The 54457-nt window shown below is 52.9% G+C and carries 67 protein-coding genes, 8 tRNA genes, 2 rRNA genes and 1 riboswitch (1 of these 78 cut by a window edge); of the genes, 16 read left to right on the top strand and 61 right to left on the bottom strand.

What is annotated here, in order from left to right; translation table 11 throughout:
- On the top strand, window positions 1-381 hold the final stretch of the coding sequence (locus tag KNP68_RS02645; protein ID WP_029594491.1) for an aldehyde dehydrogenase family protein. It extends 1077 nt beyond the left edge of the window; only the last 381 of its 1458 coding nucleotides appear in the window; its start codon lies off the left edge, out of view; the stop codon is at window positions 379-381.
- A 41-nt stretch (window positions 382-422) separates the two neighbouring features.
- On the opposite strand, the gene KNP68_RS02640 is transcribed toward KNP68_RS02645, so the two are convergent.
- The 4 genes from KNP68_RS02640 to KNP68_RS02625 all read right to left on the bottom strand — a co-directional run bounded on the left by KNP68_RS02640 (window position 423) and on the right by KNP68_RS02625 (window position 2471).
- On the bottom strand, window positions 423-761 hold the full coding sequence (locus tag KNP68_RS02640; protein WP_214798559.1) for a zinc ribbon domain-containing protein YjdM: 339 nt from the start codon (window positions 759-761) through the stop codon (window positions 423-425).
- A gap of 66 nt (window positions 762-827) precedes the next feature.
- The gene (locus tag KNP68_RS02635; RefSeq protein ID WP_029594490.1) at window positions 828-1340 is read right to left on the bottom strand and encodes a GNAT family N-acetyltransferase; all 513 of its coding nucleotides are present in this window, start codon (window positions 1338-1340) and stop codon (window positions 828-830) included.
- A gap of 111 nt (window positions 1341-1451) precedes the next feature.
- Window positions 1452-1778: a four-helix bundle copper-binding protein gene (locus tag KNP68_RS02630; protein WP_021065908.1), complete on the bottom strand. Its 327-nt coding sequence runs from the start codon at window positions 1776-1778 to the stop codon at window positions 1452-1454.
- Between the two features lie 81 nt (window positions 1779-1859).
- Window positions 1860-2471, bottom strand: coding sequence for a serine/threonine protein kinase (locus KNP68_RS02625; RefSeq protein ID WP_029594488.1), 612 nt, complete (start codon window positions 2469-2471; stop codon window positions 1860-1862).
- Window positions 2472-2624: 153 nt separating this feature from the next.
- Here KNP68_RS02625 and KNP68_RS02620 point away from each other — a divergent pair, with 153 nt between their 5' ends.
- The 3 genes from KNP68_RS02620 to KNP68_RS02610 all read left to right on the top strand — a co-directional run bounded on the left by KNP68_RS02620 (window position 2625) and on the right by KNP68_RS02610 (window position 6062).
- Window positions 2625-3521, top strand: a complete 897-nt coding sequence (locus tag KNP68_RS02620; RefSeq protein WP_021065906.1) for an aldo/keto reductase — start codon at window positions 2625-2627, stop codon at window positions 3519-3521.
- A 286-nt stretch (window positions 3522-3807) separates the two neighbouring features.
- Complete coding sequence (locus KNP68_RS02615; protein ID WP_371819309.1) at window positions 3808-5082, top strand: hypothetical protein; 1275 nt, start codon at window positions 3808-3810, stop codon at window positions 5080-5082.
- 122 nt (window positions 5083-5204) lie between these two features.
- On the top strand, window positions 5205-6062 hold the full coding sequence (locus KNP68_RS02610) for a pirin family protein (protein WP_021065904.1): 858 nt from the start codon (window positions 5205-5207) through the stop codon (window positions 6060-6062).
- A gap of 24 nt (window positions 6063-6086) precedes the next feature.
- On the opposite strand, the gene KNP68_RS02605 is transcribed toward KNP68_RS02610, so the two are convergent.
- The 4 genes from KNP68_RS02605 to KNP68_RS02590 form a co-directional block, all read right to left on the bottom strand.
- Complete coding sequence (locus tag KNP68_RS02605) at window positions 6087-6389, bottom strand: hypothetical protein (protein WP_029594486.1); 303 nt, start codon at window positions 6387-6389, stop codon at window positions 6087-6089.
- 68 nt (window positions 6390-6457) lie between these two features.
- Entirely contained in the window at window positions 6458-6919 is a 462-nt protein-coding gene (locus KNP68_RS02600) for a GNAT family N-acetyltransferase (RefSeq protein ID WP_165569441.1), read from the bottom strand.
- Window positions 6919-7239: a hypothetical protein gene (locus KNP68_RS02595; protein WP_029594483.1), complete on the bottom strand. Its 321-nt coding sequence runs from the start codon at window positions 7237-7239 to the stop codon at window positions 6919-6921. Before KNP68_RS02595 ends, KNP68_RS02600 begins: the two co-directional genes overlap by 1 nt.
- A 56-nt stretch (window positions 7240-7295) precedes the next feature.
- Window positions 7296-7820 carry a GrpB family protein gene (locus KNP68_RS02590; RefSeq protein WP_021065900.1) on the bottom strand — a complete coding sequence of 175 codons (525 nt, stop codon included), beginning with the start codon at window positions 7818-7820 and terminating at the stop codon, window positions 7296-7298.
- Window positions 7821-7974: 154 nt separating this feature from the next.
- Here KNP68_RS02590 and KNP68_RS02585 point away from each other — a divergent pair, with 154 nt between their 5' ends.
- Both KNP68_RS02585 and KNP68_RS02580 read left to right on the top strand, forming a co-directional pair.
- Window positions 7975-8517, top strand: coding sequence for a TraR/DksA C4-type zinc finger protein (locus KNP68_RS02585; RefSeq protein ID WP_021065899.1), 543 nt, complete (start codon window positions 7975-7977; stop codon window positions 8515-8517).
- A gap of 140 nt (window positions 8518-8657) precedes the next feature.
- Window positions 8658-9137 (top strand): helix-turn-helix transcriptional regulator, encoded by a 480-nt coding sequence (locus KNP68_RS02580; RefSeq protein WP_029594482.1) that lies wholly within the window; start codon window positions 8658-8660, stop codon window positions 9135-9137.
- Between the two features lie 17 nt (window positions 9138-9154).
- Here the strand turns inward: KNP68_RS02580 and KNP68_RS02575 are convergent, their stop codons facing one another.
- From KNP68_RS02575 to KNP68_RS02565, 3 genes are all read right to left on the bottom strand, one after another.
- Entirely contained in the window at window positions 9155-10147 is a 993-nt protein-coding gene (locus KNP68_RS02575) for a M23 family metallopeptidase (protein WP_214755972.1), read from the bottom strand.
- Window positions 10148-10315: 168 nt separating this feature from the next.
- Window positions 10316-10495, bottom strand: a complete 180-nt coding sequence (locus tag KNP68_RS02570) for a hypothetical protein (protein WP_029594480.1) — start codon at window positions 10493-10495, stop codon at window positions 10316-10318.
- Window positions 10495-11292, bottom strand: coding sequence for a GNAT family N-acetyltransferase (locus KNP68_RS02565; RefSeq protein ID WP_131472177.1), 798 nt, complete (start codon window positions 11290-11292; stop codon window positions 10495-10497). The genes KNP68_RS02570 and KNP68_RS02565 overlap by 1 nt, the downstream gene beginning before the upstream one ends.
- Window positions 11293-11363: 71 nt before the next feature.
- On the opposite strand from KNP68_RS02565, the gene KNP68_RS02560 reads away from it, so the two are divergent.
- On the top strand, window positions 11364-11828 hold the full coding sequence (locus KNP68_RS02560; RefSeq protein ID WP_029594478.1) for a GNAT family N-acetyltransferase: 465 nt from the start codon (window positions 11364-11366) through the stop codon (window positions 11826-11828).
- On the opposite strand, the gene KNP68_RS02555 is transcribed toward KNP68_RS02560, so the two are convergent.
- From KNP68_RS02555 to KNP68_RS02540, 4 genes are all read right to left on the bottom strand, one after another.
- Window positions 11809-12396: a GNAT family N-acetyltransferase gene (locus KNP68_RS02555; protein WP_131472175.1), complete on the bottom strand. Its 588-nt coding sequence runs from the start codon at window positions 12394-12396 to the stop codon at window positions 11809-11811. The two genes, KNP68_RS02560 and KNP68_RS02555, sit on opposite strands and share 20 nt — an antisense overlap.
- Window positions 12397-12487: 91 nt before the next feature.
- Window positions 12488-13081 carry an NUDIX hydrolase gene (locus tag KNP68_RS02550; protein ID WP_214755968.1) on the bottom strand — a complete coding sequence of 198 codons (594 nt, stop codon included), beginning with the start codon at window positions 13079-13081 and terminating at the stop codon, window positions 12488-12490.
- Window positions 13078-14091 (bottom strand): S66 family peptidase, encoded by a 1014-nt coding sequence (locus KNP68_RS02545; RefSeq protein WP_353048241.1) that lies wholly within the window; start codon window positions 14089-14091, stop codon window positions 13078-13080. Before KNP68_RS02545 ends, KNP68_RS02550 begins: the two co-directional genes overlap by 4 nt.
- Window positions 14092-14157: 66 nt before the next feature.
- The gene (locus KNP68_RS02540) at window positions 14158-14463 is read right to left on the bottom strand and encodes a hypothetical protein (RefSeq protein WP_214715791.1); all 306 of its coding nucleotides are present in this window, start codon (window positions 14461-14463) and stop codon (window positions 14158-14160) included.
- Window positions 14464-14610: 147 nt separating this feature from the next.
- Here KNP68_RS02540 and KNP68_RS02535 point away from each other — a divergent pair, with 147 nt between their 5' ends.
- Complete coding sequence (locus KNP68_RS02535; RefSeq protein WP_131472167.1) at window positions 14611-14925, top strand: hypothetical protein; 315 nt, start codon at window positions 14611-14613, stop codon at window positions 14923-14925.
- 85 nt (window positions 14926-15010) lie between these two features.
- Window positions 15011-15796, top strand: a complete 786-nt coding sequence (locus KNP68_RS02530) for an SDR family oxidoreductase (RefSeq protein WP_021065888.1) — start codon at window positions 15011-15013, stop codon at window positions 15794-15796.
- Between the two features lie 31 nt (window positions 15797-15827).
- On the opposite strand, the gene KNP68_RS02525 is transcribed toward KNP68_RS02530, so the two are convergent.
- The 12 genes from KNP68_RS02525 to KNP68_RS02470 form a co-directional block, all read right to left on the bottom strand.
- The gene (locus KNP68_RS02525; RefSeq protein ID WP_131472165.1) at window positions 15828-16622 is read right to left on the bottom strand and encodes a GNAT family N-acetyltransferase; all 795 of its coding nucleotides are present in this window, start codon (window positions 16620-16622) and stop codon (window positions 15828-15830) included.
- 67 nt (window positions 16623-16689) lie between these two features.
- Window positions 16690-17190: an NUDIX hydrolase gene (locus KNP68_RS02520; RefSeq protein WP_035385626.1), complete on the bottom strand. Its 501-nt coding sequence runs from the start codon at window positions 17188-17190 to the stop codon at window positions 16690-16692.
- Window positions 17187-18254 carry a saccharopine dehydrogenase family protein gene (locus tag KNP68_RS02515; RefSeq protein ID WP_131472163.1) on the bottom strand — a complete coding sequence of 356 codons (1068 nt, stop codon included), beginning with the start codon at window positions 18252-18254 and terminating at the stop codon, window positions 17187-17189. Before KNP68_RS02515 ends, KNP68_RS02520 begins: the two co-directional genes overlap by 4 nt.
- A gap of 66 nt (window positions 18255-18320) precedes the next feature.
- Window positions 18321-18791: a hypothetical protein gene (locus KNP68_RS02510; protein WP_131472161.1), complete on the bottom strand. Its 471-nt coding sequence runs from the start codon at window positions 18789-18791 to the stop codon at window positions 18321-18323.
- A gap of 88 nt (window positions 18792-18879) precedes the next feature.
- Window positions 18880-19509: an NADPH-dependent FMN reductase gene (locus KNP68_RS02505; RefSeq protein WP_029594468.1), complete on the bottom strand. Its 630-nt coding sequence runs from the start codon at window positions 19507-19509 to the stop codon at window positions 18880-18882.
- Window positions 19506-20498 (bottom strand): ring-cleaving dioxygenase, encoded by a 993-nt coding sequence (locus KNP68_RS02500; protein ID WP_131472159.1) that lies wholly within the window; start codon window positions 20496-20498, stop codon window positions 19506-19508. The genes KNP68_RS02505 and KNP68_RS02500 overlap by 4 nt, the downstream gene beginning before the upstream one ends.
- Window positions 20499-20533: 35 nt before the next feature.
- The gene (locus KNP68_RS02495) at window positions 20534-20968 is read right to left on the bottom strand and encodes a MarR family winged helix-turn-helix transcriptional regulator (protein ID WP_131472157.1); all 435 of its coding nucleotides are present in this window, start codon (window positions 20966-20968) and stop codon (window positions 20534-20536) included.
- Window positions 20969-21099: 131 nt separating this feature from the next.
- Window positions 21100-21534 carry a GNAT family N-acetyltransferase gene (locus KNP68_RS02490; protein ID WP_131472155.1) on the bottom strand — a complete coding sequence of 145 codons (435 nt, stop codon included), beginning with the start codon at window positions 21532-21534 and terminating at the stop codon, window positions 21100-21102.
- Between the two features lie 10 nt (window positions 21535-21544).
- Window positions 21545-22672 (bottom strand): tetratricopeptide repeat protein, encoded by a 1128-nt coding sequence (locus KNP68_RS02485; protein WP_131472153.1) that lies wholly within the window; start codon window positions 22670-22672, stop codon window positions 21545-21547.
- A gap of 49 nt (window positions 22673-22721) precedes the next feature.
- Window positions 22722-23261 carry a ribonuclease FAU-1 family protein gene (locus KNP68_RS02480; protein WP_214798556.1) on the bottom strand — a complete coding sequence of 180 codons (540 nt, stop codon included), beginning with the start codon at window positions 23259-23261 and terminating at the stop codon, window positions 22722-22724.
- 64 nt (window positions 23262-23325) lie between these two features.
- On the bottom strand, window positions 23326-24378 hold the full coding sequence (locus KNP68_RS02475) for a DUF58 domain-containing protein (RefSeq protein WP_214755964.1): 1053 nt from the start codon (window positions 24376-24378) through the stop codon (window positions 23326-23328).
- Window positions 24379-24381: 3 nt separating this feature from the next.
- Window positions 24382-25302, bottom strand: coding sequence for an AAA family ATPase (locus KNP68_RS02470; RefSeq protein ID WP_021065876.1), 921 nt, complete (start codon window positions 25300-25302; stop codon window positions 24382-24384).
- A 98-nt stretch (window positions 25303-25400) separates the two neighbouring features.
- On the opposite strand from KNP68_RS02470, the gene KNP68_RS02465 reads away from it, so the two are divergent.
- A complete protein-coding gene (locus KNP68_RS02465) occupies window positions 25401-26093 on the top strand; it encodes a hypothetical protein (protein ID WP_214755963.1) in 693 nt (230 codons plus the stop codon).
- Between the two features lie 92 nt (window positions 26094-26185).
- Window positions 26186-26932 (top strand): hypothetical protein, encoded by a 747-nt coding sequence (locus tag KNP68_RS02460; RefSeq protein WP_214755962.1) that lies wholly within the window; start codon window positions 26186-26188, stop codon window positions 26930-26932.
- A 1-nt stretch (window position 26933) separates the two neighbouring features.
- Here the strand turns inward: KNP68_RS02460 and KNP68_RS02455 are convergent, their stop codons facing one another.
- Window positions 26934-27902, bottom strand: coding sequence for an aminoglycoside phosphotransferase family protein (locus tag KNP68_RS02455; RefSeq protein WP_214798552.1), 969 nt, complete (start codon window positions 27900-27902; stop codon window positions 26934-26936).
- A gap of 42 nt (window positions 27903-27944) precedes the next feature.
- Between KNP68_RS02455 and KNP68_RS02450 the strand changes: the two genes are divergently transcribed.
- The 3 genes from KNP68_RS02450 to KNP68_RS02440 all read left to right on the top strand — a co-directional run bounded on the left by KNP68_RS02450 (window position 27945) and on the right by KNP68_RS02440 (window position 29271).
- Window positions 27945-28265, top strand: coding sequence for a hypothetical protein (locus tag KNP68_RS02450; protein WP_214798549.1), 321 nt, complete (start codon window positions 27945-27947; stop codon window positions 28263-28265).
- Window positions 28266-28289: 24 nt separating this feature from the next.
- Window positions 28290-28388: riboswitch (TPP riboswitch) on the top strand.
- Window positions 28389-28452: 64 nt separating this feature from the next.
- A complete protein-coding gene (gene thiW, locus KNP68_RS02445; RefSeq protein ID WP_131472137.1) occupies window positions 28453-28941 on the top strand; it encodes an energy coupling factor transporter S component ThiW in 489 nt (162 codons plus the stop codon).
- Between the two features lie 63 nt (window positions 28942-29004).
- The gene (locus KNP68_RS02440; RefSeq protein ID WP_131472135.1) at window positions 29005-29271 is read left to right on the top strand and encodes a hypothetical protein; all 267 of its coding nucleotides are present in this window, start codon (window positions 29005-29007) and stop codon (window positions 29269-29271) included.
- Here the strand turns inward: KNP68_RS02440 and KNP68_RS02435 are convergent.
- Window positions 29266-29745 carry a GNAT family N-acetyltransferase gene (locus KNP68_RS02435; protein WP_021065869.1) on the bottom strand — a complete coding sequence of 160 codons (480 nt, stop codon included), beginning with the start codon at window positions 29743-29745 and terminating at the stop codon, window positions 29266-29268. The two genes, KNP68_RS02440 and KNP68_RS02435, sit on opposite strands and share 6 nt — an antisense overlap.
- Entirely contained in the window at window positions 29727-30227 is a 501-nt protein-coding gene (locus KNP68_RS02430) for a YcxB family protein (protein ID WP_165569440.1), read from the bottom strand. The genes KNP68_RS02435 and KNP68_RS02430 overlap by 19 nt, the downstream gene beginning before the upstream one ends.
- 93 nt (window positions 30228-30320) lie before the next feature.
- On the opposite strand from KNP68_RS02430, the gene KNP68_RS02425 reads away from it, so the two are divergent.
- Together KNP68_RS02425 and KNP68_RS02420 are read left to right on the top strand one after the other, a co-directional pair.
- A complete protein-coding gene (locus tag KNP68_RS02425; RefSeq protein WP_214755960.1) occupies window positions 30321-30719 on the top strand; it encodes a VOC family protein in 399 nt (132 codons plus the stop codon).
- Between the two features lie 113 nt (window positions 30720-30832).
- A complete protein-coding gene (locus tag KNP68_RS02420) occupies window positions 30833-32662 on the top strand; it encodes an LTA synthase family protein (protein WP_214755959.1) in 1830 nt (609 codons plus the stop codon).
- Window positions 32663-32681: 19 nt separating this feature from the next.
- On the opposite strand, the gene KNP68_RS02415 is transcribed toward KNP68_RS02420, so the two are convergent.
- The 31 genes from KNP68_RS02415 to KNP68_RS02265 all read right to left on the bottom strand — a co-directional run.
- Window positions 32682-33566: a VOC family protein gene (locus KNP68_RS02415; RefSeq protein WP_029594450.1), complete on the bottom strand. Its 885-nt coding sequence runs from the start codon at window positions 33564-33566 to the stop codon at window positions 32682-32684.
- 14 nt (window positions 33567-33580) lie between these two features.
- A complete protein-coding gene (locus KNP68_RS02410) occupies window positions 33581-33865 on the bottom strand; it encodes a putative quinol monooxygenase (protein ID WP_029594448.1) in 285 nt (94 codons plus the stop codon).
- Between the two features lie 102 nt (window positions 33866-33967).
- Window positions 33968-35425 carry a methyl-accepting chemotaxis protein gene (locus KNP68_RS02405; RefSeq protein WP_034779733.1) on the bottom strand — a complete coding sequence of 486 codons (1458 nt, stop codon included), beginning with the start codon at window positions 35423-35425 and terminating at the stop codon, window positions 33968-33970.
- A 147-nt stretch (window positions 35426-35572) separates the two neighbouring features.
- Window positions 35573-38233 carry an MMPL family transporter gene (locus KNP68_RS02400; RefSeq protein ID WP_029594446.1) on the bottom strand — a complete coding sequence of 887 codons (2661 nt, stop codon included), beginning with the start codon at window positions 38231-38233 and terminating at the stop codon, window positions 35573-35575.
- Between the two features lie 3 nt (window positions 38234-38236).
- Window positions 38237-38680 (bottom strand): MarR family winged helix-turn-helix transcriptional regulator, encoded by a 444-nt coding sequence (locus KNP68_RS02395; protein ID WP_214755958.1) that lies wholly within the window; start codon window positions 38678-38680, stop codon window positions 38237-38239.
- Window positions 38681-38765: 85 nt separating this feature from the next.
- Window positions 38766-39269: a GNAT family N-acetyltransferase gene (locus tag KNP68_RS02390; RefSeq protein WP_214755957.1), complete on the bottom strand. Its 504-nt coding sequence runs from the start codon at window positions 39267-39269 to the stop codon at window positions 38766-38768.
- Window positions 39257-39730, bottom strand: a complete 474-nt coding sequence (locus tag KNP68_RS02385; RefSeq protein WP_214755956.1) for a YfbM family protein — start codon at window positions 39728-39730, stop codon at window positions 39257-39259. The genes KNP68_RS02390 and KNP68_RS02385 overlap by 13 nt, the downstream gene beginning before the upstream one ends.
- A gap of 72 nt (window positions 39731-39802) precedes the next feature.
- Window positions 39803-40735 carry an NAD(P)/FAD-dependent oxidoreductase gene (locus KNP68_RS02380; RefSeq protein WP_251131441.1) on the bottom strand — a complete coding sequence of 311 codons (933 nt, stop codon included), beginning with the start codon at window positions 40733-40735 and terminating at the stop codon, window positions 39803-39805.
- Between the two features lie 67 nt (window positions 40736-40802).
- A complete protein-coding gene (locus KNP68_RS02375; RefSeq protein WP_214715840.1) occupies window positions 40803-41489 on the bottom strand; it encodes a DUF975 family protein in 687 nt (228 codons plus the stop codon).
- A 96-nt stretch (window positions 41490-41585) separates the two neighbouring features.
- Window positions 41586-41792, bottom strand: coding sequence for a helix-turn-helix domain-containing protein (locus KNP68_RS02370; RefSeq protein ID WP_029594441.1), 207 nt, complete (start codon window positions 41790-41792; stop codon window positions 41586-41588).
- 10 nt (window positions 41793-41802) lie between these two features.
- A complete protein-coding gene (locus KNP68_RS02365; protein ID WP_029594440.1) occupies window positions 41803-42282 on the bottom strand; it encodes a DUF2975 domain-containing protein in 480 nt (159 codons plus the stop codon).
- A 112-nt stretch (window positions 42283-42394) separates the two neighbouring features.
- Window positions 42395-42955 (bottom strand): YdhK family protein, encoded by a 561-nt coding sequence (locus KNP68_RS02360; protein WP_214755954.1) that lies wholly within the window; start codon window positions 42953-42955, stop codon window positions 42395-42397.
- Between the two features lie 131 nt (window positions 42956-43086).
- A complete protein-coding gene (locus KNP68_RS02355; RefSeq protein WP_131472116.1) occupies window positions 43087-43647 on the bottom strand; it encodes a hypothetical protein in 561 nt (186 codons plus the stop codon).
- Between the two features lie 153 nt (window positions 43648-43800).
- Window positions 43801-44982, bottom strand: coding sequence for an MFS transporter (locus KNP68_RS02350; protein WP_214755953.1), 1182 nt, complete (start codon window positions 44980-44982; stop codon window positions 43801-43803).
- Between the two features lie 217 nt (window positions 44983-45199).
- Window positions 45200-46996 (bottom strand): glutamine--fructose-6-phosphate transaminase (isomerizing), encoded by a 1797-nt coding sequence (glmS, locus tag KNP68_RS02345; protein ID WP_214755952.1) that lies wholly within the window; start codon window positions 46994-46996, stop codon window positions 45200-45202.
- Window positions 46997-47355: 359 nt separating this feature from the next.
- A complete protein-coding gene (gene glmM, locus KNP68_RS02340; RefSeq protein ID WP_021065183.1) occupies window positions 47356-48714 on the bottom strand; it encodes a phosphoglucosamine mutase in 1359 nt (452 codons plus the stop codon).
- A 35-nt stretch (window positions 48715-48749) separates the two neighbouring features.
- Window positions 48750-50030 carry a CdaR family protein gene (locus KNP68_RS02335; protein ID WP_131472108.1) on the bottom strand — a complete coding sequence of 427 codons (1281 nt, stop codon included), beginning with the start codon at window positions 50028-50030 and terminating at the stop codon, window positions 48750-48752.
- Entirely contained in the window at window positions 50031-50891 is an 861-nt protein-coding gene (gene cdaA / locus KNP68_RS02330; RefSeq protein ID WP_021065185.1) for a diadenylate cyclase CdaA, read from the bottom strand.
- A 135-nt stretch (window positions 50892-51026) separates the two neighbouring features.
- A complete protein-coding gene (locus tag KNP68_RS02325) occupies window positions 51027-51662 on the bottom strand; it encodes a hypothetical protein (RefSeq protein WP_058765075.1) in 636 nt (211 codons plus the stop codon).
- Window positions 51659-52234: an RNA polymerase sigma factor SigW gene (gene sigW, locus KNP68_RS02320; RefSeq protein WP_021065187.1), complete on the bottom strand. Its 576-nt coding sequence runs from the start codon at window positions 52232-52234 to the stop codon at window positions 51659-51661. Before sigW ends, KNP68_RS02325 begins: the two co-directional genes overlap by 4 nt.
- 141 nt (window positions 52235-52375) lie before the next feature.
- A complete protein-coding gene (rocF, locus tag KNP68_RS02315; RefSeq protein WP_021065188.1) occupies window positions 52376-53278 on the bottom strand; it encodes an arginase in 903 nt (300 codons plus the stop codon).
- A gap of 199 nt (window positions 53279-53477) precedes the next feature.
- Window positions 53478-53553: transfer RNA gene (locus KNP68_RS02310), tRNA-Ala, on the bottom strand.
- Between the two features lie 15 nt (window positions 53554-53568).
- Window positions 53569-53643: transfer RNA gene (locus KNP68_RS02305), tRNA-Gly, on the bottom strand.
- 7 nt (window positions 53644-53650) lie between these two features.
- Window positions 53651-53723, bottom strand: a tRNA-Lys gene (locus KNP68_RS02300).
- Between the two features lie 5 nt (window positions 53724-53728).
- Window positions 53729-53812, bottom strand: a tRNA-Tyr gene (locus tag KNP68_RS02295).
- A 6-nt stretch (window positions 53813-53818) separates the two neighbouring features.
- Window positions 53819-53891 (bottom strand) — tRNA-Thr (locus KNP68_RS02290).
- Between the two features lie 29 nt (window positions 53892-53920).
- Window positions 53921-53996: transfer RNA gene (locus KNP68_RS02285), tRNA-Val, on the bottom strand.
- Between the two features lie 3 nt (window positions 53997-53999).
- Window positions 54000-54074, bottom strand: a tRNA-Glu gene (locus KNP68_RS02280).
- A gap of 5 nt (window positions 54075-54079) precedes the next feature.
- Window positions 54080-54154 (bottom strand) — tRNA-Asn (locus KNP68_RS02275).
- A gap of 8 nt (window positions 54155-54162) precedes the next feature.
- A 5S ribosomal RNA gene (rrf, locus tag KNP68_RS02270) occupies window positions 54163-54278 on the bottom strand.
- Window positions 54279-54374: 96 nt separating this feature from the next.
- Window positions 54375-54457: ribosomal RNA gene (locus KNP68_RS02265) — 23S ribosomal RNA — on the bottom strand; the annotation flags it as partial.

Raw genomic sequence — 54457 nt, 5'->3', positions numbered from 1 at the left:
GTGCTCGAGCCGACCGTCGTGAGCGGTGTCACAAATGACATGCCACTCGCGAAAAATGAGATTTTCGGACCGGTCGCCGTCATTCTGTCGTTCAAAGATGACGCCGAGGCGCTGAAACTCTCGAACGAACTCCCGTACGGACTGAGCGGTGCCGTCCACGGTTCAATCTATCGCGCGACCGAGTTCGCCCGCCAAGTCGAGACGGGGATGATTCACGTCAACGACCAATCGGTGAACGATGAGCCGCACTTGCCGTTCGGTGGTGAGAAAGATTCTGGTCTTGGCCGTTTCAACGGCGAATGGGTGCTTGAGGAGTTCACGACGCTCCAATGGGTATCGGTCATGCATGAACGCCGTGAATACAAACCATTTTTCTCATAAGCACAAAAAACTGTTTCGGTCCGTGGACCGAAACAGTTTTTTTATACCTTCTTGACGAATTCTGATTTGAGCTTCATCGCACCGAAGCCGTCAATCTTGCAGTCGATGTCATGGTCCCCGTCGACGAGACGGATGCCTTTCACTTTCGTGCCTTGTTTGACGACGAGCGACGTCCCTTTCACCTTTAAATCTTTGATGACCGTGACCGTGTCCCCGTCTTGGAGCACGTTTCCGTTCGCGTCTTTGATTTGCGCGTCCGCTTCTGCTTCAGCCGACTCACTCGGTGACCACTCGTACGCACATTCTGGACAGACGAGCAAGCTCCCGTCCTCATACACGTAAGACGATTGACACTTCGGACAATTCGGTAGTTCTGTCATGCTGATTCCTCCATTCGATTCACTGTCCCCAGTATACCGTATTTTCGGAACGTCGACAGCTAGCGGTCAGCCTTCTTGCGGAGCCTCGGGGCCTTTCAAATCGAGTTGATAAAACGATAAGTCGAGCCACTTTCCGAACTTGTAGCCGGCTTTTTTAATCGTACCGGAATGGACGAACCCTAACTTTTCATGTGCTTTGACGCTCGCGATATTGGCTGCATCGATGCCACCAATCATCGTCTTCACATCCCGCTCTTCACCGATGCGGATGATTTCTCGGAGCAGCTTGTTGCCGATGCCTTTGCTGCGGTATCCAGGATGGACGTACACCGAGTGTTCGACCGTATAATGATAGGCCGGCCAAGGACGAAACGGTCCAAACGTGGCAAAGCCCATCACGACATCCCCTTCCTCCCATACGATGATTGGAAGTCCGGCCGCTTTTTTCTCCTCGTACCAAGCGATTCGATTTTGAAGCGTCACCGGTTCGTAGTGATAGACGGCGGTACTGTTGACGATGGCATCATTATAAATATGTAAGACAGCTTGAAGATCATCTCGACGACAATTGCGAATCATGAGAACACCACTTTCATACGTTTTCTTCATTATACTTATCTCGATTTCAAAATACACCTGGCGATTCGCTCCCACATAAAAAAGTCAGCCGTTTTGACTGACTTTTTCACATTATGCTGCCAAACGATCGCACATCGAGGCGCACTCGACACAGACGCGCGCACATTCTTGGCAATGGGCATGCTTATGTTTCTCGCATTCCTGGGCACACGCCTTACAGACGACCGCACAAGCCCGGGCGAGTTCGGGCACGAACGCCGAATCTCGCGTCATCGCCTCGGCGAGAAACGAACAGATGGCGGCGCACTCCCGGTCGAGCCGGATGCAGTCAACCATCATCTTAACGTCATGTTCTTCCAGGCACGACTCGAGACAGTAATTACACGTCTCCACACAATCACGTAACGTCTCCAGTTCATTTGCATAAATCCGATGCATACAATCAGCCTCCTTTTCCAAAACGAAGTGACAGTCACATCCTCTTTGTTCCCTAATCTTCAAAAGAAAAACGACCGTCGACTAGTGTCTCGGGTCGTTCACAAACGTACGGTATAAATAGGCGACTCCGTTCAACAAACGCTCTGAATAGCGCTTCGGCATGAAACGGAGCCGATAAAACCGATACATCCGCTTCAAGTCTTCCCATTGGTGATCGACGTGCTGTCCTTGGCGGAAGCGGGCCAAGTCGATTAAATAAATACGGCCTTCCGGCGTCAAAATCAAATTGCGCAAATGAACGTCCGATGGCGTCAGCCCGAGGTTTCGTGCCGCGATGAGCGCTGCATCGACTTGCTGAATGTACGACGCATCAATCCAAATTCCTTCCGTCAAACATTCGAATAGCGTCTTGCCCTCGATGTAGTCGATGACGATATAATTCACACCTGCTTCATACAAGCGTGGGAATTGAGGTAACCCTTCGAGCGTTCGATAAATCACAGCCTCTTCAGCTGCGATATGCGTATAATCCGGAAAGAACACTTTGATGACGAGTCGCGTGTCTTTTATGCGAAACACGGCGGCACTGCGCCCAATCCCGTGCAGTTCGAGATCGGCATGAGCGGCGGTCACGTATGTTTCCTGACCTTGTTGCTCAAACGTGACGTTCGCATATTGTTCGTAATGATTCATAAGTCACTCCTCTTTTTCTAATCATCTCTGTCTCATCATAACTGAAATCGCTTTAGTTTGACTCGGTTCATGTCCTTCCAATACGCCCCAAAAGTGACGCCCTCCTGTTTTATCCTTATAATGAAAGCGACAAACAATGAGGAGGAACTTACCATGCAACGCATCGAACTGACAGAAGACTTATCATTCTCACGAATCATTCACGGCATGTGGCGTTTGGCCGAATGGGACATGAGCCCGCAGGAACGCCTCACTTTCATCGAACAATGTATCGAACTCGGCATCACGACGTTCGATCACGCTGATATATACGGTGGCTATACGTGTGAAGGATTGTTCGGCGAAGCGCTTCGTCTCAAGCCATCACTCCGCGATCAAATCGAGATTGTGACGAAGACCGGCATCAAGCTGACAGGCTCTTTCAACCCTGGCCAATCCATCAACCATTATGATACGACGAAAGAACATATCATCCGTCAAGCCGAGCGCTCGCTACAGGAGCTCGCCATCGATCAGATTGACACGCTTTTGATTCACCGTCCCGACCCGCTCATGGACCCGGACGAAGTCGCCGAGGCGTTCATCACGTTGCAACGAAGCGGAAAAGTGCGTACGTTCGGGGTCTCGAACCATGTGCCGGCAACCCAACAGTTGTTACAGTCACGTTTACCGTTCCAACTCGTGACGAACCAGCTTGAGCTCTCACCGATGCAACTGAAGCATTTTGAAGATGGTACTGTCGACCTATGCCACGAGAAACGGATGCCACTCATGGCGTGGAGCCCTCTCGCCGGCGGACAACTGTTCACCGAGGCCGCTTACGCACCGCTTCGTGAAAAATTGGAGGAAATCAGCGATCGACATCAAGCGGGCGGCATCGACGCCGTCGTCTACGCGTGGCTCTTGAAGCACCCGGCCAAGATCATGCCGATCGTCGGATCTGGGAAAATTGAACGAGTTCGGACCGCCGTCGATGCGCTTCAGATTGACCTGACGCGAGAAGAATGGTTCGAAATTTTGAAGGCGGCCCGTGGTCGCGACGTGGATTGAAGGTAAAAATAAACAAATAACCCCTTTTTAATTCCATTTTGTTATTTTCGACGATTTTCGTCATTTTCAAGAACGTCTACATCACAACGTTCATTCGTCAAAAATCGACACGTGTCAAATGGAGAAATTCCATTTCATATCCATAAGTGTAAAACAAGCCCGTTCAGTTCAAGTGGAGCGGGTTTTTTGATTTTTTTAAAAAAAATCGCATTAATTTTCCTAAGACTATAGTCACAAAAAAATGGTGCTAAAATGATGAAAGTTAATCATTAAAGGAGTGCACCCTGTGAAAAAGTACCTGATTCTTTGTACGCTCGCCATGTTGTTCGTCCTGTTCGGATGCGAAGAAGAACATGCATTTCGTTTACATACGGCTCCAGAGTACTATCAAGGTCGCGCCTCTCTGCCTTCTGGTCAACAAATCGAGATGACCGAGTCCGACCGGACGAACGTCCTTGATGCCTGTTACCCAGAGGACGCCATCACCCGTGTGCCTGACGGAGAGCGTCTCTTGATTGGCACGGTCAAATTGAGCCAACCGCTTACGACGACGGCCTCGACCGAAGTCTTTCCGACCGCCACATTTTTTGAAGTGGAAAATCAAACCTACGTCCAATGCCAAGGCGACACCATCACCTATATGAAACAAATCGATGCGTTGCCGGATAGTCTCACTCCGTACCGCGACCAAGCCGTCTCATCATCCGCGACGTCGAAGCTTCGAGTTGCGCAACCGCACGAGCAAGTCCATTTCACCGAAGAGATGAAAAAACCGGTCGGCAATGAGCCTTATCCAAAACGTCACGGTTTCGAACAGACGCTCGTCCACGTGACGATGCCGTTCAACGGTTCGTTCGAATTCACGTTCGAGTCACCCGAATCGCGTGAGACCATCACGTTGCCCATCAACGAATCGTCACGTCAACCGTTCCTGTCCCTCGGCTTAGGGACCGAAGTGTCTCAAGACACGCAACAGTACGGGCTCCATCTGTCATCCGATCAGACGTTATATGAGGACGTCCTGCGACCGCAGGATGCCACCTACGATCGAATGCTCGGGGCACGGCAGGCGAGCACGCTCCCGACCAAACTCGTTCCGAACGAGCGCTATCCACTGTTCAGTTTCTCCTTCATCCGCGATGGCAAACCTTATAAACAAGTCGTTTCTATCACCTATAAAGAAGAGACGTTGTTGCACGGCGACCGCTTGAAAACAAAAATGCGGCAACAATTCGCCAATCGACGTCACGTCGTCGCCCATGAACTGGCTCTAATCGGCACAGAATCAAAAGATGCACCGTTCTTGCATCATGCCAACGCCGAGACCGTCCAGTTCGTGTTTCAAGCCATCGATCGCTCAAAAGCCGTGGCCACGGCCGGAACCCCAGCGCCGACCCCTTATTTGACGGTGTTCGAGGGCATTTGTGCTCAAACGTTCGATCTCAGTTACACGGAAGACGATGTAATTTTGACAAACACGAAGACAGGCTCACATTTCAAATTGCTCCGCGCCGATGCCGAACGGTGGCGCGACCTTTCCATCGGACAAGCAAACAACTGACGACACTTTTCAAGCCAGACTGGCTCACCGGTCTGGCTTTACACGTTATATAGGCAAAATCGGAAAGCCTCCTTGGCTCGCTATGCGACAATGACAACAAACAGTGCAAAGGAGAGAGTGTGATGACGAAACGATTCGAGCGCGACGTCGCCAGCCATTGGCCGGTCGCCTATAAACAAAACGGATATCCGCACGTGCAGCAGGGTTGGGTCTTGCCTCCGGAACGAAAAGACGAGTTCGACCCGTTCATCTTGATGGCCGAGGACTGGTTCAAGCGGGGAACGTTCTCTGACCATCCTCACCGCGGCTTCCAGACCATTACCTACGTGATTGACGGACGACTTGAACATATCGACAACCATGGCGGACATTCGATTTTAGATGCGGGTGACGTTCAATATATGAATGCGGGCTGGGCGGCACGTCATGCCGAGGAGGCCGTCGACGACGACTTGATTCATACGCTTCAACTATGGCTCAACTTGCCGAAAACACTTAAAACGACGACGACATCTTACCAAAACGTATATGTCGAAGAGGCACCGCTCGTGCCGATTGACGGAGGACACGTGCGTGTCTATTCGGGTGACATCGCCGGAGTGACCGGACCGATGGACAGTCTCGTCCCCATCACGATGAGCGAAGTGAGCTTACAGAGTGGGGCCGCCTATGAGCACATCATCCCGACGAATCATAACGCTTTCGTCTACGTTCTCGCGGGTTCCCTCGAACTCGGAACATCAGCGACACCGCTTGCGAAGACGCACGCGGCGACGCTCACGTACGATGAGACGAGTGACGGTGAGAGCGTGGTCCGCCTCAAAGCGACGTCACGTGCGAAACTGCTCATCTACTCAGGTAAGCCGATTCGGGAAGACTATATCGCCCACGGTCCGTTCGTCATGAACACCGAAGAGGAGATTCGTCAGGCGTTCCGCGACTACCATGCCGGTGGTTTCGGTCCCCCGGCCGTCAAATAAAATAAGCCGCGCCTAGGGCGTGGCTTATTTTTTATCTGGCATGAGCACGGTCTGCTGCGTCGGGACGCGACCGATCGGGACGGTCCGTTCGACGAGGACATAGCGCTTACCGTCTACTTCAAACTTCCGGTCGCCGAGATAATGGGCCGACTTCCCGTCTTCATACAGCTTCGTCAAAATCGCCGGCACATATTCATTCAAGTTCGTGTAATGCTCATCGAGCGTCATGACGATATTGCCTTTGCCATAGCCCAACCATTGGTTCGACATGAATAACATGAGCGAAATGGTGCCGATGACACCGATGACTAAAATGACTGTCTCCATCAAATCCTCCCCGATCTCGTATGTGTTTAAATGGCGTGATTATCGTACGCCAAGACTAATCTTCTACTTTAGAGATGCTTCACGACGAACTGTCGCTTCGGCTGAAAGCCAATTTCGCTATAAAACGCGGCCGCCGCTTCGTTCACCGACCAATAATCCAGTTCGATTGACGGAAATCCGTGTGCGATGGCATAGCGTTCCACTTCTTCCATGACCAAGCGTCCATACCCTCGCCGCTTCGCCTCCGGGTTAATGCTGATTTGATGCACGTAGAGTGTCCGGACAGCTTTCCGAAACGCGTTCGCCTCACTCACTCGCTCTTGAAAACAGACGTAGCCGACTGTGTCTCCGTCGACCTCTGCCGTGAAGAAATGATAATCGTCTCGCGCCATCATCTCCGAAAACGCCGCTTCCATCGAGGCGTGATTGTAAGGCGCAAAGAACGCCGGCGCCAACTGAAGATGATGTTCATGGATTGGACAGTTCAACGTCGCAATCAACGCCGCATCATCGGTTCGTATCAACTGCATCATAACGGCCACGAACCTTCATTTTTATAGTCCCGCGTCTCCGTGACCCCGTGCGGCTTTTCATCCCCACGCAACGTATGGTTTGTCGTTTCCTGCTCTTTGCCGTGCAAACGGTGTTGAATCGGACGGGCCAGGAAGTAGCCGCCGAACAAGGAGACCGGGAAAATGATAAAGGCGGTTCCTAGAAACAGGTAGGCGTATGCACGCATCTCGTCTGTTCCGACGAAGTGATTGACGCCATAGCGCAATCCAAAAAATAAGCCGACAAATAACAGTGCGACAAACGCGTACTCGATACATTTCCCGAGAAATCGTTTCATCTCATGACCCCCCTCAACTGATTAGTTTTCTGTACGAGATGAAACGGTAAAATGTTTCAAATTTGTTGGCGAGACATATACCACAACGTCGCCTCCTGCTCGGTCGCGGATACCCAGTCTTGTTTTCCTTGGATATAGCTCTCGATATCTTCCGGATGCTGGCTCGCCAATTGTTGTTTAAGCGCCGCATACTCGTCCCGTACGTCTGGGAACGTCATCAAATAATCGCGGAACGCGAGATGGCGGGTCACGCCTTCATCCCCTTCCTCGAACATATGGACGTGAATCGTCCGGACGTCTTCTCCTTTAGCGAAGAAACGCCGTCTCGGAATCCCATGCTCGCCGAAACTTCGATACCCGAGTGCCTCCATGTGCCCGACCCATTCATCAATCCGCTCGATTTCCCGTACGACCGGCATGATGTCGATAATCGGTTTCGCATCGAGTCCCGGCACCGACGTGCTTCCGATGTGATGAATGGCGACGATTTCCCCTTCAAATAAGCGTTCGAGTTTGGACGCCTCTTCCTTGAATTTCGTCTCCCATATCGGATCATACGGGACGACCTCTACTTTTCTCATGGTCCATTCCCTCCTTCACAATAATCGTTCCGTCTCTTTCATCATACCCGTTTTTCAAATCGTTTAGAAATCACCTTCGCCAATCGAAAGGTTTGTCCCGTCGCAAAATGGGAAATGCTAATATTAATGAAATCAGAACTGGAGAGTGGACCGCATGTTGACACAACAGCAGATTGATACGTTCAAAGAACGTCTATTAAAAGAGAAAGCGAAGACCGAAGGATATATGGAAAATCGGGAAGAAGTATATGACGAAGGGGAACTGTCCCACTACGATAACCATCCGGCAGACTCAGGAGAAGAATTATTCTTGCGCGAACGCGACCAAGCGCTAACTGAGCTCGATGAAGAGTTCTTGAGTGACGTCGACAAGGCGTTGCTCGCCATTGAGAACGGGACGTATGGCAAATGTGAGGTGTGCGGCGAAGACATCGAGTTGGACCGTCTTGAAATCATCCCTGAGGCGACGCTCTGCATCCAGCACGCGCGCGAGCAAGAAGAGAACGAGCACTTGACCGACCGCGAACGTCCGGTCGAAGAGGACGTGCTCAATCCATCTGAGACGGCTGCCCGGAAACAACTCGATGGGACCGACGAACCAGGCCAAAGCACGGATGCGTTCAGCCAAGTCGAAGATTTCGGGAGTTCGGACACGATTGCCGATAGCGAGGGCAATCATGACCCGACACGTGAATAACATCAGTCAGTGACCGAGCGAAAGGAGTCCCTCTCCTTTCGCTTTTTTGATGGCTCGAGGAAACGCCCTTCTTCATCCGATATCTTCCATCTTTCTATACCGCGTGATACACTGTGTAAAAATACACTTTAGGAGCAGGTATGCATACAAAAGAAACGTTTTCCGAACTGATTTCAAGCAAGCTCAAACTGATTCGTACCGAGCAAGGATTATCGCAAGAAGAACTATGTACGCTCGTCGGCATCTCGAAAAAAACGTTGATTCAAATCGAGAAGCGACGTCTGAACGCGAACTGGACGACGACGGTCGCCATCTGCGCTCTATTCAATCAAAGCCCATATCTCCATTCGTTGATTGGGGATCAACCGATCGAGTTCATTCGTCTCGTCGCCCATACCGACCCGAGCCTGGCGACGAAAACGTTGGGCGGACACGTCTGGTGGACGACGATTGAGCACCAAGGGAAGTACCGGATTCAACAGAATATGGTCAGTCAACATTACCGGATTCTCGACCACGACGACTTCCGCTGGTTCAGTACGTTCGACCGTGACGAGGCGTTCCGGAAATTAATCGAACTGCGCGCGACCCATGATGAGAAGGGAGACACAAAAAAATGACGCAACGAATCGTTGCGTCAATACGTCGCTTTGATGGGCGACGCGCCACCGAGCACTTCGGCGACATCCATCGGGTTGACCGTGTTGCCGGCCGAACTTGATGAATAAGCATATTCTCCTTGATGCACTTCGAAATGGAGGTGCGGACCTGACGAGTTGCCCGTGTTGCCGATTTGGCCAATGCCTTCGCCTTGGAGCAACGTCTGGCCTGTCTTCACTTCGATTTTATGCATATGGGCGTAGACCGTCGTCCACTTTTGACCATCGATTTCATGCTCGATGAAGACGTGTTTCCCATACGGGCCGCCTGATTTGACGTCCGTGACCGTCCCAGCCGCCGCCGCATAAATCGGTGTGCCGACGTTCGCCGCGATATCGAGCCCGTTATGGAACGTATATCCGAACTGGCCGCTTGCCGGTCCGTAACCTTGTGACAGACGTCCGGTCGCTGGCATCATAAACTTGTCAGGCGCAAGCGCCGCCGTTTGTTGCTTCAAGTCTTTCAATTGGGCCGCTTGCCCTTTCAACTGCTTATAGGCAGCCACGTGAGCCGAGCGGGCTTGTTGTCGCTCTGCTTTCACGTCCGCCCGTTTGCTCTCAAGCGCTTTTAATGATTGTTTCGTCTCAGCTTGTTTGGCTTGCAAATCACGCTTCGTCTCTTCAGACTCCGCCGCCTCTGCCTTGGCGCTCGGGAGCACGGTTGACAATACTTGTTTGAATAGAGACTTGTCAGCTGTCTCCGGATTCAATGCCGTCTCGAATGACGCGAGTTTTGATTTGGTCTGCTCAATCTTCTGATCGATTGCTTTCGCGCTCTGATCGATCGTTTCGACGTGACGTTTGGCTTTGGCGACCGATTGTTTCGACGTTTGAATCCGTTGTTCGGTCTGTTGAAGCGATTTCGTCGTCTTGACGAGGTCTTGCGGGGTAATTTGATCCGCGGATACAGCTGAAGTCCCTGATAGAATCAGGACGCCTGTACCGACGGTGACGAGTAGTTGTTTCCACATATATTGATAAAACCTCCAGATTGGATGATTCGCTAGCTTGATTAAAAAGCTACAAGTGCGAATATAGCATCCACGTCTGAAAAGTTCAATATATGAAGCATTTCATTTGTATGTCGAACATATCAAAACAGTGAACTCGCCATCCATAAACTTCATTGAAATTTCACATCATCGCCTCCGTTGTAGGACGATGACGATGATACTAACGGCAGCCAGGATGGTCAGCGCCGGTCCGCCGAACAAAAAGAGTCGATCGAGGCCAGATGGCAGGTTCGTCGTCAGACCGAGAATCGTGAACAAGTTCCCGACGATCAGACCGAGCATGAGGACAGGCAACAGGACGCGCATTACGTCTCTATCCCGGGCTTGATCATCTCGAATTGAGCAATCTCGTCCTGGACGAACCCGAGCTGTCGCGCTGCCGAGAGCAACGCCGGGCGATCCGACGTCAACGTCAGGCGAATCGGTCCTTCAGCCGCGGCCGCACGCAATAACCATTCGGCGTCCTCGTCGCGACCGAACACATCCAGCAACAGACTGCCCCGGAAGAGCAGTGCTCCGCTCGTCTCGCCTTCCCTCACTCGCACGAGCTCGGTCTGTTGTTGCGTTGTGCGGACATCGACTTGCCAAATCGGTGTGTGCCCCGCTGCCGGATAATACGTATCGAACAGTTCAAGGATCGGTGCCGGTTCCCGTGTCGCGTTCGTCTCGGTCGGTACGGATTGAAAGTACATAATCTCTCGGACGACACGGTACCCGAGTCGGTCATAGAGGGCGAGCGCGGGATCGTTCCCTTGAATGACCTCGAGCAGACGCTTCCCCGTCGCCTGTTCATCGAACTGTCGCATCAATTCGTGCGCGATGCCGAGATGTCGGTAATCAGGGGCGACGGCCAAGCCGCCGCAACGAGTGACCCATCCCGTATCGAGGTGCGCCACGCCGCTCAACATGACGGCAACAGGCCGACCGTCCGTATAGGCGACGACGGAACGCGTCGGCTGGTTTTGATCGCGGACGAGGAAAACGGCCTCGAACTGGGCCTCATTCATGTCAAAGCGAATCATGTAATCGGAAAAGCCGTCCATGAAGGCTCGATACAAATCTTGGAGCGGTGGATGTTGGACATAAGAAATCACTGGATGCATCACGTGCTCGTTCCCTTCACTTATATTTCGGTATACTGGTGGAGACAGCTAATCATGGAGGAGGATTCATCATGACGACGAGACTCGAACCACTTCGAGAGGCCCATTGGCCCATCTTGAACACATTCACGTTACCGCTCGATCAAGAAAAATATACGACACTCCCGATTGACCTCGATTCCCCCCTCTTAGACGGGATTCATCCTATCGTCATCGTGGCCGAAGAGCCCGTCGGCTTCTTTTTGCTCCATGATACGGAACGGGTCGCCTCGTATACAGAGGCAGACGACGCGTTGTTGCTCTCGATGTTCTCGATTAACCATTCGGCGCAAGGGAACGGCCATGCCAAAGCGGCACTCCACCAGTTGCCGAACTATGTACGAGCCCACTTCCCTCATAAACACGAGGTCGTGCTATCGGTCAATCTGAAAAACGAAGCCGCCTTTTCCCTTTATCAGACGGTCGGATTCATCGACACGAAGCGCCGAATCGACGGCCCCATCGGCCCGCAGCGCATCATGTCGCTAGCGGTATAAGTTCGCCTGGCAACAGGCCATACACGGCCGTGTCCGTCAGTCGCATCCCATCAGCGGACAAGTCTTCGTTCCGGAGCATGCCTTCTAGCTGAAAGCCGAGCCGTTCCGGAATCAAGCGACTGCCTTCGTTCGTCGACTCGCAGCGAATCTCGATCCGTTTGAAATCGAACTGGGCGCAACCGAAACGGACGACCGCCTCGACCGCTTCCGTCATATAGCCACGACCGGTATGCGTCGAATCGAGCCAATACCCGATTTCCGCTTTCGGGACGTCCCAATCAATCCCGAACAGGCTGACCGTCCCCACGAACGTCCCCGTCTCCCGTAAAAAGATGAGATACCGGAAACTTTCGCCTGTTCCGTACAATTCTTGCGCCCGTTGTAAATTCGCTTCCGTCTCAGACAACGTCGGTACGTCTTGCGCGAACGGGAGCCATCGCTTCAACTCTTCATGCGATCTCCGAATCGACTCGTTAACGACACGCGCATCCGTATCGGCGAGCGGTGCCCGTAAATACAGACGCGCCGTCTCCAAGCCGAGCGGGATTGTGTCTGGTCCTGTTTTCATCTTTCTTCCCCCTCTTTACTTACGAAAACACCAAATGAGCAAGCCGCCTATCCCGACCACGAGCACGACGTGAAGCAGTTGCCATAGGACTTCAATCATGGCGTTCCTCTTGAGCGGCTTTTACACCTGCCATCACTTGCTCCCAGTAGTTGGTCGGGTGTGGTACGAGATCGCGTTTCATCACGACCCGTGTCTCTCCTGAGATGACCGATGTCGTCTCCACCTCGGATTTCGTCCCGTCAATCAGTGCGTGCAGCGCCTTGATCTCGACCGAGACGACATCGGCCACTTCCGTTTCGTCCAACGTGAACGCTTCGCCATCATACGAATAGACGTACGTGTGGGCGAACTCGCGGTCTAAAAACGTATCCGTCTCGATGACGTCTTCGAAGACGCCGAGCGGAGTCAGTTGGTCGAGTGTCAATTCGAGTCCTAACTCTTCTTGAATCTCGCGCACCCCGTCACGAACGGTCTCCCCGGCGCTCAAGTGCCCGGCGGCCGTGATATCGAACAACGCGGGGAAGTCCGCCTTCGTATCGCTGCGAAGCTGTAACAGGAGGCGGTCGTGATCCATCATCCAGCAGTGGAACGTCTCATGCCAATCCCCGTCCCGATGAACGTCTGCCCGTGATTTCAAGCCGATTTTCTTCCGACGGTGGTCGACGATTGTAATGAACTCGATCATGGCATCACCCCGTTCTCTAAAAAGGTGATCGTTCCCGCCGTCGCGTCGAGTTCGACCTCGATGCCAATCGGAAACACATGGGACGGGAACGTATGCCCGATATCGACGTTCGTCAAAATCGGGAAGTCGACGTCTCCGAGCACTTCGAGCAACAAGTCCTCAAATGAAAACGGCGCGCCGGCCGCATCGAAATGTTCATGCTTTCCGATGACGAGACCGCTGATGACGTCGAATACCCCGGCGAGCTTGAGCATGCTGAGGGAACGCTCCTCGTCCGCCATCGTCTTGAACGAGTCTTCTAAAAAGAGAATCGCACCGGTCACATCAGGGAAATAATCCGACTTTAAAAAGCCGGTCATCGTGTTCATGTTCCCGCCAATCAACCGCCCCTGGGCCTGTCCGTCTCGAAGGGTAAGCCAGCCGTCATTCGGACGGAACGTCTTCTCCCGGTCCTGGGTCGACCAATCGATCATCTCCTCGGTCCACTCTCGGGGCACGTCGAGCGTATACGGTGCCGTCCGTTCTAAACCGAGCACCTCTCGCACGTAACGTTCCCCATCCGCGAACATCGTCTCGTACTCTCCGAACGACGGGACGATGGCCGGACCGTAAAATGTCGTCACTCCCGTCTGCGTATAACAAGCGAGGAGGAGCGCCGTGACATCGCTATAGCCCATGATGATTTTCGGCTGTCGTCGCAACGCTTCATAATCGATATACGGTAAGAGCGAATTTGAGTTCGTCCCGCCAATCGTACTGATGATCGCTTTGACGTCCGGGTCACGCAATAGCGCGTTGACCTCTTCGGCCCGTTCTTGAATCGAGGCCGAGCGATATCCTTCCGAACGATGCGTGCATGAGCCTTCCTGAACGATGAATCCCATCCGTTTCAGTTGTTCGATTCCGCGCGTGTATCGTTCCGGGAACCGTGCCGGTGCCGGGAACGACGGTGTGATGATTCCAATCGTGTCTCCCGGTCGTAGCGCCGGGGGGTGCTTCTTCGTTAACACAGTCATCCCTCCATCAAGTGCGATGCCTTCACTGTACGAGTTTCAAGAGTCGGATGACAACCTAGTTCAAAACAAATCAGGGTCTTCCGAAAGGGTCCGTGCTTTTCGGATTTTCTGCGGCCGTCCGGTCCAACCAAGTGTGAGAAAGAAGAAACCGCCTCCGATGACACAGGACAACCCGACCAGTCCCGCGACGATGCCGTCAAATCCGAAGCGTTCCCCGCTCACGACGAGCAACAGTGGCGAAAAAAGCAAAGCCACGCCTAGTAGCAATACGCCACCCCACATCCGTCGCCGTGGAAACCCGATTGTCCACCAGCCGAATGCCACCAATCCTAAAACGATTAATCCAATCATTCCGATTAGAACCATCCTCAGCGCCTCCACTCTTCAAATTGTCTTGTTTTATTCCGCGTCAACAATTGAAAATCCTGTCAAAAAGGCACTATAGAATTCCTGCAAACCGGGTAAATAACTATTGGAAACCACCGTACCGGAATCGCACAGAGGAGGAACACCATGAGAACCCGACTCATCTTTGCTCTGGCATTTATCGGTCTTTTTTTAGTTGCTGTTTATTGGATCAGTACACGGGACGACCATCAAATCGAAGGTCGAATCGAACAGATTGACATCCCACAGCTGATGATTGGACCACATGACTTGTCAGACGACGAGTTAACGTTGCAGACGATATTAATCAACGAACGAACGAAAGTGACAGGAGAAGCGAACGATGTGCAACAACTCCGGGTCGGACAAGTCGTCACGGTCGAACTCGATCGCGACGCCAAGTTGAAAATCGCGGTATCGATTCACGTTCAACCCGAATGAGTCGTTTCACCTTTTTTCAGAAAACGGGCTTAGGTTTCATAGAACGGTGGAATATGAGAACAGGAAGCTGAAAGGAGCGAATTGAATGATTTCAAATACATTGTTATCGGGGAAGGTCGCCTTCATCACAGGCGCGGCATCTGGAATCGGACGTGCCACTGTCATCCGGTTCGTCCAAGCCGGGGCGAAAGTCGCCATCGTCGATTTGAACTTAGAAGACGCGGAACAACTTGCGACTCTGATTGGAGAAGAGCGTGCCATCGGCATCAGTGCCGATGTGGGGAACGAAGACGAGATGAAACGAGCGTACGAGCAGACGGTTGAACGTTTCGGCCGCGTCGACATCGTCTTCGCGAACGCAGGACGAAACGGCACGATCACACCAATCGAGCACTTGTCGCTCGAAGATTGGAACGGTGTCGTCGAGACGAACTTGACGGGCACGTTCTTGACGGTGAAACATGCCATCCCTCATTTAAAAGAACGAGGCGGCAGTGTCATCATCACGTCGTCTATCAACGGAAACCGTTACTTCAAAAACTTTGGGTTCAGCGGCTATGCGACGACGAAAGCCGGCCAGACCGGATTCGCCAAAATGGCAGCAGCCGAGCTCGCCCAATTCGGCATTCGCGTCAACTCGATTTGCCCGGGGGCCATCGACACGAACATCGATGACTCGACGAATCGCGATGACGCCTTGCTCGAAGAAATCGTCATCCCGATCGAGTATCCGGAAGGAAATCAACCGTTGGCCGGGAAATCCGGCACGGCCAAACAAGTCGCGGACGTCGTCTTGTTCTTCGCGAGCAACATGTCGAGTCACGTCACCGGCTCTGAGGTGTACGTCGACGGTGCCGAATCATTACTTTAACAACAACAGGTCGCCCCGCGGGGCGACCTGTTTATTTGAGAATTGGGCTTTTCATGACGGCTTTCTGGTAAAACGGAATGAATCCTAAGCGCTCCATGTTCCGTCCCGAGGCCGTATCGACTTTCGTCGTCACGGTCACGTACTGGCAACCGGCTGCTTTTGCGGCCGCAATCCGTTCCAAGATGAGCTGTGTCTGATAGCCTCTGCCCCGATAAGCGGGAATCGTGCTCGTCAAAAACAGTTCGCCCATTCCGTCCTGGACGGCAAGAATCCCACCGGCGACGGCCATCTCACCTTCGCGGACGAGAAACGCCTGGTTTTCGGGTAACGCGTAGAAGCCTTTCGCGGTATCAATCGTCTCTTGCATGACCGTCCCAGTCTCGGCAAAGCCGGCCGCGATGGCTCGAGCCCACTCGTTCACGTTATCGGCGTGCACGCGTTCGACCGCATGCTCCATATCCGGGAATACGAACGTGTTCACGTCGAGCAACCACACGTCCAGGAAGTGGTCGAGCGTATAGTTTCGCTCTTGGAGCAACCGAATGAGTGACATGTCCGCGAGCGGACAAACCTCGATATGTAGGCGGGACACGTTCTTGCCGCGTACCCATTTCTCCATCTGGTGCAAATCGTAAAAACTGGTCGGTCGATTCAAACCGAAGCCGACCGCAAAACTCGTATTGCCCATCCGAAAGACGTGGCCTTTGTTTTCGACAATCAATTCCGAACCTTCATAGGGAGGGGACTGTTTCCGATGCCGAATATAGGCAGACGTCCCTTCCGCTTTGATGCGTTCGATCCGCCTGGCTAGTTCTAAGCGTCTCATCTCGTTCCCTCCCCACTAATCTCCCCTGAGTTTACCACACTTCGATTGCGAACAGATTGTGATTCCGTTACAAGGCGAGACGCAAGTCTGACTCAAATCGAAGTAACCGTTCCCGGACAGATGGGACGAGATCATCCAGGGCCATCAATTCTGACCAATCGACGAGACGAACCGCTACGACTTCGTCTTCCTGAAGCACCAAGTCATCAAGTTGCAGCGGAGTATCGGTTTGATAGCGATACAGGTCTAGAAAATATGTCTCGCGGCGTAACGTCGCCACCCACTCCAACTGGTCAGGTTCGATCCAGAGACCAATCTCTTCACCAAGTTCACGAATGGCACCGTCACGGCTCGTTTCACCGGCAAGAACGGAACCACCCGTCCCTTCCCAAAGAAGTGGGTGCGTCTTGCCTGGATGGCGTTGCGAGAGCAACACGTTTCCGTTCACATCAAACGTGAACACCTCGATGACGGTATGATACGTGTCCACTGCTAACTGTTCGCCGCGCACGTGCGTTTTGCCGAGCGGACGCCGCTCTCCGTCGACTAAATCCCATTGCTCACTCAAAGCCGGACCTCGTCAACGACAAACGAGGATGACCCTTCAATCTCTTCGATGAAGTGTGATCCGAACAGCATCGCCGGTGTGAAGCTGCCAGGGATGACGCGGCCTGAACTGACAAGTCGTGACACGACCTCAAGCGCCCCGTACACGGTAAAGGCATATGTGCTCGCCGTCTTGATGCGGACGATCACTTTACGTCCTGAGGCGTTCGTCGCTTCGCCCCAGACATACGTCGAGGAGCGTTCCCGTTCTGACTCGTCCGGTCCGCTCACATGTTCATCAACATAACGGAGCAGTTTCCCTTGCACCGCGTCGCTGCCGAGAATCGGACTGAACCAAGACAAAAGACGCGCCCCGTAAGCGTAAGCCGTAGGGACCGGGACCCACGTCGTGATGTTCGGAATGCCCGTCGTATAATAGGCGGTCGAGACGTCTCCCCATGGAATGGCGATGGCCGTTTTCTTGCCGCGTCCGAAATCGATGTGACGACGTTTCTCGCCCAGCGGGAACGGTGTCAATTCGCCATCTTTTCGTTCGGCACTGCTCGACCCTAGCCCACGGATTGCTGTTTTCAGCGTCCCGCGCGAGATACCGGCGGCGGCCGAGAAACCGAGTGCGAGATTCGTCGCGTCCGGCATCAGCTCTTTCAGCTTCCGGGCCACACAGTCGGTCGGAATGACGTCGAATCCGACACCCGAACAGAGCAACACGCCTGCTTCTTGTGCGAGCTTAGCCCGTTTCTTCGAGTGGATGTATTCGAACACCTCGATTTCCCCGGTAATATCCAAGTAATGTGTCTTCGTGGCGAGACACGCCTCGACCATCGGCCGACTCGTATCGGCGAACGGTCCGGCACAGTGTAACACGAGGTCGATGTCTTCCAATTGGCGTGTCGCCTTATCAAGCGACAAGTTGAAGACGCGCGTCTCGCACCCGAGCTCCTCCCCGAGCTTGGCGATCGCGTCCGCACGCCGACCCGCGAGCACCGGTGTCATCCCTTGTTTCACCGCTTGACGGGCAATCAGTTCGCCTGTATATCCGTTCGCCCCATAAATCATCCATTTCATCACGATTCCTCCTTCAACTCTGCAAACATGTCTTTTCTTTGTTCCCTATCCTGCCAACTTTCACCCTTATAAACGATGCATCACGTCTTGCATCACACCGCCCAAATAGACGATGCCAAAAGCCGCCACTACGACACCGACTGGGATGATGAGACTCGACCAAGCCTGTCTCGTTTCGAATCGACAGTCTTTATGCGACAAGTAGCGGTCAATCATCCAATATAAAACTGCCGCTCCTGCACCAAGCCAGAGCAAAACAAGTCCGAACCCGATATGTAAGCCAAACGAGACGAGCGGCTCGAACCGCATCGACATTCGGCGTGCCACCCAGTCGCTGAACACTGATGTCAACACCCCATACGTGACGATGACCGGGAAACTGACTGACAAATAGGTGGCCGTCAACATGAGAAGCCCGTTCACCGTGTCCGCTATCCCTCCGCTATCCGGATATTGCGGGATGACGACCCAACATGCCAACAAGAACGAATAAACCGGGGTCGTAAGTGACGCCGCGATGATTTTTCTAGTCCACATGTCCATCCTCCTCTTCCCCTCTCACTCTACACGACCCGACTAAAAAGCGCACAAAAAAACCAGCCTCGTGAAAAGGCTGGTCGAGTCATCAGTTATTCGCAGCTTCTGCCGCTTTCGAACGGACCGTCTGCATCGCTTCTGTCCATGGGACGAGCTGATCGAGCATGTCGTTGACCGATTGGACTTGAACGTCTTTCGGTGCGAAATGTGTCCCATTCTCGAAGTCTGTGAAGAGCGAGAGCGCTGGGTGGACACGGACGTGAGCGATCAAGAGCTCGCTCAAGACACCACGCAAGTGTTCTGTCGCACGTGCGCCGCCGACCGAACCATATGAGACGATACCGGCTGCTTTGTTATGCCATTCGTTGCGTAAGTAGTCGAGGGCGTTTTTGAGCGCACCTGTGATCGAGTGGTTGTATTCTTGGACGATGAAGACGAAGCCGTCCATCTCCGCGATTTTCTCAGACCATGCCGCGGCACCTGTTGCGTCGCCGCCTGGCTCGCCGAGAAGCGGGAGGCTGTAGTCTGCGATATCGATGATTTCATAGTTAGCGTCACCGCGTTTGTTCGCGATTTCTTTCACCCATTCTCCGACTTGCGGGCTGACGCGTCCTTCACGAGTAGATCCGAGTACGATTCCAATTTTCAACATGTTAGTTCCCCCTTGTGAGTTGGTTGGTTCTTCTTGTTTACCGAACAAACGATTTAAAAAGCTCATTTCATGCCCTCATATTCTTTCTCAAACGTTTTTGTACTTCTGACCGTATCAATCGGTCGAACCATCGCTTCAATCTGTTCCCGCTTCGGTTCTAAGAACGGCGGGAGTGACAATTTCTCACCGACCGTCTCATACGGTTCATCGCCCATGAACCCTGGTCCGTCCGTTGCCCATTCGAACAGGATTTGCGGCGCGACCCGTGCGTAAGACGATTCGAAGAAGAAGCGGTCGACATAGCCTGATGTCGGTAACCCGAACTGTTGCAATCGTGCCGTCCATTCATCGAGGACACTGCGGTCATCGACACGGAAAGCGACGTGATGCACGGTTCCGAACCCTTGGCGCGCGACTGGTGACGTCTCGTCATGAATGACGACGACTTGCGCCCCGTTTCCACCCTCACCTCCTTCAAAGAGATGCGCATCGCCTTCTTGTCCGATTTCTTCGAACAACATGACTTGCTCCATCACTTGTTTGAAATACGTAAAATCCGCGATGCGGATAAAGATTGGACCGAGACCCGTGATGGCGTACTCGAGCGGCACCGGGCCGTTTTGCCACGGCTCGCCTGACGCGACACCGACGTTGAACTCATCTGAGATGAGCTGGTACGCCTGCTCGTCGAAGTCGACGAACGCGAGCGTCTTCTTGCCGAACTGCTCGGTGATGCCTTCATGCTTCACGCCGAGGCGGTCGAAGCGACGTTCCCAATACGTGAGTGCCTCGTCGGTCGGGACGCGGAACGACGTCTTGGCGATTTCATTCGTCCCATGCACGCCTTTTGGGATGCCAGGGAAATCGAAGAACGTCATATCTGTTCCAGCGCTGCCTTTGTCATCGGCGAAAAATAAGTGGTACGTCTGAATGTCGTCTTGGTTGACCGTCTTTTTGACGAGGCGCATTCCGAGGACGTTCGTAAAGAAGTCATAATTCTTCTCGGCGCTGCTCGTAATCGCCGTCACGTGGTGAATTCCTTTTACATGGTTCATTCGAATCGCTCCTTAAAATCTTGATTTCGAGATAATCAGTTAAAATTTTTTGACGCTTCGGCGCGTTTGCCGACTGTCTTCAATTGAGTAATTGTATTTGCTAAATCGAGGCCGTCGAACAGCTCGTCCATTCGTTGTTCATGGGCCGGAAAGATGCGCGACATGAGTGTGCGCCCTTCTTCAGTAAGCGCCACATACGTGACGCGCCGATCGCTCGGACAGGCTTTGCGAATCAAGTAGCCTTTCGCTTCGAGCCGATCGACGATGTACGTCATGCTCCCGCTCGTCAATAATACCTTTTTGCCGATCGTTTGAATCGGTTGATCGCCTTTATGATACAGCAGTTCGAGCACCGAGAACTCGGTCGGGTTCAGCCCGTACTCGGCAACCTCTTGCTTGACCACGTCTTGAATCGACTGTGAGGCCCGAAGTAACACCGTAATCGCTTTTAACGTTTGTCGTTCTTCCATGTGTTCCCCTCCTCTACTGAGAGAAAACAATACTTTAAATTTAATTATCTTTAATTCGAGATAAATATAACACGAGAAAATAGACTGGTCAATCAATTTGTCTCAAAAAAAAGACGAGTTGCCTCGTCTTGTCACGCACGGCGAATGACCGCCATCTCCCGGCCGAAGCGATTGCCTTCATCGACAAAGCCCAAGCTTTCGTATAATCGATGCGCGCCCGTATTGTCAGGATGGTAACCGACGACGATCGGTTCGGTGCCGAGCTGTTCTACTTCTTCCAGCATGAGTTCGGTCGCTTTGCGTCCAATCCCTTTTCGTTGGTGCGCATGGTCGACCATAATGCGATACACCCAGCGCGCGTCCAACTCTTCGAGTACCGTATTGTACATGAGAAACCCGACCATCGTCTCGTCCTCGTAAATCGCATACGCCCGCAGCGTCGGTTCATACATCGCTTGCAGCAGCGAAATCGCATTCGGTTCCATATACGCTTGTTGCTCGTCACTCAGAGTGAGCTGACAGCACGTATACCAGTTTTGTTCTGTAATCGGTTGAAGTGTGATCATCCGGTTCTCCTTAATCGTATGTCTCGTCCAAGTTACGCGCATAAAACACGATGGCGCGACGATACCGTTTAATGCTGTCATCCGGCTCCGGGCTTGCGAGCAGTTCGAGCAACGTACCGGTCGCTTCAGTGTGGCGCCCGAGATTATAATGGGTCATCGCTTGAAATACTTTGAGCGCCCCGATGTCTGGGAACTGTTCAATCGCCTTGGCGAACAACGCCTCAGCGTCCTCGTAGCGGCCGAGCGCCCGGTACGTGCTACCGAGTCCGATATACGTCTCACGGAGCTCTTCGCCGGCAAGCCCGAGCCGAATCGCCCGTTCATAATGTGGGACGGCTTGACGCTCTTCGCCGAGCGAGTCATAACACGAAGCACAATGGGCATGGAGGCGCGGATTTTTCTCGTCTTGCCGGAGCAACATCAGGAACAGCTGCTTCGCCCGTTCGAGCTCTCCGTTCTCACGGAGACGAATCGCTTCGTCGAGCCCCTTCTCTTCTGGGGTTTGAACTTCCAAGTCACTCAAGTCATCAAGCCACGCTTGCAACAATTCGTAATAGCGCCCAACATGGACGCCATCGACGAGGGCATGGTGGGCTTGGACCGAGAGCGGCATCGTCATCCGGTCACCGGTCTCCGTGAATTTGCCCCAGGCGATGCGCGGCACCGTATCATGCTGTTGGTCGTGTGTCGGGTGGCTGATGCTCGTGAACGTGACCCAAGGCACGCTCGTGATGTAAAGCAGACTGTCCGGCTCATCGTCGCCGACAACGACTTCCCGTTTCGCCCCGCTCATCCGGGCCGTCACTTCTTCCATAAAGTCCGGGAACGCGTCTTTATAGGTCGCCGTGCAAAAGTTGAAGACGTCATCGTCCATCATGACGGTGAACGATGGATGTACGACGTCGTGCTCGATGACCTCGTCGCCGCGAATGCGGTAGCGAAGCTCCGGGATGGCGTTCGCCGTCTTGACAGCACCGTACAAGAACAGTTTAAAGAACGACTGGCCGGTCCGTTTGGCGTGCGTATGTAACTTCGTCACATCAACGCTCGCCGTCACATTGAAATGTGGAGCGTCAAACGCCTTGAAGAATTCGTAGTGCTTCTTGCGCGACCACGTCTCGGTATTGATGATTTTCATGATTCGTCCCCCTGTTTTTTCTTTCACTGTACCAAAGGGAACAGGTCGTTCAAAGTTTTTGCTTTAACTCGGTGTAATGCTCGTTCGCCAAGTCGAAATAGACGAAGTCCCGACGTTCAATCCGGTCGAGCGTCGCATGGAAGTCACGCCAGCCCTGCTCGACGAGCTCCGGCGTCAGTTCTCCGGCCACCGTCGCTTCCTCGAACTCGTCCTCGTCTTTGCGGACGACGTCCCCGTTCGGGAAGATGAGGATGTCGAGCAACAAGTCGTCCATATACGGGATTCCGTCCTCGTATCCGATCGCTTCGACGATATCGATGTACCATTGAACGATGTGTCCTTCATCATTAAACATGACGGTCACACCGAACTGCTCGTCGTCCGGGAAATATTGGAGCCAGGCGTAGCCAGCGTCGGCGACGATGAACTCTTCTCCCTTGTGCATCTTATATTGAGGTGCGCGGACCGCATCGATTTGAAACAAGGCGACGGTCCCGGAGAAACGGTCATCATGTACCTCCATTTGCGCGTAGCGATGTTGCAAAATCCGTTCCCAGTCTCGACGATTGGCAAATTTCCGTTTTGGCATATGTCTCTCTCCTTTTGACCCAATTCATACGTAAAGAGTTCGCCAAAATCCGACATTTCCCTGTTCAATCGTACAGATTGTGTTGATTGAACGAGACGAGGTGGCTTTGCTTCAATCGTTTTCGCTCGACCATCCGCGTAAAGGCGTCTGTCGAGATGAAGCGATTGCCTGGGTGAATCGTCGCTAACTGTAGCAAGATGAAGCGTATGCCGCGCTCGCCTTCCTGAAGCGGGACATGGAGCATCGTCCCATCCTCATTGAATCGATTTAAAAACAACTCGATTTTGCAGTCCTCTTTTAACAGGCGCGATGTGACGAAGGCGGTTTGGCTGATGAGCGATTCAAAGTCGTGATGGAGCGTATAACCGGACGGACCGGTCAAATCCAAGGCGAACGTGAACGTATCGAGCGTCGTCTGTTGAAACACTTTCGACTGCAGTCGTCCGAGTTTTGCGGTCGCATACCAATCGATCTCCTTCACCGGTTCCCCTTCATACGGTTTCGACCCGATCAGTTGCAACGGATTTCGAAGCGGTGACGCCAAAAGTGGCCGGTCCCCGAGCGCTAGCCGCTTCGTCCCGACCGGTGGATGTAACAGGAGCGATGGAAGCACGGTCCACTCTGTATCGACCGGTCGTTCATACAAATACGTCCCAAGGCGAAACGGGAGCGTGACGGCGATGACGCATTCCTCGAACATGGCTGGACCGCGATACTCGGCGCGCACGACCAATTCGTGCCGGGCTCGACCGACATCGACCTCATAGTCGAGCACGTTCGGAAGGCGCTCATGCGCCGGAAAGCTGATCCCTGAGCTCGACTTCAAACGAACCCGTAGTGGTAGTCCGAGCCGATTCAACTCGTCCACCCCATCAACCACCAACACGAGCCGACTCTCATCTCCGACAAACAGCAATTCTTCGTATTGTGTGAACCGGAGATCGATGTGCCGCTCAAGTTGTTGCCGCGTCCGCTCGAGCATCCAAATCGCACTCGCTATAATGAAACATAGATAGCCCAACCCATAGACGTACGGGAAGAACACGAGTATGGCTCCGCTCACGAGATATATAGGGAGGAGCCGGCGCTGCAACGAGGCGTGCGTGGACAGGATCATCCGTCAGCCCTCGACCGGCACGGGCACCGTGTCCAGAATGTGCGCGACGACGTTCGCTTTGGTCGACTTGATGCCGCCTTCGAGCGTCAAGCTGATGCGATGGGCGAGCACGTACGGCGCCACGGCTTTGACGTCTTCCGGGATGACATATAGCCGGCCGGCCAAATAGGCATAGCTTTGACACGCGCGGAGCAACGCGATCGCGCCGCGCGGGCTGACCCCGACCTCGACAGACGCGTGCGCCCGGGTCGCATGGACGAGACCGAGCATATAATCGAGGACATCGTCTTGAATCGCGACTTGTCTCGTCTCGGCTTGTGCTTCTTGCAGCGAGGCGAGTGACGTCACGGCTTCGATGTGTTTGCGGGTCTCGGTCAACACTTGCAACAACAGTTCCCGCTCTTCGGCGGCGTCCGGATAGCCGACCGGAATCGAGATGAGGAACCGGTCAAGTTGCGCGTCTGGGAGCGGGAACGTCCCGGCCGATTCAATCGGGTTCTGCGTGGCGATGACAAAGAACGGTTTCGGCATCGGATACGTCTTCCCACCAATTGAGACTTGTCGTTCCTCCATCGCTTCGAGCAGCGCCGACTGGGTGCGCGGGACGGCCCGGTTGATTTCATCAATCAGGACGACGTTCGCGAAAATCGGACCTTGCCGATGGTCAAAGCCTTGCGTCTTCATATTGAAGTAGTCGGTCCCGATGACGTCGGACGGGAGCAAATCGGCCGTAAATTGGATGCGCGAGAATGACCCGTCCAAACTGCCGGCGATCGCTTTGGCGAGCAACGTCTTCCCCGTTCCAGGTACGTCCTCGAGCAAGATGTGCCCTTCGGCGAGAAGCGCCGTGCAGCAGAGCCGGACGACTTCACCTTTCCCCAAATACACTTCATTCAACTGTTTGATGACCGCTTCGATTCCCATTTCGTTCCCCTCCGTTGGTAGATGTCTTATTCGAAGTTTACCTGTTTATGGTAATATAGACAATAAATAGTCTGAACATTCCGATAAGGAGGGAAAAGATGAAGTGGTCATCTCGATTTATAGGGTTCCTTGTTGTGACAGCTTGTCTCGTAGTGATGTTCGTCTTTATCAGCAAGGAGACGTTCAGTTGGTTCCAAACAATCAATACACCTGCTCCAATCAGTGTGATCGAAATGGGCAAGCCAGAAGAGGCACCACCGCCAAAAGGTGGTATTGATTTGGGTTCTACCGATGAGAAGGGAAACGATGGAGAACGGCAAGTGAAGGAAGACATGCTCAAATTCAAATTTGGTAGCGGGAATGGTGATGCCCCAGGCGGACTCGGCACATTGTTCGCCTTCCTTGCCGCCATCGGGTTGACCGTCTATGGCGTGCGTAGATGGCTGCGTCGTCGACGGGGGAAAGGATTCACGTTTTCTAGTAGACAGAATGCCTTGGCGCCACTGTCTCTCAACGCGGACACATCGATTGAGGCACGGACGTTCCCGATGCTCACGAATATCGAACTGAGGGATTGGCTGATCACGTTCAACGCGTCGCTCGCCCCTGAGTTAAAACTTCGGACGAATGAGACGGTCGTCGACTGGTTCGAGCGCATCGAGCTGACAGATATCGATGCCTCGCTCTATCATCTGATTCGCTATGGTCCCGCATCCGATCATGACATCCCGTTCGAGCAGCAACAACGCTTTCACGAGGCACTCGACCGCTACTTGAAGCGGCAACCCTGAGCGAGAAAGTACCCGGGTTCTCAATGACTGGCAAACATGCTACGCTCATTGATAACAGGAAAAAAATGTAACTTTCTTAGGAGGTTTGATTGATGAAACGCCTAGGCCTACTCGGATTCAGTGTGTTTTTATTGACCGGGTGCACCGATTCCGTTGAGCAACCCATCGTCCCAGCCGATACAAATGAGCCGTCGTCCGAAGACATCACCGCTTGGACGCGAGAAGATTTTAAGGACGTCTTCGACCAATACGAAAAAGTAGCGCCGCTCTTGACGGCACTCGAGAACGATGGTCTCAAACCGTTCCGCGAGACGTTCGAGCACGTCGTCATCGCCGGCGACGGCATCCAGCATACATACGCCGATATTCATCCGTTCAAACTCGATGACGGCACGTACGCCACCGTCTATGAGAGCGAGAACGGGGACATCGCTAACGGTCCCGAGTCGGTCGCCCCGCTGTTTTGGCAAGAAGCATCGTTCCTTCAATTCGTCGAAGAGATTGAAAAACGGAAATATGGGACGAGTGCCCCACCGACGGACGTCGTTTTGACCGAAGACGAGTTTCAGGCGCTCTATAACCGTCACGCTTATACGTCCGCACTCATCGTCGAGCTCGACGAATGGGGCGTGCAAGTCGCGCGTGACCCGCTCGAGAACGTCATCATCGCTGGGAACGGGGTCAAGGAAGTGAAGGCCGATTTGATCGTCTTTGAGGTCGAGGGTGGCTATGCCATCGTCTATGACCGGGACGGTGAGATCTTCAAAGGGCCGGAGTCGATTGCTCCGCTGTTTTGGAGCGAGACGGATTATGAAAACCTACTCGAGAAACATGAATGACTTATGGGACACGTCGTTTCAAGTCCCGGTACTCGAGTAGCAAATTGAGCCATTGCGCCGGCTTATCGCTCGACTCAGCTACATCGTACCGGTACCTCGTCACATACACATGCCACGACAAGGCACGATAGACGCAACCGAGCTCTTCGGCGATCAATAGATGACGCCAAAGTACGTCCTTGGGTGCGACGCCGCTCCACGCTTCCAAGTAAACCGTACGCATCGTTTGAATCTGTTCATACCAGGCGACCTCGTCTTCTTCCGGCAATAAGTCGTACAGCGCGTTCCAAAACACGCGCACGCTGAAAAACGGATGCGTGACGGTCGCGTCGCCCCAGTCGAGGATACACAAATCATTCGTCCGTTCCCGCCAGAAGATGTTGCCGCCGTGTAAATCACCGTGCTCGAGACTCATCGGCATCCCAATCGCCAGCTCATCGCACATCGCGATCAATTCATCTTGAAGCGCGAGCATAGCCTCGGCTTTGTATTGCTCGAGCCCGGCGCAGAGCTCAGGTAAATACGTGCGAATTTCGCCCTTCAACTTGGCCGGTCGACGGTCCGGGATGCCGTAAGACAAGCAGGTCTCGATCTGGTCGACCTCCTGTCGCTGCAGCTGTGCGTATTGACGCAACGCCGCTTCGTATCGACTCACGTCCGGTCGTTCACGTAGCGCCTCTCCGCCGATGTCTCGCATGAGCAACCAGTTCCGGGCTGAATCGATGGCGATGACGTCAGGCACGAAATCAGGATGCCGCTCGGCCAGAAACGCCGACAATCCGGCCTCGCCGCGGCTGATATCGGTCACCGCTTTGGCGTAGTAACGTTCCTCATCGAGCGCGCCAACAAGCAAGTACGTCAAATCGGTATCTTTGATCACGTGCCACCTCGCATTCGGCACGTTTGCCTCAATCCATCGTTCGAACCGTTCACGAAACGATCGGTCACGCCATGGGATTGCCTGTCTCATCCTGTTCACCCTTTCTTTCATCATCTCCTAGGAGGAAACGATATGGACGTTGTATATTACTCATACCCGGTCGATGCCATCTTGTATATGTACTTAGGGGCGACGGCCGTCGTCAGTCTCATCATCGGGCTGCTCGTTTGGCGTCTGTTCAAGCGCCGAGCTGTCGGCTTTTGGACAACGCTCGTTCTCAGCTTTGTCGGGCTGTCGCTCTCGCTCGTCTGGTTTCAAAACGCGTCCGTCGCCGTGTTCATGGGGACACTCCCGTGGTTGATTAATCTCGTCTTTTCCCTTTTGCTGTACGGCCTATTCGTCGGCATCGCCTATGTCACGTTCCGACCGCGAAAGCTCGACCGCGTCAAATGACGGTATGCTATACTCATGTTAATAAACGACCACTAGGGGAGCCTTCGGGCTGAGACGGCATGCGCCGGACCCTTCGAACCTGATCTGGCTCATACCAGCGTAGGGAAGTGGTGTGGGATTCGTCTGTTTTTCCACGCCACTTTTCCACTTGGAGAAGTGGCGTTTTCATTTTGAAAGGAGACTATCTATGCGTATTCAACAACTCACTTGGATGGCGATGCTCGTCGCCATCGCCGTCATCGGTTCCCTGTTCATCTCGATTCCGACCGGTGTCGCCCGTGCCTATCCGATTCAACATATGGTGAACGTCATCGCCGCCGTCACCGTCGGACCGATCGGGGCCGTTCTCGTCGCGTTCGTGACCGGACTCGTCCGTGTCATGACCGGTACTGGGTCGCTCCTCGCGTTCCCTGGTGGCATGATTGGCGCACTGCTCGCAGGTATCTTTTATATGAGGACGAACCGCGTAGCCTTCGCCGCATTTGGTGAAGTCATCGGGACCGGCCTCATCGCTTCGCTCGTCGCCGTCCCGTATGCCAAGTTATTGATGGGGACCGAGTTCGGGGCGCTGTTCTTCTTTCCAGCCTTCCTTGCCTCGAGCGTGACTGGGTCCGTGCTCGGCTGGATTGTCTTGGCTCGGGTCAAACAATTGCGACCGCTCACGGCGAAGCGATAAGTACTTCCCTCCCACTGATAGTAAATGGTAAAATCAGGATATCAGATATTAGGAGGTCATTTTTTGAATCGATTGACGCTATTACTGGTTGCCACCGCTTGCTTGTTCATGTCCGGTCTCTTGTACACGCTTGAACGCATCGCCACGTTCACCCGCTGGAATGCTCAAATTGCGACGGGCACGTTCTCCAGCGAGCCGATGTTCGTCGATGTGCTGCTCCAAAACGTGTTCATCTCGATTTTCGGAGTGGCTGCGATCGTTCTCTTTTTCAAAGCGGGCAGTGCTGTTCAAGGCTCAACGACGACGAAAACAGGGACGGCCGACTTATGACGGCTGTCCCTGTTTGACGTGATACACCCAAATCTCTTCCCCGTTCGCCTCATCAATCAGGCCACTGTCGACAAATCCCCCCTTCGCATAGAACCGTTTCGCCGGTTCGTTCATCGGATGCAGACTGAGGATGAGGTCATCGACATCGAAGCGTTCTTTCATCCACTGAATCGTAAGTTGTAAACATGTTGAACCGATGCCTTTCCCTTGCTCTGTCACATCGATCATAAATCGATCGAGCCAGATGTAACGCTCCACCTTGTTCTCGGCCCCAATCATCATGAAGCCGACGGGATGCTCATCGCGACAAAGCGCATAGCACTGCCACGCATATTTGACATCGGTTTCCATCTCGCGAAGCGATTCGGCGTTTGTTTCGATAAAGCGAGCTTGGTCAGAAGCGACGGTCAAGGCGACAACAGCCTCCCGGTTTGTGTCATCGACAAGTTGAATCGTCAGCGTATCGGCAGCCATCGGCGCACCTCTTCCATGTCCAGTCCGCGCTTCGGCAAGATATAGGCGCTGACCGAGGAGTTGTATAGATACACATAATCGTCCTCCTCGACGACTTCCTTGATTCCTGCCCATGACACACGCGTCTCGCCGAACTCATTTAAATCGCGCAGACCAGTCTCCTCCAAATCCATCGTGTGGGGACCAATCATGCCTTCGTTGCTGCGTTCGTCGATGAGACGCCGCGTCTGCTTCCGGACATGCCGTTCAAAGTATTTCGGATAATACAGGAACCAAAGAATACTCGCGACCCCGTATATGCCATATAGCCACCAGTCCGTCTCTTGGAGCCACGTCGCCAGCACGAAAGCAGCGCCTAAAAAGATAAGTGGTCCGATGATTCGCTGTAAGAGGATCATCCGCTTTCCTGTTTTCGAACGTTTAATATGGCTCAAGTTGAACCGGATATAGTCGTCTTCTGTCAATTCGTATTGGATTTTCATCATCATTCCCTCCTTGGTGTCCTATACGTCTCACGTGAAGAAAAGTTCCGTTCAGAACGTTGATTGGATAAACTAAAAGAAAGGAGTGACATCATGAAACAAATCCACCATCTCTGCATCCAAACGCCCGACTATGAGGCATCCAAACGATTTTATGAGGCGCTCGGCTTCGAGCTCGTTCAGGAGTCGCCCGACTTTCATACGCGCGCGTTCAATAGCTGGCTTAAACTCGGTGATTTTTATATCGAGCTCCAAACGGCGAAAGTCGATGAGACGTTGTCACCGTATTCGAAGCATGTGGCCGGCCCGGTCCACTTCGCGCTTTATGTCGATGACCTCGAAGCGGAAGTGAGACGGCTAGAATCACTTGGCGTGACGTTCCTACCAAAGCGCGGCGGGAACATCTACTTCGTCGTCGATGGATATTTAAGTAAACTAAAAGCCCCGGAAGGCACGATTATCGAGCTCCGGGACACGTTTGTCATCAAGTGAGGCGCTGCCTCGCTTTTTTTATTGCTAAAATCGCACACCCTCATGTTTTTCGCCGTCTTCGAACAGGTACATGACAGAGAACACACTTTGTCCGTAACGTTTGGAGGCCTTTCATGAAATATCTCGATTATTGGAGTTACTTATCGCTCTCCCTCGCCAAGCTGTTCCTATTCAGTCTGTTGACGGCGAGCGCGTTCGACCTGCGCTTTTTGTTCATCAATCTAGCGACCATCTTGATGATGACGAGTTGGGCGCTACTCATAAAACAACAGACGCGCCGCTGGATTTTGTTCGCGTCGCTGTTTCTGCACAGCACGCTCCTCATCTCGGACGTCTGGTACTACCGCTATTTCGGTAACTTGCTGTCGGCCGCCCTACTGTCTGATATCGGCCAGATGGGAGACGTCGGGGGCGGCTTTCTGACACTGATTCAAGCGCCCGACTTCATCTTGTTCACGGACTTGCTCGTCTACGCGGCTGTCCTCCTCTATATGAAGCGACACCCCATCACGGAACCGAAACGTCTCGGTCGCCGTTTGGCGGTCGCCGGTTTTCTTATCGGCTTCATCGTCTTTACCGTCCCGACCGTCGTTCATTACGCCGAAACAGATCACCGGAAAAGCTCGATTTCGAATATGCGCGAGTATTATCAGCTCGGCTTTTGGGGCTATCACGGCCTCGATGCATTCCGCGGCATTCAGGACGCCCTTCATCTCGATGACGACCTGACAGAACGGGAGCGCAACCAAATCGAAGCGTTAGCGACCGAACCAGTTGAGACCACAGCCGATACGAACGTCATCGTCGTCCAACTCGAGTCGTTCCAAGCGTCCGTAATCGGCCAGACGGTTAACGGGCAAGAACTGACGCCGAATCTGAATGCGCTCCTCGACAAGATGCTGTATTTCCCGAATTTTTATCATCAGACGCACGAGGGACGGACGTCTGATGCGGAATTCACCGTCAACGCCTCGCTATACCCTGTCAAATCGGGGTCGGTATACACGCAGTATGCGACGAACACGTTTGACGCCTTGCCTGAGCAGTTACGACGAGCCGGCTATGATACGGCCGCGATGCATGCGTTCGACAAGGAGTTTTGGAATCGTGCCAACTTCTATGAGCAGATTGGCTACAATCACTTCTTCCACCAAGACGATTATCCGGCCGATCCGGTCATCGGTATGGCCGTCGGCGACAAGGAGTTCCTGACGACATCGGTCGACCACTTGGACACGTTGGACGAGCCGTTCTATTCCTTCATGGTCGCGTTGACGAGCCATACGCCGTATGAGATTCCGGACGAGGAGAAACGGTTGGATTTATCGGAATACGAGGACCCGCTCCTCCAAGACTATTATCATACCGTCCACTACACCGATGCCGCCGTCGGTCTCATGATTGAACGACTGAAAGCCAACGGAACGTGGGACGACGCCTTGGTCGTCTTTTATGGCGACCACGACAGCGGATTGACCGCTGCCGGTGACGAGATGGCCGTGAAAGCAGGTGCCGACTCCACGGTCGACCTGTTCCAGCTTGACCGTTCCGTCCCGTTATTCATCAAACCGGCCGGACTCGAACGAGGTCAGACGGTGAATGCGAGCGGCGGTCAAGTCGATTTGGCCCCGACCATCCTCGATTTGCTCGGGATGACACCGACGTACATGCTTGGAAGTTCGCTCCTCGACGACGAGCCCAATTTGACCGTGTTCCGGAACGGCTCGTTCCGCTACGACGACCTCTATTTTGTCCCGGATTTGACAGAGCCGGTCGGTGGCGGCATGTGTTATTCGGTCGAAACCGGTGATGACTTACCGCTTCAAGCATGTGAACCATACATTGACGAGGCCGCCGAACAGCTTCGCTTATCCGATACAATGATTGAGAAGGACGCCCTGTCCGACTTCACACCAAACGACAAACAAGCCGCCCCGAAGTAATCGGGACGGCTTGTTTTGGTCAGTAGACGTTTCGTAAAGCGGCGACATCGATTTTCTTCATCGGTAAGAACGCTTGCGTCACGCGCGCCAATTGTTCCTTTGTTCCGGTCGTCAGCATCTCTTCCATCTCCCAAGGCACGATTTGCCAGGAGACACCATACCGGTCTTGGAGCCAGCCGCACTGTTCCGCTTCCGGGACGGCCGACAGCTTGGCCCAGTACTCGTCAATCTCGGCTTGCGACTCACAAAATGCGATCAGCGACTGCATCTCATTGAAGGCGAATTGATGATTCTCCGCGCTGTCCATGGCGACGAACTCGCGTCCGGACAAGACGAAGCGGGCGTAATTGAGCTTCCCTTCCAACTCTGGACCGTCTGTCGCTTCGTAACGAATCATATGGTCTTCGAGCACATAAGAATCCGGGAAGATGGAGATCCAGTCGTTCATCGCCGCCTCGGCCCGACCGAACACGTCTCCGACGAACAAGAAGCACGGGGTCACCGTCTGGATGTCCATCCCGCCGCTATGCATGATTTGCCAGGAGACACCGTACTTGTCTTTCAACCAGCCGTAGCGCTCACTGAAATCATACGTGTCGAGCGGCATGAGCACCTCTGCCCCCTCCACAAGCTCGTTCCACAGCGTCTCCACTTCTTCCGACGTCGGGAACGCAACCATGTATGAGATGGACGGGTTGCGCTCCTTCAGCGGACCAGCACCGAGCAGTTGAAAGAACTGTCCCGCCAGCGAGACGGTCACAATCGTCGTCTCACCTGATGGCGTATCCGTCAGTTTCGTCGTATAGTCGACGAATGAATCAGGAAATCTCGACACGTACCACTCCGCAATCGCCTCGACGTCGCCTTCGAACCAAATGCACGGGATAATCGGTTGAGTAATCATAATCCTTTCTCCTTTCAGACTTCACGCAGACGGTACACGTCACGGACGGCGAGTAGCGTCTCAGCTGCCTTTCGGTATGCTTGGTAATGTGGTGAGTTGATGTGATGGTCAAGCGCCATCTCGTCTTCGTACTTTTCATAGAACACGAACGTGCCCGGGGCATCGATTGACTCATGGAGCACATACGTCAGGCACCCCTTCTCTTGTCGCGACGGAGGAATGACCTCATCGAGCGCTTGCCGTAACTCGTCCTCTTTCCCCGGATGTGCCTTCAAAATAGCGGTGATTGTAATTGCCATATGCGATTCCTCCTCATTTTAGGACTGACGCAAAACTGTTCCCGTTTTGGAAGAGATGTATACGCAAATGGACACGCCTATTTGTAAAGGCGTGTCCATCGTTTAGACGAGTTCGTTCGCAATCTCGTTCAGTTCTTCAATTTGATCTTTCAACGAAGCTAACGCTTCTTGCTGTGACATCGTCAGCACATGAACGTCTTGACTGTTCACTTCGAGCGCTGTCATTAGTGCCGACATTTGGGAAGTCACTTGGTGAACTTTGTTCAGTTCTGATGCGACGACTTGGAGCTGTGTCGACGTCTCATCCACGGTGCTTGCGACCGTTCCTGTCGTTTGGATCATGGAGAGAATCGATGTCCCGCTCTTACGGACTTGTTCTTCCTGCGTCGATAAACGTTCTGTACTACCGTCGATTGCACGTTCCGTCACTTGCACCTCCTGCATGACGAGTTGGATAATATCATTGATTTGAGATGAGGCTTGGGCCGTTTGAGCCGATAGATTCCGAATTTCGGACGCGACGACTGCAAATCCTTTTCCGTGTTCCCCCGCTCGCGCTGCTTCAATTGAAGCGTTGAGCGACAGCAGGTTTGTCTGAGACGAAATCTGCTGGATCGTACCCGTGATGGTCCGCACTTCTTGGAAACGCTCCGCCAATCCTTTAAACGCATGATTGACTTCACTGATACTTAAGTTCAGTTCAGCGAGCGACCGTTCTGTCGAGTCCATATTTTCATGCGATACATGAGCGTCCTGCAAGACCCCACTCACTTGAGACGTCGTCTCCTGGAGCTGTTGTTGCATCCGCTCAAACGCCTGTACAGTTGAACGAATTTGCGAAGCGACGTTTTGAATCAGACCTGCTTGTTCCGACGTCCGTTTCGTCATCAAACCGATTTGTTCTGTCACTTGCTCCGAAGCATTTGTGACAGAGTCGACTGAATCATTCATCGTGAAGACGGCCCCATGAAGTGTGGTCGCACTCGCTGTCGTCTTCGCCATCGTTAGCTCGATTTCGCTAGCGTGTTGTTCTGACTTTTCTTGTTGCGTGAACGTCTCATGTAACAACTTCGCACCAAAGAATGACACAAAGTATGCGCCAGACAAAGCCATTGTGAGCACAGTGAACCAAATGACGAGATCGAGCGGCGTTTCAAATGAAAAACGCCCAATCAATACAGCTCCGACCGATACGATAAGCGCGAGAATGCTGCCGTACAGCACAAGATGCCGATTCAAGTACATCAACATCAATACGATATACAGAAAGACGATATTTTGAATCGCAGTACCTGGCAGCGTCAAGATAATTGCTGAAGCTGCAATGTACATCAACGTGACGAGCCCATACTTCAACCAAGTATGTTCCACATAGAAGCGATGGCCCAGCCATGATGCGGCTTGAATGACACCGCCTATCAGAATAAAATTGACTGCGCCTTGCCCCGCGAGCTCCCCCATCCAATACAAAACACCCATGATCGGATAAGAGAGGAAAAATAAAATAATCACCATGCGCGATACAAACAACGAACTCATTTTTTCAAAATGATTCACCATAATTATTGCCTACTTTCAATAGAATAAAGATCTATATTATATTTCGGCGTATTTTTATTAATCTCAAGTCCGTCTTTCTCCATTTCGCTGACATTGACTCAACAAATAAAAACAGCACAACAATTGTTGTGCTGTCCATCGCAAAATTTAGTCTCTATCTTTACTTTTTTGTTTGAACGGCCACCATACCCCGTCCCCGAACGATACCGTGATTGCTGGGATGAGCAGTGGCAACACAATCAATCCGTATAACAACAGTCCGGTGATGACGATCGTCGCAATCTGGACGAGACTGAGCACGCCAGACGGGATCATCGCCCCGAACGTACCGGCAAGAATGACGGCCGCGGTCATGATGACCGTCCCCATCTTCGTCATCGAATGGACGAGCGCGTCGCGCACCGTCATTCCGTTAATCGACTCCTCGCGGAACCGGTCGAGCAGGAAAATCGAATAGTCGATGCCAAGCGCGATCAACATGACGAATCCGAAGAACGGAACGGCCCAACTGATGCCGTCATAGCCGAGTCCTTCGACGAAGATGAGCTCCGTGATGGCTGCTGACGTGTAATACGTCAATAAGAGCGAGCCGATCATATAGAGCGGCATGATCATCGACCGGAACAACACCGTCAAAACGATGAACAGCGTCACGAGCATGATGGCGACGGTCCGATTGAAGTCGTTCGTCGACGTCTCATTCAAGTCGCTGTTAATGCTCGAGATACCGGCATACCCAATCGTTGCCTCCGCGAACGGCGTATCGGTGACGACCCGGTCCATCGTCGCTTTCACGGTCTCGACCGTGTCAATCGCTTCCGGCGAATATGGGTCCATCTCGAGGATGACTTCGAGCTGTGTCGCCGTCCCGTCGTCAAATACGTAGCGCTCGACAGCTGGAGCGAACTCCTCTGACGTGAGCGTCCCTTCCGGTAGATAGACGCCCGTATCGCGCAGGCTGTCCGAGCTACTCAGGTCTGATAGGAATGCTGCCACTTCATTGATGCCTGTCTCGATTTGAACGAGCCCTGCGTTCGCTTCACCGACACCAGCAGCGAGTTGTCCGAGACCCGTTCCGAGTTCCCCGGCTTGGGCGCCTTGTGCTGTCAATGCCGTAGCTGCCTCGTTAATGCCTGCCTCGATTTGACCGAGACCGGCCGACACTTGCCCGAGCTGCGTTACGGTCGCAGGAATATTTTGCGTCGCCGTGAGTCCTTGGCCAATCAGACCGAGCTGAGCGTTCAATTGACCGAGTCCCGCTGCCGCTTCCGCGAGCGGGGCACCGGCGTTCGTTGAACCGCCCGGCAATTGATTGACGACGGCGTCAAGACCAGCTTCCACTTGCGTGAGTCCATCCTGGACGTCACCGAGGCCAGTCTCGGCTTCCGTCAATCCTGCACTCACTTGTTCGAGCTGGGTGTCCACGTAAAAGTCATCGATGACGTCACCGGTCGGACGCGTCACCGAACGGACGCCGCTCACCCCATCGATTTTTTCAAGTTCACTCGAGAACTTCTCGATATACGGAATCTCCGCTTCGGAGAGGTCGCCGTCTTGTTTCAAAATGACTTGGACTGGCAGCGACTCCCCTTGCCCGAATCCTTCTGAAATCAAGTTGAGGCCGCGTACGGAATCATAATCGTCACCGATCTCATCGACCGTATTGAATGACCGGGCATCGTCATACGTGAACAACACCGGTACGGTAATCAACGCGACGACGAGAATCGAGACGAACGGCCGATTGACCGAGATGCGGCTGAATCCGGCCCAGAGGCGGCTGTCGTGATGTTCGCCCGCCTTTTTCGAGGGCCAGAACAAACGATGCTTGAGCGTCGCCATAAAGAACGGCACGACCGTGAACAAGATTAACAGTAAGACAGCAATCCCGACCGCGACGGCGACGGCTGATTTGAAGATTGGGAAATCGGCGAAACCGATAGCCGCAAAGCCGACGAACACGGCGAGACCGCTGATGAGGACTGTCCGCCCTGCCGTTTTGTACGTGTTGACGATGGCATCTTCAATCGCGTGACCCGCGCCGAGCTCTTCTTTATACCGGCTGAGCAGCAAAATACAATAGTCGGTTCCAATCCCGAACAAGATGGCCACGAGGAAAATCTGCGTATAGTTCGAGACCGGGAAACCAAACCAATCAACAAAGAATGCGACGAACGATTGGCTCAATAAATACGTGAATCCGACCGCAATGAGCGGGATGAACGGTGTCACGATTGAGCGGAACACGAGTAGGAGCAGTCCGAAAATGAGGACGACCGTGATGATTTCCGTCTTCTTCAAGCCTTCCTGCGCACTCAAGTTCACATCGTTGTTGATGATTTCTTCACCTGTGATGTAGACCGTCTCGTCTTCCGGGAGAATGTTCGCCCGCACGTCGTCTGCGAAGGCGTTGATGTCTTCCATCGACCCTTCGACCGTGATTGGGACGAGCACGATGCGGCCGTCCTCCGAGACGAGCTGTGCTTCCGTCTCTTCACTTTCAAACGGGTCGAGTACGTCTTTGACGACCGTGTCGTTTTGTTCCATCTCGTCGATGACCCGGGAAATATCGGCCCGTTCGGCATCACCGAGCGTTTCGAACTCATAGACGAGTGAAATTGTCTTGTCGCTCTTCCCGGCGGCGTTCAAGATGTCCTGCGCCCGCTGCGAGTCCATATCCTCTGATAATTGGAAGCTGCCGGCTTGTTCGGCCTGCTTCGTCAAGTTCGGGGCCGCCACAAACAAGGCGGCTGTCAAGACGATGAGACCGATTAAGATGCCCCAGCGCCATTGGATGATTTTATGCACGTGTTATTCCTCCCCAATTCGAAGCAGCTGTTTAATTTTCCGGAACGTCCGGACGAACTGTTCGATTTCTGTCTCTTCGATATTTCCGTCGAGCAACGATTCGACATAACGGTAGACGGCCGCATCCGCTTCTTCGACGATGCGATGTCCGGCTTCCGTCAACTCAATCAACCGCTCGCGCTGGTCATGCCCGCGTCGACTGACGACGAGCTCTTTGTCGACGAGCTTTTTTAACCGGTTGGAGACGGCGCTCTTATGAACTCGTTGTTTTTGGGCCAACTGGCCGGCTTGAATCGGACCGAACTGTTCGAGCAGCTTGAGCAGCTGCAGCTGTTCAAGCGAATAGTCATGCCAGACGTCACCGTCCATCGCCTCGATGACATGCTCCGCACCTTGGAACATGACCTCTTCGAACAACTGGACGGCCTCCCGCATCAATTCTTTCATTTTGGTTTACCCCCTAAACTAGATAAAGATAGTTTATGCCCTAAACTAAGAACGGTCAACTAAAACGACCGATGAAGTCGCTCCTTCATCGGTCGAGTGGATATACATACGTATAAAACGTCAGCGTTTGTCCTTCCCATTCCATCTGTCGTGCCTCGCCATCATGGATAAAACCGGCACCCCTTAATACATGTTGGGACGCCACATTGTCGCTTGTCGTCTCGGCTCTCAATCGATTGAATCCAGGCAACTTGAACGTCAACAATTGTCGCAGGGCCGCCGTGGCATACCCGCGTCCCCCATGCCCCGCTCCGACCCGGTAACCGACCTCGCCAGTGTCGGCATCGGTATGATGAACGTTCAGACGCCCGACGATTGTGTCGTCGCGCCAAATCAAGTAATAGTACCCGTCCCCGTTCGTCTGCTCGCTCAATAGTTGCTGCAACGCCTGATGGAATGATTCCGGCTCATAGTAGGTGTCGCCTCGGCTCGGAACCGAACGCTCGAAATACGTGCGATTCTCGCACTCGAACTCATACAGCAACGCCTCATCTTGAAGACGTAACGCCTTTACGCTTACCCGATCCATGTGACGAGCGCCTCCCGCTGTCTCGACGCCTGGGCGAAGACACGTTTCAACTCATCGAACTGGTCCAATAAGTACTGTTTTTCCTCGAGTCCCCACTCCCGTTCAAATGGGTACAGTTCCTGCTCATTCATCGTCGTGACATCGTAACGCGCTTCTAGCGCCTCCAGCTCGATGTATTGAAGTCGGGTCGACAAGTCCTCGACTTCTCCCGGCATCAAATAGGCGATGCCCGTCTCTTCGTCGATGACATCCCCTCCGAAGACTGCCTTCCCGAGCGAATGACGGTCGATCTCGTTCAAATCGGTCGCCCCGGTCAATAAAAAGTAAAGACCGTGCCACGCCTTATCGATATCGGTCTGTCGTTCCTCATCTTCTAACAGTTGCTCGAAACGCTCCGGCTCTTGAAGCAGTGCTGTCAACTCTTCGACCGATACCCGCATGTATGCGCCAACCATCCCCATGTCTGATTCCCCTCTCCAATTCATATGTCTGACTATTCGGCACGGTCATGAAAAAAACCTTCCGAAGAAGGTTTAGCGCATCGCTTCCGCGACACGGAGTCCTGAGACGTACGCGCTCTCGAACCGAGTCCGGCCTGAAGCGTCATCCGGCTCGAGGAAGACGTCACCGGCCAAGAAAATCGGCTCGTCACGCAATCGATGGTAAGGCTCGTTCCAGACGTCGGTCGCCTGCGCATAGCGCCACCGTTTCAACTGCCTCGATTGAATCACCGCCGACCCTGTCACCGTTTGCAACAGGCGCTCAATCTCACGAAGCGTGTCTTCGTCCGCTCGTTCATACCACTCCTCGCTCCACGACTCGTCCATATAGACGCTGACGAGTTCGGTCGCCGAGATGCCTTTTTGGCGGTTGTTGATGACTTTCAAGATACCCGGCGCCAAGTCTGTATCGAGAATCCCGTCCGGACCGATGGGAGTATCGCTTGCCAATTCGAACAAACCGACAAACGTCGGGGCGTACGTCAATTCACGTAACGCCGCATCGACCGGAAAATCTGCGAGCAAGTCGAGCGTCTGCGGGAGCGGCGACGTGATGAGGAGACGGTCATACTGTCGCGTCGTCACATCCGTCTGGACGCTGACCTGACCATCTCGTGTCGTGACCGTCTCGACCCGTTCGTTCAAATGGACGGTCAATCCGTCAGCCAACCGTTTGGCCAAGACGTTCATCCCGTCGACGGCGACGTAGCGCGGATACGGGTCGGCGTACCACACGTTGACCCACCCTTTCGTCTGCCAGTCGGCGACATCTTGTTTGAGTTCTTCCCCTCGTACGGTGAAATAGACAGCCCCGTGATCGGCTTTGCCGTCTCCGATCCGTCTCGTCGCCAAGCGTCCCCCGACGCTCCGACTCTTTTCAATCAATTCAACTGTATGACCGTAACGGGCGAGGTCGCGTGCTGCGACAATCCCGCTCAGTCCGGCACCAATAATACCAATGTTCATGTCCATTCCCCCTTCTGTCAGGAAGATTGTATCATGACCGAGGACCCGTCGCCGGAACCGATGCGCTTCACGCCGATCGATTCCATTGCTCATCATACTCACGGCGCGTGTCTTCATACATGACAGCGAAACGGCTGACGATGAACGGGCGAATCAGTGTCAAGGCAACGAGGTAAATCCACGATCCGAGAAACATCATGTCGAGTTGTATGAAAAAAATCCAACCAACTAGATACATCGGGATGAAAGGCAAAATCAGTTTGAACGCATCCCACTTTCGTCCGCGCATCAACGTCCGTGATTTCGTGATCGCCTCTGTGATGGACAAATCGGGCTCGTCGCGCAAGATAAAGAAGGTGAAGGCGTACGAGAAGTACTTCACGATGCCCGGTACAAGTAGTAACAATGACCATAGCACTTGGAACAACATGACGAGCAATCCGGCAAGCAAATGTTTACCGTAGCGATGTCGGAACGGCGTAAAGACATCGCGTAACGACGACGACTTCCCGCGGACCGTTTCTAACATCAACCAGTTGTAACCGATGATGACCGGGAGCAGTCCCGCGTACAAGATGAGACCCGCTAGACTGATCAGAGTGAGTGCCAATGAATCATATTCGAACCCGAAATAATACGGATCCATCATCAATCCAATCTCTAATACAATCGAGCACACAAATGACCAGATAATCAATGTACCCGTCTTCCCTTTTACTGCGGCGCGCGCCCGTTCATTCCATGTCTGAATCATCTTGTTTCCCCTTTTCGTTCTTCTTTCCTGTCTTATACGCAACGTGATGGAAAATGTTTCAAACTCCACAAAAAAACAGGGTAATCGCCCTGTCCATCAATCTTCCCGATATTCTAAAATGTCGCCCGGCTGACAGTCGAGCGCCTGACAGATTGCTTCGAGCGTCGAGAAACGAATCGCTTTCGCTTTGCCGGTCTTTAAAATCGACAAGTTCGCCATCGTGATGCCCACTTTTTCAGACAGCTCGGTCACACTCATCTTTCGTTTCGCCAACATTACGTCAAGATTTACGATAATCGCCATATGTCTCACCTCAGACCGTCAAATCATTTTCTTGCTTCATGTCGATGGCACGCTTCAATAGTTTCTGTAACAGTTCCGCGAATACGGCGACGACGAACGCGGCAAACACAAAGACGAGCCCGATGAGAAGGAACCCAGGCGCATCATCTCGCTCGGCGAACCAGTAGAAGAACGGGAGCGTTCCGATATAGACGGCCGTGATTGCCAACGCACAATACTTGATTGTGCGGAGTGATTGGACAGCCCGATACGAGAACCCTTCGTCGCGGTCGATCAACCGGAGCAGCATGAACGCTTGGAACAACGCAATGAAGAACGGGATGGCCGATACATACATACCAATCACAATCGGACGAATCGAGTCCTCAATCCAACTCCCACTCTCGACCGCCTCGCGCCAAATGTACGGAAGCAAAAACAAGCAGGCCGCCACAATCGGGACAGCCAGAACGAATACGGCCAACCGTAAAAAAACCGTCTCTCGTTTCATGATTCAGACACCTCACCTCGTTTGATACCTTCATCATAATCTGTTTTTATCGTTTATCAATAAATAATCGTCGTTAATAAATAAAAACCTCAGGATATCCTGAGGTTGATCTTTATTTTAGGGCTTCGAGTTCATCCTCTGTGACCCATTTGTGGTTCGTGACGTCTTCCCCGTCGTTTGTCGTGAAGTCGACCATATACACCGTCGTCTGTTCGGCCGAATCAATCGTCGCCTCGGCGCCGTCCATCCCGTCCATATGGTCTGTGGCCAGAGTGGCTTCGGTCCCTTCTTCTAACGGTGCCTCGCCTGGATTGTCGAGTTCTTCGTGAATGACCCACTTGTGATCCTCGACCGGATTGCCCCCATCCCTCGGGGTATAAGAGACCGAATAGACGGTCGTGTCATATGCACCGACGATTATCGCCTCGGTGCCATCCATGCCCGGCATATGGTCGGCCGTCATCATCGCGGTCGACCCGACCGGGAACGTCGGATCTGTCGCTTCACTTAACCCGCTCGGCACCTCTCCTGATCCCGAATGGTCCATCATCGAATGGTCCGAATGTTCTTCTGTCGAGTCGCTCGTCTGCTCCTCCTCGGCATCTCCACAAGCTGCCAAAGTCGTCGCGAGCAACATCGCGCTCAAACCCGTCATCCATTTTTTCTGTCTCATCGAATCTCTCCCTTACGTCTTTATGTGTATACGTTACCCTGCTGCTAAGGTGATGAGACGTTTTTGAGACCGATACGATGATTTGTTATCGCTTTGACACATTAAAAGACCGCCTCGCGGCGATCTTTTAATTAATGCGCATGCTTCACATCCTCGAATAGTCCGAGCGCGAAACCGGCCACCGCTCCGATTGTCGTCACGATGAGCACGTAATTCAAATCAACCCCTTGCCAGAACTGGCCTTGCATCACGTTCGTGACTTCAATCAAGACGGTCAACACGAGTGCCGTGACGAAGCTGGCCAATAGGAAGAAGCCGAGTGCCTTCTTCCCGTACACGATGACGCCGAGCATCGTACCGAAGGCCGTCGTCACCATAATCAGGAATGCCGTGTTTCCGTACGTGTCACCGAGCGTCGGGAAGATGGCTGCGAACGTTTCACCGACCGCAAACCCGAGCAAGATGGAGGCGACCATGCCAATCGTGCTCAAACCGACATTTCGAATCAAGTGTTCTCGGTGACCGAGCAATAAGAACAACAAGATGCTGCCGACGACACCGGTGAGGAACGTGACGAGCACACCGGCTTCAATGAAGAGACTGAAGAGGAAACTGCTGAGTAGGAACGACACTAAACCAATCAACAACCCGATTGCCCAATGCGTCCGGTGACTTCCATGGACAATGTTCATGATGCTCATCCCCTTTTATGCGTCCTACTATCCTATTGACCACTTTTTCAACTATGAAACGAGTTCTCTCTTTCTAGTTGGCGGTTTCCAATCGAATTCTCCACATCGTCACAAAAAGACCGTCCCCAAACGAATCACGGGACGGTCTGTGCCTCAATGGTGCTTGATTTTTCTCAAGAAAACCAACATCGGGAGGAGCAAGAGCGCCGCTGCCCCAAGCCCTCCTTGAATCGACGTGTAAAGGGCGAGCAATCCAATCAGCGGACCCCCAGCGACTTGACCGAACGCGTCGACCTGACCGAACATCGACAAAATCGTCGCCCGGCCTTTCGATGGGAGCCGCTCGTTCGTCATAACGCTCATGAGCGGATAGTGCACGTTACGCAGTGCCGCAATCGTCCAATACAGCAACACGGCCAACCAAAACTGTCCGACCGAGGCGAAAGCAAGCATCGCGATGATGAGCAGCACGTTGAACCAAAACAAGGTCGTCGCATAGCGTCCTTTGACGTATAGCTCGACACCTTTCAACACCAACATGTTGAGTAGAAACGCGACGGCATAGAACAAGCCGAACCAATACACGGCCGCCTGTTCCGACAACTGGAACGTCTCAATCAAATGCGCGCCCCATAACCGGTCGAATCCTTCACTAGCGAGACCCCAGACGAGCGTGATGGCAGCCAAGCCGACGAGAATCGAATTGCCACGGATATGGGTGTATCCGTCCCGAACCGTCCGTTTCGCTTGCACGAGATTCGACGTATCGGCTCGCGTGATCGGTTCGAACCGCGTCTCTGGCAAGACGCGCCATGCGATGATCGCGAGCGTCACCAACATCCCCCCGGCAAGCACGATTGTCATTTGGACAGACGTGACTTCAGCGAGGAGGACGGCGAACCCAATCCCGACGAAGCGGCCGAGCGAGCTATACTGTGCACCTCGCAAAAACACTTGTTCTAAGCCGTCATTCCCCATCTCATCGGCAATCCATGCCTGTTCGGCCCCGCTGATGAACGTCCAGCCGATACCCCATAACGCTGACGCGACCGCGATGGCCCAAAATTCAGGGATGCCCCCTTCTAGCAAATGGGCCAGTCCAATCAAACCGATTCCGATGACCATCGACCGCTTCCGCCCATATAAATCGGCGACGAGACCGGTCGGTAGCTCAAATAGTAAAATTGATACTTCTAATATCGTTCCGATCAAGACGAGTTGTAACGCATTCAACTCGGCGGTCATCACATAATAGATGGCGTTCAACGTGAACACCATCTGTATGATGAGCGAACGCGAACTCGATACTGCATAATACAGCTGTTGAATCTTCAATTGTATATTCCTCCGATAGGATTGTTCCAATACAGTGAATCATCGGAGGAGGTGGCCAACTTATGAACGCACGTCCTCCGGCAGGATGAATGTGTCAAATAGTTGGATTTGCATGGCGTTCTCTCCTTAGTCGTTATACCTTCAGTATACAAGCCGGTTCGCATGACGTAAATCACAACAAAAAAAGCCAAGATCCCGAAAGATCTTGGCCTATCATTTATTCGACTGTGACTGATTTCGCCAAGTTACGTGGCTTGTCGACATCGCAATCACGCGCAAGTGCCGCGTAATAAGAAATGAGTTGAAGCGGTAACACCGTCACGAGCGGTGTAAGAAGTGGTTCGACACGCGGCAATACGAAAGCATCGCTCTCGTGTTCCATGCCTTCCATCGAAATCGTGCAGGCAACGGCACCACGAGCGACAACTTCCTTAATGTTTCCGCGGATGTTGAGGTGCGTGTTCGGTTGCGAGACGAGTGTGATGACCGGTGTGCCATCTTCAATCAAGGCGATTGGTCCGTGCTTGAGCTCACCACCTGGGTAGCCTTCTGCTTGGATATACGAGATCTCTTTGAGCTTGAGGGCACCTTCGAGACCGACGTATGAATCCATACCGCGACCGAGGAAGAACGCGTTGCGTGACTCTTTCAAGAACTTGTCTGCCAATTGCTCAAAGATTTCTTTTTGAGCCATGACCGAGTCCATGATCGTCGCGATACGCGCGAGCTCTGTCATGAGGTCAAACGGAAGCTTCTTGCCGTTCGCACGAGCGATGTCGTAGGCGAGGATGGCGAGCACGGCGATTTGGGCCGTGTATGCTTTCGTCGATGCGACCGCAATTTCCGGGCCGGCGTGGAGGAGCATCGTCTCGTTCGCTTCACGCGAGAGCGTCGAACCGGCAACGTTCGTGAGTGTAAGCGCCTTGTAGCCGCGCTTCTTCACTTCGACGAGGACCGCACGGCTGTCCGCTGTCTCACCTGATTGTGAGATAAAGAGGAACAACGGCTTCTCTGTGAGGAGTGGCATGTTGTAACCGAACTCAGAAGCGACGTGCACTTCTGTCGGCACACCTGCGACGCGCTCAATCAATTGCTTGCCGACAAGACCAGCGTGGTAACTCGTACCGCAAGCGACGATGTAGATGCGATCCGCTTCCGAGACGAGCGAGCGCACGCCTTCCGTCAGCTCGATGTCACCGTTCTCGTTCTGGTAGTGCTGGATGATGTTGCGGATGACGGCCGGTTGCTCGTCCATCTCCTTCAACATGTAGTGCGCGTACGTGCCCTTCTCGATGTCTGACGCATCGATCTCGGCCGTGTACGGGGCACGTTCGAGGACCTCGCCGTCGAGCGTCTTGATCGTCGCCGATTCGCGCGTCAAGATGACGATCTCGCCGTCGTGGAGCTCGAGGTACTGGTCTGTCACTTGGAGCATCGCCATCGCGTCAGACGCCACGACGTTGAACGTGCCGTCGCCGAGTCCGACGAGGAGTGGTGACTTGTTCTTACCGATGTAGAGGCGCTCTTGATCCTCTGAGTCGATCATCGCGATCGCGTACGAGCCGTGGAGCTCAGCCAACGTCTTGCGGAACGCCGCCTCGACGTCGCCAAGTTCGACGAAGTTCTTCTCCATCAACTGGACGATGACTTCCGTGTCCGTCTCCGAGAGGAACGGGACGTCGAGCGTCGCCTTAATCTGCTCGTCGTTCTCGATGACACCGTTGTGGACGAGCGTGAAGCGGCCCGTCGTGCTCTGGTGCGGGTGGGCGTTCGGGACGCTCGGCACGCCGTGTGTCGCCCAACGTGTGTGACCGATTCCGATCGTGCCATCTACTTCTGCTGGGACGACTTCGCGTAGCGCAGCGATTCGGCCGACTTCTTTATGCACGTTCACGTTATCATGCATCAAAGCAAGACCTGCCGAGTCATAACCACGGTACTCAAGTTTTTCAAGACCTTTGAGAAGGATTTCCTTCGCTCCGGTGTTCCCAATCATTCCTACAATTCCACACATACAAAAATCTCCCTTTATTTTCGATTTCTCGAAAAAGGAAACGGGCTTTTTCTAAGAGCTGTCAACGCGCTCCCCTTTGGCCGTCCGGTCGCCCGGGCGTTTTGAGGGTTTGCTTGTAGTCGTGACAGGCGACTAGGAGGCATCCGCCGAAAACTCGATAACCTCCAACCTCGTCAACTCCGTAGAGTTCTGGCGCTTGTTTCGTACTGGGTGTCCTTCCGTTTCTAAGGGCACGCTCTTAATAGTACAAATCACACCTCCATTCGTCAAGAAAATCACATAATTTCACAGTGACAAAACGGAAACAAAAAGGGAACCCGCAGACGGATTCCCTTGTTTTATTCCCTATTTCGACAAAATTATCCTTCTACACCGTAATCTTCGCGAACAACTTGTGCAATTCGTTCGACATAACGGTCACACTCTTCTGATGTCGGTGCTTCCGCCATGACGCGCACGAGCGGTTCCGTACCAGAAGCGCGGACGAGGATGCGGCCGTTGCCGTTCATTTCTGCTTCCGCTTCTTGAATCGTCGCGAGAACGCGGTCGCCGTTCATCGCCTCGTTTTTGTCTGTGACACGGATGTTGACGAGTTTTTGTGGGTAGACCGGCATCTCAGCCGCGAGTTCTGATAGCTTGCGGCCTGTCGTCTTCACGATTTGGGCGAGTTGAACGCCAGAGAGCATGCCGTCTCCCGTCGTCGAGTGGTCGAGGAAGATGAGGTGACCCGACTGCTCGCCACCGAGTGTGTAGTTGTGTTTCTTCATCTCTTCGACGACATAACGGTCACCGACCGCCGTCTGAAGCGCCGTCATACCAGCATCTTCAACCGCTTTATGGAAGCCGAGGTTACTCATGACCGTCGCGACAATCGTGTTGTCTTTGAGACGGCCTTTCTCGCTCAAGTACTTCCCGCAGATGTACATGATTTTATCGCCGTCGACGATATCACCGTTCTCATCGATTGCAATCAAGCGGTCGCCGTCGCCGTCAAAGGCGAGACCCATGTCCGCTCCTTTTTCACGAACGAACTGTGCCAAATGCTCAGGGTGTGTCGAGCCGACACCTTCGTTGATGTTCAAGCCGTTCGGCGAGTTGCCGATCGTCGAGACGTTCGCTTCGAGGTCAGCAAACAGACGTGCTGCCAATCCGCTCGTCGCACCATGGGCGCAGTCAAGGGCAATATGGAGACCGTCGAAATCTTCGTCAACCGTCTGTTTCAACATTTGAAGGTACTTCTGTGCACCCTCGTAGTAGTCTGAGACAAAGCCGAGGTCTTTTCCGACCGGGCGTGGCAACGTGTCTTCCGCCGCATCCAAAATCGCTTCGATTTCCGCTTCTGTCGCGTCGTCGAGCTTGAAGCCGTCGCTACCGAAGAACTTGATGCCGTTATCGGCTACCGGGTTGTGCGATGCCGAGATCATGACACCAGCCGTCGCATCGAGCGACTTCGTCAAATAAGCGACACCTGGCGTCGAGATGACGCCGAGACGCATCACTTCGGCTCCGATTGATAGGAGACCCGCGATGAGCGCACCTTCAAGCATATGACCTGAAATGCGTGTGTCACGGCCAATCAATACTTTTGGCTGTTCGCCGGCTGGCAAGTGTTTCGATAACACGTAGCCGCCCGCACGACCTAAACGATATGCTAACTCTGCTGTCAATTCTGAGTTCGCGACACCGCGGACTCCATCAGTTCCAAAATATTTACCCATAAATTCAATTCCTCACTTTTGTATGATTGAACGCCTCATTGAATCGAGGACGTTTCGGTTTGTTCATCGACGCTCGTTAACTCGATGTCGATTGTCTTCGGTGAGACGACGGTCACACCTTTTGGTACTTCATAGTCGACGTCGACCCCGTGTAACCCGCTCGGGAGGCCCGTCAAATCCAAGGTCACACTCACACTGTTCGACGTGATGCTCTCTAAGAGGGACCGCTTCCCGGACAAGGTGACCCCGATCACTTCAGGGGCTTGGAGCGTAAAGTTCGTTCGGTCATATCCTCGTACGGTCACAGGTACTGTCAATCGGACTCGTTCCGTCAATTCACCCGTGTCGTCTCGCGACTCATCCGCCGCTCGAACGAGCAATTGGACTTCCACTTGCTTCATCTCAAGCGATGAGGCACCCTCCGGCACGGCGAGCGTTGCGGTCACTTTTCCGGTCTTGTCGATGCCGTCTAAATCGATCGGCTCCGTCTCGACGGTGTCGATTGCATCGAGCACGTCTTGTGGCGCAAAGACACGGACTTCCGTCTCTTCTAGCAACGTGTCGACGAGTCTGAAGTCATCGGCCACGTCACCGGTCGTCACCGCCTCAATCGGGAAGACGGCACTTTGTTCGTAGACCTGGACCGACACACTGATGATGTTCGGTTCGACGGTAACATTGAGCGGATTGCCATTGGCATCTAAAATCGTTGGCGTCAATTCACGCGTGAACGTTTGACTTTGATTGGCGACATCGACGTTTAACGTGATTTCTTGAACGTTTTGAATCCGACTGGCACCGCCCGACACTTTCACTGTCGTCGGTTCGATGTCGGCGTCACCGACCACTTTTCCTTCTGGCAATTGGTCTTTATTCAATAAGTTGACCGATACCGGGACTTCGACCGTCTGTTTGCGGTCAATATAGATTTCGACCGTATCCCGCTCGAGTTCGACGTTGACGTCTCCGCCAAAGCCGCGTGCCTCGACCGGAACGCGATGGAAGCCTGTCCCAAGGTTCGTTAAATCGACGAAGACTTGATAATCTTTCACCAACTTGGTCATCGTCAAACTGCTGGACGGACCTTGCAATTCGACGCTCATTTCTTCTGGGACGTTATATGCCACGTACTGCACCTCATCGAAGAACACTTCGACGGGAACGTCGAGTGTCATCGAACTTTGTCCGACAATCGGGAGGGCGTTTGTGGAGTTAGTCGACGAACTCGTCTCGGCGACCATGAAATAAAGTAGGATGGCTAAAGCAAGTGCGATGACGCGGAGAAACCATTTATGTTGTAACCACTGATCAATCACTTACTTGTCCCCCCCTTTTTTATTGAAGAACGAGAGTGTCGTCTCTTTTTCTTCAATAACGAGTTCTTGGATCAATTTATTACGAAGTCCCTCCTCATCCAACTCTCGATACAGACGTCCCGCAATCGCGAGCGACACGGCGCCTGTTTCTTCAGAGACGGTGAGCGTCACGCTATCCGTCACTTCACTGACCCCGATGGCGGCCCGGTGTCGGGTACCTAGCGCTTTATCGATATGTGGACTTTCCGACAATGGTAAATAACAGGCTGCTGCCGCAATTTTCCCATCTTGGATAATCATTGCCCCATCATGGAGCGGGGTGTTCGGAATGAACAGGTTGATAATCAGTTGTGACGTGATGTGTGAATCCATGCGGATCCCGGTCTCGACATACTCATTCAATCCCGTATCGCGTTCAATCGCAATCAGCGCACCGATGCGACGTTTTGACATATATTGTGCCGAGCTGACAATCGCTTCAATCATTTGACGCTGTTTATCCTCGTCACTCGTGCTCGTGCGACCGAACAAGTTACTCGTTCGCCCTAGATGCTCGAGCCCACGTCGGAGTTCCGGTTGGAAGATGATGATAATCCCAAGTAATCCGTAGGTGATGACCTGGTTCAATAAGAACTGTAACGTCTTCAACCCAAAGAATCCGCTGAGGAACCAGCTGACAAGGATGATGGAAATCCCTTTAATCAATTGGACCGCTTTTGTCCCACGTACAATCATCATCAATTTATAGATGACATACGTGACGACGACAATATCTAAAACGTCATTCAAATAATCGTACCAATGTACGTTTTCTGAAAGACTAAAGAATGATAAGAATGAAACCTGTTCAAGTAGCGGCAAATGCTCCCCTCCTCAACTACCTAGCCAATTCGTGCAAATTACATTATATCACATTTCTGAAACCACGCATCGCCAGACGATAAAACGAAACCAGATTGAAACGAACAAAAAAGACGCCGTCTCCGGCGCCCTCTTTTAGAAGATTTGTTTGAACGAATACCACATCCACTCAAACATCCGATCGATTTGTTCGAGTTCTCCCGTGACTTCTCCAGCGCTAGCCAGATAAGCCCGACCATTTACGGCCGTCGCGTTCCCGTTGACCGTCCCTTCAATCCGGAGGTCACCGCCTTGCACCGTGATGTCCCGCTCGACGGTTACACCTTGTGGGACGACCACCTCGTTCGATGTCACAACGATGCCCGGCACTTTCGTGTATGTCATCGTCTCCGTCGATTCATTCCATAAGCCAAGTGTCGCGCTCGACATCAAACTAAAGAAGAGAGCGGCCGCCATCAGTCCTGGATGCTTACGGAACCACGTCATCCATTTAGATTGTGGTTTCTGTTTCGTCCGGACTTTTTCTTCAAATCGAGTCACTGGTGCGACCTCGACCCGTGCTTTCGCTTCCGGTAAGGACGCCATGACACGGGCTGTAAAATCATCGGATAGTTTGGGCCGTGGTAAGGCCTTCAGTTCGGCATCTATTCGTTCGTAGTGGAGGTACGCTTCATATAACTCATCGTCCTCCAACAATTGACGTAGTTCGTCAGATTCTTCGGGCAGGATGCCATCTTCCAAATATTGTTGTACTTTTTCTTCAGGAGTCAATTGAACCCCTCCCTGTTTTGAAAGATTGTTTTTAACATTTCTCTTCCCCGGAAGATCCTTGTTTTAACCGTAGCAACCGGCATATCGATCATGACGCTAATTTCCTTCAGCGATAAGTCATCCACGTATTTCAACAGCAATGGAATCCGATACTTGTCGGGCAGCTGTTTAATCGCTTCATGCATCTCACCTCGAATTTCGCGATGAACGACTTGGGCGTCGGGTTGGGGTGCTTCATCAGCCAAGTGGTCCTGATAGGTCAAGCCATCGGTGCCCGCAATCTCGGCATCCATTGAGTATTCCGGCTTTCGCTTTCTCAGACGGTCGATTGCCACGTTTGTCGCAATCCGGTAAATCCACGTCTTGAACTTGTACTGGGGATCATACGTATCGATTCGGGTATACGCCCGAATAAACGTCTCCTGGGCAGCATCTTCCGCTTCGCCTCGATCATATAATATCTTATAAGCGACAGCAAAGACACCATCCTTGTACAGTTCTACCAGCTCAGCAAACGAATCATGATTCCCCGACCTTAATTCGTCGACTAAACGGGTGGTCAGCCGTTCCATCAGTCCACTTCCCCTCTCCGCAACCTATGCGGTCATCCTTCTATACGGATTTGTCTCTATGTAGGTTTCATTAAAATCGCATGACAATAAAAAAAGTTTCCAAGTCCATTGTAGCAAACAGACTTGGAAACTGTAAGGTCGTCAGACAGTTTCACTTTCCAATAACAGGTTTTCTTTGGATTTCAAAATCGTCTTACATAACTCGAACGCCAACTGGGCCGTTGTGTCATCATGATCGAGCGATGGATTTAATTCTACGAGTTCGACCGCAATCAAATCGTCAGCCTTCATCACTTCGGCCAAGATGGCTTTGCCTTCTTCGGCGGTCAGTCCTTGATCGACTGGCGTGCCGGTACCTGGAACAAGTTTCGCATCCAAGCTATCCATATCGAAGCTAAGATAGAACCGGTCCACACGTGCGCGCAAATAAGCGAGTGCCTCGTCCATCATGACGTCGACGCCCCGTGTCCGAATCTCTTCGACTGTGATGACTTTAATACCGAGTCGATTGATCTCTCGAATTTCACCTTCGTCAATATCCCGAAGCGCCATATAGACCAAATGTTCGGGCGCGAGTTTCGGTTCACGTCCACCGACCTCAGTCAGGCGGATATCTCCCATCCCCATCGCCGCAGCAAGTGGCATCCCATGAATATTGCCCGATGGTGAGGTCTCACCCGTGTTCAGGTCAGCGTGCGCATCGACCCAGATGACACCGTATGGCCCCGTTTTGGCAAGACCCGCCAGCGTTCCGATTGCCATGCTGTGATCGCCCCCAACGATCAACGGGAATCGCTTCGCTTGAATGTCTGCATCGACGACCTCCGCGAGTTCTTGGACCGTGTATAAGACTCCATCTACCCGCTTCAAATGCTCTTCACTGTTAATCATTTCAGATTCAGGTAAGACACGGATCGTCTGTTGCTTCGTTTCTGCTGGCAATAGTGTTTCCAATCCGAGTGTCCGTAATTTTGATGGACCTTGTTCTACGCCATGTTTCCCCTGTCCATAACGTAGCGGTACTTCAATATATGACCAATTCATCCCCATTCCCCCTTGAACGTTTATAGCTTCATTGTAAACGCTACCAAACTCGTGGTTCAACTTCACACAATGATGAATAAACATACAAAAAGGCAGCCTGAATGGTGGCAGGCTGCCTTTCTCTGTACTCTCAAGTGAATGGTTCATGGATTTAGGCAAAAAAAAACTTAAGTCATAAGTAACTTAAGAAAAAAACAAATGGTGGAGCCTAGCGGGATCGAACCGCTGACCTCCTGCGTGCAAGGCAGGCGCTCTCCCAGCTGAGCTAAGGCCCCGTCAAGGGAATAATATGGAGCGGAAGACGGGATTCGAACCCGCGACCCCGACCTTGGCAAGGTCGTATTCTACCACTGAACTACTTCCGCATAAAAATGAGCCATGCAGGGCTCGAACCTGCGACCCTCTGATTAAAAGTCAGATGCTCTACCAACTGAGCTAATGGCTCAAACCTGGTGGGGGGGGGCGGATTCGAACCGCCGAACCCGAGGGAGCGGATTTACAGTCCGCCGCGTTTAGCCACTTCGCTACCCCCCCAAGGAGTGCCGGCGAAAGGATTCGAACCCTCGACCCTCTGATTACAAGTCAGATGCTCTACCAACTGAGCTACACCGGCATATATGGTTTGATTATTTATTAAAAAGATGGTGGAGGATGACGGGATCGAACCGCCGACCCCCTGCTTGTAAGGCAGGTGCTCTCCCAGCTGAGCTAATCCTCCAAATGGTGACCCGTACGGGATTCGAACCCGTGTTACCGCCGTGAAAGGGCGGTGTCTTAACCGCTTGACCAACGGGCCTTAATTGGCTCCGCAAGTAGGATTTGAACCTACGACCTACCGGTTAACAGCCGGTTGCTCTACCACTGAGCTATTGCGGAACGATCTTGCCTGGCAGCGTCCTATCCTCACAGGGGGAGACCCCCAACTACTTTCGGCGCTGAAGCGCTTAACTTCCGTGTTCGGCATGGGAACGGGTGTGGCCGCTTCGCTATCGCCACCAGACAAAAGAATATTAACATCGCCCCAAGGGCGTGTCAATCCATTTCAGGGTTGTTCCCTGAAAACTGAAGACTCATCAATTCACACAAACCATTAGACTAGATCAAAGCCTCGACCGATTAGTATCATTCAGCTCCACACGTCGCCGTGCTTCCACCCATGACCTATCTACCTCATCGTCT

Source organism: Exiguobacterium sp. s50, from assembly GCF_018618175.1.
Taxonomy (GTDB): domain Bacteria; phylum Bacillota; class Bacilli; order Exiguobacteriales; family Exiguobacteriaceae; genus Exiguobacterium; species Exiguobacterium chiriqhucha.
Note: the sequence above shows the minus strand (reverse complement) of the source record. Positions and strands in the feature narration are given on the sequence as shown.

Bases quoted from the DNA above. Each gene is read 5' to 3' on its own strand.
- KNP68_RS02640 (WP_214798559.1), bottom strand. From the start codon at position 761: ATGACAGAACTACCGAATTGTCCGAAGTGTCAATCGTCTTACGTGTAT.
- KNP68_RS02635 (WP_029594490.1), bottom strand. From the start codon at position 1,340: ATGATTCGCAATTGTCGTCGAGATGATCTTCAAGCTGTCTTACATATT.
- KNP68_RS02630 (WP_021065908.1), bottom strand. From the start codon at position 1,778: ATGCATCGGATTTATGCAAATGAACTGGAGACGTTACGTGATTGTGTG.
- KNP68_RS02625 (WP_029594488.1), bottom strand. From the start codon at position 2,471: ATGAATCATTACGAACAATATGCGAACGTCACGTTTGAGCAACAAGGT.
- KNP68_RS02620 (WP_021065906.1), top strand. From the start codon at position 2,625: ATGCAACGCATCGAACTGACAGAAGACTTATCATTCTCACGAATCATT.
- KNP68_RS02610 (WP_021065904.1), top strand. From the start codon at position 5,205: ATGACGAAACGATTCGAGCGCGACGTCGCCAGCCATTGGCCGGTCGCC.
- KNP68_RS02605 (WP_029594486.1), bottom strand. From the start codon at position 6,389: ATGGAGACAGTCATTTTAGTCATCGGTGTCATCGGCACCATTTCGCTC.
- KNP68_RS02600 (WP_165569441.1), bottom strand. From the start codon at position 6,919: ATGCAGTTGATACGAACCGATGATGCGGCGTTGATTGCGACGTTGAAC.
- KNP68_RS02595 (WP_029594483.1), bottom strand. From the start codon at position 7,239: ATGAAACGATTTCTCGGGAAATGTATCGAGTACGCGTTTGTCGCACTG.
- KNP68_RS02590 (WP_021065900.1), bottom strand. From the start codon at position 7,820: ATGAGAAAAGTAGAGGTCGTCCCGTATGATCCGATATGGGAGACGAAA.
- KNP68_RS02585 (WP_021065899.1), top strand. From the start codon at position 7,975: ATGTTGACACAACAGCAGATTGATACGTTCAAAGAACGTCTATTAAAA.
- KNP68_RS02580 (WP_029594482.1), top strand. From the start codon at position 8,658: ATGCATACAAAAGAAACGTTTTCCGAACTGATTTCAAGCAAGCTCAAA.
- KNP68_RS02575 (WP_214755972.1), bottom strand. From the start codon at position 10,147: ATGTGGAAACAACTACTCGTCACCGTCGGTACAGGCGTCCTGATTCTA.
- KNP68_RS02570 (WP_029594480.1), bottom strand. From the start codon at position 10,495: ATGCGCGTCCTGTTGCCTGTCCTCATGCTCGGTCTGATCGTCGGGAAC.
- KNP68_RS02565 (WP_131472177.1), bottom strand. From the start codon at position 11,292: ATGCATCCAGTGATTTCTTATGTCCAACATCCACCGCTCCAAGATTTG.
- KNP68_RS02560 (WP_029594478.1), top strand. From the start codon at position 11,364: ATGACGACGAGACTCGAACCACTTCGAGAGGCCCATTGGCCCATCTTG.
- KNP68_RS02555 (WP_131472175.1), bottom strand. From the start codon at position 12,396: ATGAAAACAGGACCAGACACAATCCCGCTCGGCTTGGAGACGGCGCGT.
- KNP68_RS02550 (WP_214755968.1), bottom strand. From the start codon at position 13,081: ATGATCGAGTTCATTACAATCGTCGACCACCGTCGGAAGAAAATCGGC.
- KNP68_RS02540 (WP_214715791.1), bottom strand. From the start codon at position 14,463: ATGGTTCTAATCGGAATGATTGGATTAATCGTTTTAGGATTGGTGGCA.
- KNP68_RS02535 (WP_131472167.1), top strand. From the start codon at position 14,611: ATGAGAACCCGACTCATCTTTGCTCTGGCATTTATCGGTCTTTTTTTA.
- KNP68_RS02530 (WP_021065888.1), top strand. From the start codon at position 15,011: ATGATTTCAAATACATTGTTATCGGGGAAGGTCGCCTTCATCACAGGC.
- KNP68_RS02525 (WP_131472165.1), bottom strand. From the start codon at position 16,622: ATGAGACGCTTAGAACTAGCCAGGCGGATCGAACGCATCAAAGCGGAA.
- KNP68_RS02515 (WP_131472163.1), bottom strand. From the start codon at position 18,254: ATGAAATGGATGATTTATGGGGCGAACGGATATACAGGCGAACTGATT.
- KNP68_RS02510 (WP_131472161.1), bottom strand. From the start codon at position 18,791: ATGTGGACTAGAAAAATCATCGCGGCGTCACTTACGACCCCGGTTTAT.
- KNP68_RS02505 (WP_029594468.1), bottom strand. From the start codon at position 19,509: ATGAGCTTTTTAAATCGTTTGTTCGGTAAACAAGAAGAACCAACCAAC.
- KNP68_RS02500 (WP_131472159.1), bottom strand. From the start codon at position 20,498: ATGAACCATGTAAAAGGAATTCACCACGTGACGGCGATTACGAGCAGC.
- KNP68_RS02495 (WP_131472157.1), bottom strand. From the start codon at position 20,968: ATGGAAGAACGACAAACGTTAAAAGCGATTACGGTGTTACTTCGGGCC.
- KNP68_RS02490 (WP_131472155.1), bottom strand. From the start codon at position 21,534: ATGATCACACTTCAACCGATTACAGAACAAAACTGGTATACGTGCTGT.
- KNP68_RS02485 (WP_131472153.1), bottom strand. From the start codon at position 22,672: ATGAAAATCATCAATACCGAGACGTGGTCGCGCAAGAAGCACTACGAA.
- KNP68_RS02480 (WP_214798556.1), bottom strand. From the start codon at position 23,261: ATGCCAAAACGGAAATTTGCCAATCGTCGAGACTGGGAACGGATTTTG.
- KNP68_RS02475 (WP_214755964.1), bottom strand. From the start codon at position 24,378: ATGATCCTGTCCACGCACGCCTCGTTGCAGCGCCGGCTCCTCCCTATA.
- KNP68_RS02470 (WP_021065876.1), bottom strand. From the start codon at position 25,302: ATGGGAATCGAAGCGGTCATCAAACAGTTGAATGAAGTGTATTTGGGG.
- KNP68_RS02465 (WP_214755963.1), top strand. From the start codon at position 25,401: ATGAAGTGGTCATCTCGATTTATAGGGTTCCTTGTTGTGACAGCTTGT.
- KNP68_RS02460 (WP_214755962.1), top strand. From the start codon at position 26,186: ATGAAACGCCTAGGCCTACTCGGATTCAGTGTGTTTTTATTGACCGGG.
- KNP68_RS02455 (WP_214798552.1), bottom strand. From the start codon at position 27,902: ATGAGACAGGCAATCCCATGGCGTGACCGATCGTTTCGTGAACGGTTC.
- KNP68_RS02450 (WP_214798549.1), top strand. From the start codon at position 27,945: ATGGACGTTGTATATTACTCATACCCGGTCGATGCCATCTTGTATATG.
- thiW (WP_131472137.1), top strand. From the start codon at position 28,453: ATGCGTATTCAACAACTCACTTGGATGGCGATGCTCGTCGCCATCGCC.
- KNP68_RS02435 (WP_021065869.1), bottom strand. From the start codon at position 29,745: ATGGCTGCCGATACGCTGACGATTCAACTTGTCGATGACACAAACCGG.
- KNP68_RS02430 (WP_165569440.1), bottom strand. From the start codon at position 30,227: ATGAAAATCCAATACGAATTGACAGAAGACGACTATATCCGGTTCAAC.
- KNP68_RS02425 (WP_214755960.1), top strand. From the start codon at position 30,321: ATGAAACAAATCCACCATCTCTGCATCCAAACGCCCGACTATGAGGCA.
- KNP68_RS02420 (WP_214755959.1), top strand. From the start codon at position 30,833: ATGAAATATCTCGATTATTGGAGTTACTTATCGCTCTCCCTCGCCAAG.
- KNP68_RS02415 (WP_029594450.1), bottom strand. From the start codon at position 33,566: ATGATTACTCAACCGATTATCCCGTGCATTTGGTTCGAAGGCGACGTC.
- KNP68_RS02410 (WP_029594448.1), bottom strand. From the start codon at position 33,865: ATGGCAATTACAATCACCGCTATTTTGAAGGCACATCCGGGGAAAGAG.
- KNP68_RS02405 (WP_034779733.1), bottom strand. From the start codon at position 35,425: ATGGTGAATCATTTTGAAAAAATGAGTTCGTTGTTTGTATCGCGCATG.
- KNP68_RS02395 (WP_214755958.1), bottom strand. From the start codon at position 38,680: ATGAAAGAATTGATGCGGGAGGCCGTCCAGTTGTTCGAAGAGGTCATG.
- KNP68_RS02390 (WP_214755957.1), bottom strand. From the start codon at position 39,269: ATGGATCGGGTAAGCGTAAAGGCGTTACGTCTTCAAGATGAGGCGTTG.
- KNP68_RS02385 (WP_214755956.1), bottom strand. From the start codon at position 39,730: ATGGGGATGGTTGGCGCATACATGCGGGTATCGGTCGAAGAGTTGACA.
- KNP68_RS02380 (WP_251131441.1), bottom strand. From the start codon at position 40,735: ATGAACATTGGTATTATTGGTGCCGGACTGAGCGGGATTGTCGCAGCA.
- KNP68_RS02375 (WP_214715840.1), bottom strand. From the start codon at position 41,489: ATGATTCAGACATGGAATGAACGGGCGCGCGCCGCAGTAAAAGGGAAG.
- KNP68_RS02370 (WP_029594441.1), bottom strand. From the start codon at position 41,792: ATGGCGATTATCGTAAATCTTGACGTAATGTTGGCGAAACGAAAGATG.
- KNP68_RS02365 (WP_029594440.1), bottom strand. From the start codon at position 42,282: ATGAAACGAGAGACGGTTTTTTTACGGTTGGCCGTATTCGTTCTGGCT.
- KNP68_RS02360 (WP_214755954.1), bottom strand. From the start codon at position 42,955: ATGAGACAGAAAAAATGGATGACGGGTTTGAGCGCGATGTTGCTCGCG.
- KNP68_RS02355 (WP_131472116.1), bottom strand. From the start codon at position 43,647: ATGAACATTGTCCATGGAAGTCACCGGACGCATTGGGCAATCGGGTTG.
- glmS (WP_214755952.1), bottom strand. From the start codon at position 46,996: ATGTGTGGAATTGTAGGAATGATTGGGAACACCGGAGCGAAGGAAATC.
- glmM (WP_021065183.1), bottom strand. From the start codon at position 48,714: ATGGGTAAATATTTTGGAACTGATGGAGTCCGCGGTGTCGCGAACTCA.
- sigW (WP_021065187.1), bottom strand. From the start codon at position 52,234: ATGGAACGGCTGACCACCCGTTTAGTCGACGAATTAAGGTCGGGGAAT.
- rocF (WP_021065188.1), bottom strand. From the start codon at position 53,278: ATGAATTGGTCATATATTGAAGTACCGCTACGTTATGGACAGGGGAAA.